The organism is Cupriavidus gilardii (assembly GCF_008801915.1).
Classification (GTDB): Bacteria; Pseudomonadota; Gammaproteobacteria; order Burkholderiales; family Burkholderiaceae; genus Cupriavidus; species Cupriavidus gilardii.
On record NZ_VZOV01000002.1, the window covers coordinates 510,235 to 565,645 of the forward strand.

The 55,411-nt window shown below is 68.2% G+C and carries 53 protein-coding genes, 1 pseudogene and 1 riboswitch (2 of these 55 running past the window's edge); of the genes and pseudogenes, 23 read left to right on the top strand and 31 right to left on the bottom strand.

The genetic code is table 11. The features are described from left to right. The 3 genes in view from cbiB to F7Q96_RS05130 are tightly spaced (at most 14 nt apart) and all read left to right on the top strand, a layout consistent with a single transcriptional unit that may run on beyond the window. On the top strand, positions 1-951 hold the 3' portion of the coding sequence (gene cbiB, locus F7Q96_RS05120; RefSeq protein WP_151022202.1) for an adenosylcobinamide-phosphate synthase CbiB. Its footprint begins 42 nt before the window's first position; only the last 951 of its 993 coding nucleotides appear in the window; its start codon lies beyond the left edge, outside the window; it ends in the stop codon at positions 949-951. Beyond that, positions 948-2,015, top strand: a complete 1,068-nt coding sequence (gene cobD / locus F7Q96_RS05125; protein WP_053821138.1) for a threonine-phosphate decarboxylase CobD — start codon at positions 948-950, stop codon at positions 2,013-2,015. The genes cbiB and cobD overlap by 4 nt, the downstream gene beginning before the upstream one ends. 14 nt (positions 2,016-2,029) lie before the next feature. Then, entirely contained in the window at positions 2,030-2,986 is a 957-nt protein-coding gene (locus tag F7Q96_RS05130; RefSeq protein WP_082371391.1) for a cobalamin-binding protein, read from the top strand. Between the two features lie 78 nt (positions 2,987-3,064). On the opposite strand, the gene F7Q96_RS05135 is transcribed toward F7Q96_RS05130, so the two are convergent. From F7Q96_RS05135 to F7Q96_RS05165, 7 genes are all read right to left on the bottom strand, one after another. Further along, positions 3,065-3,706: a histidine phosphatase family protein gene (locus tag F7Q96_RS05135; protein ID WP_053821137.1), complete on the bottom strand. Its 642-nt coding sequence runs from the start codon at positions 3,704-3,706 to the stop codon at positions 3,065-3,067. After that, complete coding sequence (locus F7Q96_RS05140; protein ID WP_226994823.1) at positions 3,691-4,557, bottom strand: adenosylcobinamide-GDP ribazoletransferase; 867 nt, start codon at positions 4,555-4,557, stop codon at positions 3,691-3,693. Before F7Q96_RS05140 ends, F7Q96_RS05135 begins: the two co-directional genes overlap by 16 nt. A 29-nt stretch (positions 4,558-4,586) precedes the next feature. Further along, positions 4,587-5,726, bottom strand: a complete 1,140-nt coding sequence (cobT, locus tag F7Q96_RS05145; RefSeq protein WP_082371390.1) for a nicotinate-nucleotide--dimethylbenzimidazole phosphoribosyltransferase — start codon at positions 5,724-5,726, stop codon at positions 4,587-4,589. A gap of 3 nt (positions 5,727-5,729) precedes the next feature. After that, entirely contained in the window at positions 5,730-6,401 is a 672-nt protein-coding gene (gene cobO, locus F7Q96_RS05150; protein WP_053821136.1) for a cob(I)yrinic acid a,c-diamide adenosyltransferase, read from the bottom strand. A gap of 44 nt (positions 6,402-6,445) precedes the next feature. Further along, positions 6,446-7,270 (bottom strand): ABC transporter ATP-binding protein, encoded by an 825-nt coding sequence (locus F7Q96_RS05155; RefSeq protein WP_053821135.1) that lies wholly within the window; start codon positions 7,268-7,270, stop codon positions 6,446-6,448. A 10-nt stretch (positions 7,271-7,280) separates the two neighbouring features. After that, positions 7,281-8,306, bottom strand: a complete 1,026-nt coding sequence (locus tag F7Q96_RS05160) for a FecCD family ABC transporter permease (RefSeq protein WP_144425872.1) — start codon at positions 8,304-8,306, stop codon at positions 7,281-7,283. A 93-nt stretch (positions 8,307-8,399) separates the two neighbouring features. Further along, on the bottom strand, positions 8,400-10,361 hold the full coding sequence (locus F7Q96_RS05165; protein ID WP_053821134.1) for a TonB-dependent receptor domain-containing protein: 1,962 nt from the start codon (positions 10,359-10,361) through the stop codon (positions 8,400-8,402). Between the two features lie 80 nt (positions 10,362-10,441). Beyond that, positions 10,442-10,725, bottom strand: a riboswitch (cobalamin riboswitch). Positions 10,726-10,934: 209 nt separating this feature from the next. On the opposite strand from F7Q96_RS05165, the gene F7Q96_RS05170 reads away from it, so the two are divergent. The 5 genes and pseudogenes from F7Q96_RS05170 to F7Q96_RS05190 all read left to right on the top strand — a co-directional run bounded on the left by F7Q96_RS05170 (position 10,935) and on the right by F7Q96_RS05190 (position 14,646). Beyond that, positions 10,935-11,270 carry a hypothetical protein gene (locus F7Q96_RS05170; protein WP_053821133.1) on the top strand — a complete coding sequence of 112 codons (336 nt, stop codon included), beginning with the start codon at positions 10,935-10,937 and terminating at the stop codon, positions 11,268-11,270. Beyond that, positions 11,267-11,587, top strand: a pseudogene (locus F7Q96_RS05175) (cell division protein ZapA); the annotation flags it as partial. The gene F7Q96_RS05170 and the pseudogene F7Q96_RS05175, both read left to right, overlap by 4 nt. An 881-nt stretch (positions 11,588-12,468) precedes the next feature. Beyond that, positions 12,469-12,915: an EVE domain-containing protein gene (locus tag F7Q96_RS05180; RefSeq protein WP_053822983.1), complete on the top strand. Its 447-nt coding sequence runs from the start codon at positions 12,469-12,471 to the stop codon at positions 12,913-12,915. 80 nt (positions 12,916-12,995) lie between these two features. Next, positions 12,996-13,808 carry a sulfite exporter TauE/SafE family protein gene (locus F7Q96_RS05185; protein ID WP_053821131.1) on the top strand — a complete coding sequence of 271 codons (813 nt, stop codon included), beginning with the start codon at positions 12,996-12,998 and terminating at the stop codon, positions 13,806-13,808. A 127-nt stretch (positions 13,809-13,935) separates the two neighbouring features. Beyond that, complete coding sequence (locus F7Q96_RS05190; RefSeq protein WP_053822982.1) at positions 13,936-14,646, top strand: SIMPL domain-containing protein; 711 nt, start codon at positions 13,936-13,938, stop codon at positions 14,644-14,646. 146 nt (positions 14,647-14,792) lie between these two features. Here the strand turns inward: F7Q96_RS05190 and F7Q96_RS05195 are convergent, their stop codons facing one another. The 7 genes from F7Q96_RS05195 to F7Q96_RS05225 all read right to left on the bottom strand — a co-directional run bounded on the left by F7Q96_RS05195 (position 14,793) and on the right by F7Q96_RS05225 (position 22,951). Beyond that, positions 14,793-16,343: a malonate--CoA ligase gene (locus F7Q96_RS05195; RefSeq protein ID WP_053821130.1), complete on the bottom strand. Its 1,551-nt coding sequence runs from the start codon at positions 16,341-16,343 to the stop codon at positions 14,793-14,795. A gap of 67 nt (positions 16,344-16,410) precedes the next feature. Next, positions 16,411-17,193, bottom strand: coding sequence for an enoyl-CoA hydratase/isomerase family protein (locus tag F7Q96_RS05200; RefSeq protein WP_053821129.1), 783 nt, complete (start codon positions 17,191-17,193; stop codon positions 16,411-16,413). Between the two features lie 55 nt (positions 17,194-17,248). Beyond that, positions 17,249-18,241 carry a Bug family tripartite tricarboxylate transporter substrate binding protein gene (locus tag F7Q96_RS05205; protein ID WP_053821128.1) on the bottom strand — a complete coding sequence of 331 codons (993 nt, stop codon included), beginning with the start codon at positions 18,239-18,241 and terminating at the stop codon, positions 17,249-17,251. A 145-nt stretch (positions 18,242-18,386) separates the two neighbouring features. Then, a complete protein-coding gene (locus F7Q96_RS05210; RefSeq protein ID WP_053821127.1) occupies positions 18,387-19,901 on the bottom strand; it encodes a malonyl-CoA decarboxylase domain-containing protein in 1,515 nt (504 codons plus the stop codon). 73 nt (positions 19,902-19,974) lie between these two features. Beyond that, on the bottom strand, positions 19,975-20,709 hold the full coding sequence (locus F7Q96_RS05215) for a GntR family transcriptional regulator (protein ID WP_053821126.1): 735 nt from the start codon (positions 20,707-20,709) through the stop codon (positions 19,975-19,977). A gap of 224 nt (positions 20,710-20,933) precedes the next feature. After that, positions 20,934-21,764 (bottom strand): HpcH/HpaI aldolase/citrate lyase family protein, encoded by an 831-nt coding sequence (locus F7Q96_RS05220; protein ID WP_053822981.1) that lies wholly within the window; start codon positions 21,762-21,764, stop codon positions 20,934-20,936. Positions 21,765-21,778: 14 nt separating this feature from the next. Beyond that, on the bottom strand, positions 21,779-22,951 hold the full coding sequence (locus tag F7Q96_RS05225; RefSeq protein WP_053821125.1) for a CaiB/BaiF CoA transferase family protein: 1,173 nt from the start codon (positions 22,949-22,951) through the stop codon (positions 21,779-21,781). Between the two features lie 159 nt (positions 22,952-23,110). Between F7Q96_RS05225 and F7Q96_RS05230 the strand changes: the two genes are divergently transcribed. Further along, a complete protein-coding gene (locus F7Q96_RS05230) occupies positions 23,111-24,061 on the top strand; it encodes a LysR substrate-binding domain-containing protein (protein ID WP_053821124.1) in 951 nt (316 codons plus the stop codon). Positions 24,062-24,068: 7 nt separating this feature from the next. Here the strand turns inward: F7Q96_RS05230 and F7Q96_RS05235 are convergent, their stop codons facing one another. Next, a complete protein-coding gene (locus tag F7Q96_RS05235) occupies positions 24,069-26,138 on the bottom strand; it encodes a hypothetical protein (RefSeq protein WP_144425733.1) in 2,070 nt (689 codons plus the stop codon). Between the two features lies 1 nt (position 26,139). On the opposite strand from F7Q96_RS05235, the gene F7Q96_RS27365 reads away from it, so the two are divergent. Together F7Q96_RS27365 and F7Q96_RS05240 are read left to right on the top strand one after the other, a co-directional pair. Further along, entirely contained in the window at positions 26,140-26,262 is a 123-nt protein-coding gene (locus F7Q96_RS27365) for a hypothetical protein (RefSeq protein WP_257720533.1), read from the top strand. Between the two features lie 94 nt (positions 26,263-26,356). Beyond that, the gene (locus tag F7Q96_RS05240; RefSeq protein WP_158507242.1) at positions 26,357-28,081 is read left to right on the top strand and encodes a ShET2/EspL2 family type III secretion system effector toxin; all 1,725 of its coding nucleotides are present in this window, start codon (positions 26,357-26,359) and stop codon (positions 28,079-28,081) included. 44 nt (positions 28,082-28,125) lie between these two features. Here F7Q96_RS05240 and lgt read toward each other — a convergent pair whose 3' ends face one another. Continuing rightward, the gene (gene lgt / locus F7Q96_RS05245) at positions 28,126-28,929 is read right to left on the bottom strand and encodes a prolipoprotein diacylglyceryl transferase (RefSeq protein WP_053821121.1); all 804 of its coding nucleotides are present in this window, start codon (positions 28,927-28,929) and stop codon (positions 28,126-28,128) included. A gap of 52 nt (positions 28,930-28,981) precedes the next feature. Further along, positions 28,982-30,028, bottom strand: a complete 1,047-nt coding sequence (locus tag F7Q96_RS05250; protein WP_082371388.1) for a LysR family transcriptional regulator — start codon at positions 30,026-30,028, stop codon at positions 28,982-28,984. Positions 30,029-30,188: 160 nt separating this feature from the next. Between F7Q96_RS05250 and ilvD (F7Q96_RS05255) the strand changes: the two genes are divergently transcribed. Further along, positions 30,189-31,862 carry a dihydroxy-acid dehydratase gene (gene ilvD, locus F7Q96_RS05255; RefSeq protein ID WP_053821120.1) on the top strand — a complete coding sequence of 558 codons (1,674 nt, stop codon included), beginning with the start codon at positions 30,189-30,191 and terminating at the stop codon, positions 31,860-31,862. 157 nt (positions 31,863-32,019) lie between these two features. After that, positions 32,020-33,879: a dihydroxy-acid dehydratase gene (gene ilvD, locus F7Q96_RS05260; RefSeq protein ID WP_053821119.1), complete on the top strand. Its 1,860-nt coding sequence runs from the start codon at positions 32,020-32,022 to the stop codon at positions 33,877-33,879. 79 nt (positions 33,880-33,958) lie between these two features. Here ilvD (F7Q96_RS05260) and F7Q96_RS05265 read toward each other — a convergent pair whose 3' ends face one another. Continuing rightward, a complete protein-coding gene (locus F7Q96_RS05265) occupies positions 33,959-34,540 on the bottom strand; it encodes a TetR/AcrR family transcriptional regulator (protein WP_211923502.1) in 582 nt (193 codons plus the stop codon). A gap of 121 nt (positions 34,541-34,661) precedes the next feature. Here F7Q96_RS05265 and F7Q96_RS05270 point away from each other — a divergent pair, with 121 nt between their 5' ends. Further along, positions 34,662-35,087, top strand: a complete 426-nt coding sequence (locus F7Q96_RS05270; protein WP_053821117.1) for a VOC family protein — start codon at positions 34,662-34,664, stop codon at positions 35,085-35,087. Between the two features lie 90 nt (positions 35,088-35,177). Beyond that, positions 35,178-36,086 carry an arginase gene (rocF, locus tag F7Q96_RS05275; RefSeq protein ID WP_053821116.1) on the top strand — a complete coding sequence of 303 codons (909 nt, stop codon included), beginning with the start codon at positions 35,178-35,180 and terminating at the stop codon, positions 36,084-36,086. Positions 36,087-36,176: 90 nt separating this feature from the next. Here rocF and F7Q96_RS05280 read toward each other — a convergent pair whose 3' ends face one another. The 3 genes from F7Q96_RS05280 to F7Q96_RS05290 all read right to left on the bottom strand — a co-directional run bounded on the left by F7Q96_RS05280 (position 36,177) and on the right by F7Q96_RS05290 (position 39,662). After that, on the bottom strand, positions 36,177-37,391 hold the full coding sequence (locus F7Q96_RS05280; RefSeq protein WP_151022204.1) for an Rpn family recombination-promoting nuclease/putative transposase: 1,215 nt from the start codon (positions 37,389-37,391) through the stop codon (positions 36,177-36,179). A gap of 260 nt (positions 37,392-37,651) precedes the next feature. Then, entirely contained in the window at positions 37,652-38,092 is a 441-nt protein-coding gene (locus F7Q96_RS05285) for a DNA polymerase III subunit chi (protein ID WP_053821114.1), read from the bottom strand. Positions 38,093-38,102: 10 nt separating this feature from the next. Then, positions 38,103-39,662 carry a leucyl aminopeptidase gene (locus F7Q96_RS05290; protein ID WP_053821113.1) on the bottom strand — a complete coding sequence of 520 codons (1,560 nt, stop codon included), beginning with the start codon at positions 39,660-39,662 and terminating at the stop codon, positions 38,103-38,105. Positions 39,663-39,849: 187 nt separating this feature from the next. Between F7Q96_RS05290 and lptF the strand changes: the two genes are divergently transcribed. From lptF to F7Q96_RS05305, 3 genes are read left to right on the top strand one after another with little or no spacing between them, the layout of a single operon-like run. Next, positions 39,850-40,971 carry an LPS export ABC transporter permease LptF gene (lptF, locus tag F7Q96_RS05295; protein ID WP_064572654.1) on the top strand — a complete coding sequence of 374 codons (1,122 nt, stop codon included), beginning with the start codon at positions 39,850-39,852 and terminating at the stop codon, positions 40,969-40,971. Next, on the top strand, positions 40,968-42,122 hold the full coding sequence (gene lptG / locus F7Q96_RS05300) for an LPS export ABC transporter permease LptG (RefSeq protein WP_053821111.1): 1,155 nt from the start codon (positions 40,968-40,970) through the stop codon (positions 42,120-42,122). The genes lptF and lptG overlap by 4 nt, the downstream gene beginning before the upstream one ends. Before the next feature lie 3 nt (positions 42,123-42,125). Further along, positions 42,126-42,635, top strand: a complete 510-nt coding sequence (locus F7Q96_RS05305) for a sirohydrochlorin chelatase (RefSeq protein ID WP_053821110.1) — start codon at positions 42,126-42,128, stop codon at positions 42,633-42,635. A gap of 10 nt (positions 42,636-42,645) precedes the next feature. Here the strand turns inward: F7Q96_RS05305 and tam are convergent, their stop codons facing one another. Then, the gene (tam, locus tag F7Q96_RS05310; RefSeq protein WP_053821109.1) at positions 42,646-43,413 is read right to left on the bottom strand and encodes a trans-aconitate 2-methyltransferase; all 768 of its coding nucleotides are present in this window, start codon (positions 43,411-43,413) and stop codon (positions 42,646-42,648) included. Between the two features lie 182 nt (positions 43,414-43,595). Between tam and F7Q96_RS05315 the strand changes: the two genes are divergently transcribed. Beyond that, a complete protein-coding gene (locus F7Q96_RS05315; protein WP_053821108.1) occupies positions 43,596-44,318 on the top strand; it encodes a queuosine precursor transporter in 723 nt (240 codons plus the stop codon). Positions 44,319-44,524: 206 nt separating this feature from the next. Here F7Q96_RS05315 and F7Q96_RS05320 read toward each other — a convergent pair whose 3' ends face one another. The 4 genes from F7Q96_RS05320 to tyrS form a co-directional block, all read right to left on the bottom strand. Continuing rightward, positions 44,525-45,202: a histidine phosphatase family protein gene (locus tag F7Q96_RS05320; RefSeq protein ID WP_151022206.1), complete on the bottom strand. Its 678-nt coding sequence runs from the start codon at positions 45,200-45,202 to the stop codon at positions 44,525-44,527. 71 nt (positions 45,203-45,273) lie between these two features. Next, entirely contained in the window at positions 45,274-45,936 is a 663-nt protein-coding gene (locus tag F7Q96_RS05325; RefSeq protein ID WP_151022208.1) for a YbhB/YbcL family Raf kinase inhibitor-like protein, read from the bottom strand. A gap of 16 nt (positions 45,937-45,952) precedes the next feature. Continuing rightward, the gene (gene dtd / locus F7Q96_RS05330) at positions 45,953-46,453 is read right to left on the bottom strand and encodes a D-aminoacyl-tRNA deacylase (protein ID WP_053821107.1); all 501 of its coding nucleotides are present in this window, start codon (positions 46,451-46,453) and stop codon (positions 45,953-45,955) included. Positions 46,454-46,463: 10 nt separating this feature from the next. Beyond that, complete coding sequence (gene tyrS / locus F7Q96_RS05335) at positions 46,464-47,705, bottom strand: tyrosine--tRNA ligase (protein WP_053821106.1); 1,242 nt, start codon at positions 47,703-47,705, stop codon at positions 46,464-46,466. A gap of 214 nt (positions 47,706-47,919) precedes the next feature. Here tyrS and F7Q96_RS05340 point away from each other — a divergent pair, with 214 nt between their 5' ends. Further along, on the top strand, positions 47,920-49,296 hold the full coding sequence (locus F7Q96_RS05340) for a M23 family metallopeptidase (RefSeq protein ID WP_053821105.1): 1,377 nt from the start codon (positions 47,920-47,922) through the stop codon (positions 49,294-49,296). Between the two features lie 31 nt (positions 49,297-49,327). Next, the gene (locus F7Q96_RS05345; protein ID WP_053821104.1) at positions 49,328-50,449 is read left to right on the top strand and encodes an anhydro-N-acetylmuramic acid kinase; all 1,122 of its coding nucleotides are present in this window, start codon (positions 49,328-49,330) and stop codon (positions 50,447-50,449) included. 58 nt (positions 50,450-50,507) lie between these two features. Here F7Q96_RS05345 and F7Q96_RS05350 read toward each other — a convergent pair whose 3' ends face one another. Further along, a complete protein-coding gene (locus F7Q96_RS05350) occupies positions 50,508-51,443 on the bottom strand; it encodes a LysR substrate-binding domain-containing protein (RefSeq protein WP_053822980.1) in 936 nt (311 codons plus the stop codon). A gap of 132 nt (positions 51,444-51,575) precedes the next feature. On the opposite strand from F7Q96_RS05350, the gene F7Q96_RS05355 reads away from it, so the two are divergent. Then, positions 51,576-52,373 carry a phytanoyl-CoA dioxygenase family protein gene (locus F7Q96_RS05355; RefSeq protein WP_053821103.1) on the top strand — a complete coding sequence of 266 codons (798 nt, stop codon included), beginning with the start codon at positions 51,576-51,578 and terminating at the stop codon, positions 52,371-52,373. 72 nt (positions 52,374-52,445) lie between these two features. On the opposite strand, the gene erpA is transcribed toward F7Q96_RS05355, so the two are convergent. From erpA to rplM, 4 genes are all read right to left on the bottom strand, one after another. Beyond that, on the bottom strand, positions 52,446-52,814 hold the full coding sequence (erpA, locus tag F7Q96_RS05360; RefSeq protein WP_006576927.1) for an iron-sulfur cluster insertion protein ErpA: 369 nt from the start codon (positions 52,812-52,814) through the stop codon (positions 52,446-52,448). A gap of 109 nt (positions 52,815-52,923) precedes the next feature. After that, positions 52,924-53,337, bottom strand: a complete 414-nt coding sequence (locus F7Q96_RS05365) for a bactofilin family protein (protein WP_053821102.1) — start codon at positions 53,335-53,337, stop codon at positions 52,924-52,926. A gap of 207 nt (positions 53,338-53,544) precedes the next feature. Further along, positions 53,545-53,937 (bottom strand): 30S ribosomal protein S9, encoded by a 393-nt coding sequence (gene rpsI, locus F7Q96_RS05370; RefSeq protein ID WP_006576929.1) that lies wholly within the window; start codon positions 53,935-53,937, stop codon positions 53,545-53,547. An 11-nt stretch (positions 53,938-53,948) separates the two neighbouring features. Then, on the bottom strand, positions 53,949-54,377 hold the full coding sequence (rplM, locus tag F7Q96_RS05375; RefSeq protein ID WP_006576930.1) for a 50S ribosomal protein L13: 429 nt from the start codon (positions 54,375-54,377) through the stop codon (positions 53,949-53,951). Between the two features lie 729 nt (positions 54,378-55,106). On the opposite strand from rplM, the gene F7Q96_RS05380 reads away from it, so the two are divergent. After that, positions 55,107-55,411, top strand: partial view of an OsmC family protein gene (locus F7Q96_RS05380; RefSeq protein WP_006576931.1) — the 5' portion only. It continues 118 nt past the right edge of the window; the window shows 305 of its 423 coding nt (coding positions 1-305); it begins with the start codon at positions 55,107-55,109; its stop codon lies off the right edge, out of view.

The window sequence follows — 55,411 nt, forward strand, 5'->3', positions numbered from 1 at the left end:
GCCGCCATTGCGCTGACGGCCCTCGCCGGGGTGGGACTCGACCGCTGGCTCGGCGAGCCGCGCCGCCGGCATCCGCTGGTCGGCTTCGGCCGGCTCGCCGATGCCGCCGAGCGCTGCCTGAACCGGCCGGGACCGCGCTGGCGCCAACGCGGCATCGGGCTGGCGGCCTGGTCCGCGCTGGTGCTGGGGCCGGCCGCGCTGGCCGCGCTGCTGATCGCGGCCGCCACCGAGTTCGCCGGCGGGTGGCTGGGCTGGCTGCTGCAGGCGCTGGGCCTGTATGCCACGCTGGGCGCGCGCAGCCTGTGCCAGCATATCGAACCGATCGCCAGTGCACTGGCCAGGGACGACCTCCCGCAAGCGCGCCAGCTGACCGCGCGCATCGTCTCGCGCGACACCGCGGACGCCGATGCGCCGGCGCTGGCCCGGGCCGCCTGCGAATCGGCGCTCGAGAACGGCAACGACGCGATCTTCGGCGCGCTGTTCTGGTTCCTGATCGGCGGCGCCCCGGCGGCGATCGCCTATCGGCTCGCCAATACGCTCGATGCGATGTGGGGCTACCGGACCGAGCGGCTGCTGCATTTCGGCTGGGCCGCGGCCCGCCTCGACGATCTGCTGAACCTGGTGCCGGCCCGGCTGACCGCGCTGTCCTACGCGCTGCTGGGCTCGACCGCGCGCGCGCTGCGCTGCTGGCGCATGCAGGCGCCGGCCTGGTCCAGCCCGAACGCCGGCCCGGTGATGGCCGCGGGCGCCGGTGCGCTCGGCGTCGCGCTCGGCGGCCCGGCCCGCTACCATGGCCAGTGGGAAGCGCGCCCGCCGCTCGGCGAGGGCGAGCCGCCCGGCGCCGCCGACGTGCTGGCCAGCCTGCGGCTGGTGCGGCGAACGCTATGGTCGTGGCTGGCCCTCTGCGTCGCGTACGGCATCGTCGACCAACTGCTGGCGCTGTCGCGATGAATCACCCGCATCCCCTTCCCCCTCCGATCCGCCACGGCGGCAATCTGCTGGCCGCCGCGCGCCGCTATGGCCGCGATCCGTCCGACTGGCTCGACCTGTCGACCGGCATCAACCCCGACGGCTATCCGGTGCCGCCGTTGCCCCCCGACTGCTGGCAGCGGCTGCCGCAGGACGACGATGGTCTCGCACAGATCGCCGCCCGCGCTTACGGCGCGCCGCATGCGTTGCCGGTCGCCGGCTCGCAGGCCGCGATCCGCACGCTGCCCGCGCTGCTGCCGGCGGGCCGCGTCGGCATCGCCGCGCTCGGCTACAGCGAATACGCGCCAGCCTTCGCCGCCGCCGGTCATCGCGTGGTACCGCTGGACGAGGCGGACTTCTCGCGCCCTGCGCTCGCCGATGGCCTCGATCATCTGGTTGTCGTCAACCCGAACAATCCGACCGGGCGCATCGTGCCACGCGAGCGCCTGCTGGGCTGGCATGCCGCGCTGGCGGCGCGCGGCGGCACGCTGCTGCTCGACGAGGCCTTTGCCGATGCGTCGGCCGGCGAAGAAGGCGGTGCCTCGCTGGCGGCGGACAGCGGCCGTGCCGGCCTGATCGTGCTGCGCTCGCTGGGCAAGTTCTACGGACTGGCCGGCGTGCGCTGCGGCTTCGTGCTGGCGCAGCCCGAGCTGCTGCAGACACTGGCCGAACGCCTTGGCCATTGGACCGTGTCCGGACCGGCACGCGCGGTGGCGCGGCTGGCGCTGTGCGACACCGATTGGCAGGCCGCCACGCGGGCCCGTCTGCGCCTGGCCAGCGCGCGTCTGGACGCGCTGCTGCGCCGGCATGGCCTGGCGCCGGTCACCCTGCCGCTGTTCGCCTGGGTGCCGCATGCGGACGCCGCGCGGCTGCATCAGGCGCTGGCGCATGCGGGCGTCTGGACCCGGCTGTTCGATGCACCGGCGCCGTCCCTGGCGTCGCCGCCTTCCACCGGCCTGCCGAGCCTGCGCTTGGGGCTGCCGCCCGACCGGGAGGCCTGCTGGCAGCGGCTTGCCGACGCCCTCGCCAACACTCTCTCGCTCTGACGTTCCCATCCGATATGCCCGTATTGCCGTTCCCGTTCCGCCGGCGCCGGCCGCGCGCCGCCACGCGCCTCGCCGCCATCGTGTCGCTTGCCGCGGCGCTCGCGGCCATCCTGCCGATCGACGCGCGCGCCGCGGTCTCCGTCGTCGACGATGCCGGCCAGACCATCACGCTGGCGCAGCCGGCGCGCCGCATCGTGTCGCTGGCCCCGCATGTCACCGAGATGCTGTTTGCGGCGGGCGGGGGCGAGCGCATCGTCGGCACCGTCAACTACAGCGACTATCCGCCCGAGGCGCGCGCGATTCCGCGGGTCGGCGACAACAAGGCGCTCGATCTCGAACGGATCGCCGCGCTCAAGCCCGACCTGATCGTGGTCTGGCGGCATGGCAACGCGCAGAAGCAGACGGAGCGGCTGCGCGCGCTGGGCCTGCCGCTGTTCCACAGCGAGCCGCGGCGGCTGGCGGCGGTGCCCGACAATATCGAGAAGCTCGGCGTGCTGCTCGGCACCGGCCCGACCGCGCATGCCGCCGCCGAGCGGCTGCGCGCGCGCATTGCCGCGCTGGGCAAGGCCCATGCCGCACGCCCGCCGGTATCGGTGTTCTATCAGGTCTGGCAGCAGCCGCTGATGACGCTCAATGGCCAGCATATGGTCAGCGACATGCTGGCGCTGTGCGGCGGCCGCAATGTATTCGCCGACGAGACGCCGCTGGTGCCGACCATTTCGGTGGAAGCGGTCATCGCCCGCAATCCCGAGGCGATGATCACGGCCAGCATGGGCGCGACGCCGGCGGACCGGCCGCTCGCGGATTTCGCGCAATGGCAGCGCTGGCCGCAGCTGACGGCGGTGGCACGCGGCAATCTGTTCACGATCGACGGCGACCTGATCAATCGGGCGGGACCGCGTGCGATCGATGCCGCGGAGATCGTGTGCCGGCAGCTGGAGGTCGCACGGAGCCGGCGGCCCGCGCAGTAGCACGGCGCGGGCCTGGCCTTCAGTGCGGGGGGCAGTGCGGAGCCCGGTGCGTCGGCCCTCGTTGGCCCTCGTTGGCCCTCAACCCGCCGTGCGGTTCCACCACAACAGACGCCCCGGCCGCGCGGCGCCCCGATCGAGCCGGACGCCGCAGCTCGCGCCCCAGCCGAGCTGCCACTCCAGCGTGACGGACAACGGCAGGCCGAGCCAATGCGCGGCGAGCATTCGCATCGGGCCGGCGTGGCCGACCACCCACAGGCAGCGCTCGGCGGCGGCAGCAGGCGCTTGCAGCGAGTCAGCCCATTCTGCAACGCGCGCGTACGCGGTGCGCGCCGATTCGCCGCCGTGTGGGCGCGCATCCATCAGGTCGGCCGCCCATTGGTCCAGGCCGGCGCGCGGTACCGCGTCCCAGCGCTGGCCCTCCCAGGCGCCGAAATCGAGTTCGTGAAGACGTGCATCGGCGTCAAGCGCGAGGCCCTCTCGCCCGGCTTGCGCGGCGCAGGCCTGCACGATCCGCTGCGCGGTGACATGGGCGCGCTGCGCGGGACTGCAGACGATCCGCACCGGGTCCGGCACGCCGTTGGCCGATGCCGCCGCCGACGCGGCGCGCACGATCGCATCGGCCGCCGGCGACATCGGCTCCATCAGTGGCAGGTCGAGCCGGCCATAGCAGACCCCGTCGTCGACCGCGGGATGCGCGTGCCGGATCAGGACCAGATCCATGCCGCCGCCAGCAGATAGATCAGCAGTTCGCCAAGCTGCTGGGCCATGCCGAGACAGTCGCCGGTATAGCCGCCGATGCGGCGCACGAAATAGCGCCCGAGCACCAGCCGCAGCAGCGCCAGCGCGGCGATCGCGGCGACACCGAAGCCCGGCGCGACCGCCAGCAACGGCAGCGCGCCGCAGGCGAGCACCAGCGCCAGCCCGCGCGGCGACAGCCGCTGCGCGACCGGCTTCGCCTTGCCCTCGGCACGTACGTAGTCCAGCGTCGCCAGATAGCTGACCGCCATCGCGCGGCTGGCGGCATGCGCGGCCACCAGCACCAGCAGCAGTTCGCGCAGGCCGCCGCGCTGGCCCAGCGCCAGCAGCAATTGCCATTTCAGCAGCAGGGCCAGCACCAGCGCGAGCGCACCGAAGGCACCGATGCGCGAATCGTGCATGATGCGCAGCACGTCCTCGCGCCGATAGCCGCCGCCAAACGCATCGACGCAATCGGCCAGGCCGTCCTCATGAAAGGCGCCAGTCAGCAGCAGCGTCGCGCCGATGCCGATCAGCACCGCGACCGCGGGCGGCCACAGCAGCCACGCGGCCAGCGTCGCCAGCGCGCCGACGGCGCCGACCATCAGGCCGACCAGCGCAAACCAGCGCGCGGCGGCATGCAGATAGTGCGGGGCGAAGCCGACCCAGGCGGGCACCGGCACGCGCGTGAAATAGCCGACCGCGGTCAGCAGGTAGCGCAGTTCGTCGCAGGGCCGCTGCAGCAGCGGATGGGTCGGCCGCCGAGGTTGCTCGGCTTGCTGGTCTCGCCGATCCTGCAGCGGCTCGGGCGTGGGCTCGGTCGGCATGTTGGTCATGGTGCGGATGGCGACAGCTTGGCGCGAGTCTATCGCGGCGGCGCGCTGCCGGTTGGGGTGTTGGTCGCGGTGTTGGTCGCGGTGTTGCCTGCACCGTCGGCCGCGCTGGCGGTGCTGACCCCCGCCCCGCCGAAGGTCGCCATCTCGCGCAGAAAGGCCACCGCCGACGCCACCAGCGGATACGCCAGCGCGGCGCCGCTGCCCTCGCCCAGCCGCAGGTCCAGCGCCAGCAGTGGCCGCGCGCCGAAGTGCTCGAGCAGCGCGCGGTGGCCCTGCTCGTGCGAGCAATGCGAGAACACGCAGTACGACAGCACCTCGGCATCGAGGCGGCTCGCGACCAGCAGCGCCGCCGAGGCGATGAAGCCGTCGACCAGGATCACCATCCGCCGCGACGCCGCGGCGAGGAAGGCGCCCGCCATCATCGCGATCTCGAAGCCACCCAGCGCGGCCAGCGCGTCCAGCGGTTCGACCGCATCGGCATGGCGCACCAGCGCCCGCTCGAGCAGCGCGAGCTTGCGCGCGAGTCCCGCATCGTCCAGGCCGGTGCCGCGCCCGACGCAGGCCGCGATCGGCAGGCCCGCCAGCCGGCTGACCAGGCAGGCGGCGGCCGACGTGTTGCCGATGCCCATCTCGCCGAAGCCGATCACATTGGTCCCCTGCGCGGCATGGTGCATCACGCGCGCGGCGCCGGCCGCCAGCGCGGCCTCGGCCTGCTCGCGCCGCATCGCCGGTTCGTCGATGAAGTTGCGCGTGCCCGCATCGATTCGGCAGTCCACCAGACCCGGCGCCGCGCCCGGCGGCACGCGCACGCCGGCATCGACGACCTCGAGCACCATGCCGTGCTGGCGTGCGAACACATTGATGGCCGCGCCCCCTGCGGCGAAATTGCGGACCATCTGCACCGTGACGTCGGCCGGATAGGCGCTGACGCCGGCATCGGCGATGCCATGGTCGGCGGCGAACACGATCATCGCCGGCCGCCGCAGCACCGGCTCTGCGGTGCGCTGGATCAGCCCGATCTGCAGGGCCAGCGACTCCAGCCGGCCCAGCGCGCCGAGCGGCTTGGTCTTGTCGTCGATCGCGGCCTGCAATGCCGGGCGCAGGGTGTCGTCCAGCGGTTCGATCGCGGGCGGAACGAATTTCGCCGCGATGTTCGATACGGTCGTCATGGCTTACATCTCGATGCCGCGCTGGGCCTTGATGCCCTGCTGGAATGCATGCTTGACCGGCGTCATTTCGGTCACGGTATCGGCGGCGTCGATCAGCGCCTGCGGCGCCCCGCGGCCGGTGATCACCACGTGCTGCATCGGCGGACGCGCGCGCAGATCGGCGATCACGGTATCGACGTCCAGGTAGTGCAGCTTCAACGCGATATTCAGTTCGTCGAGCAGCACCAGGCCGATCGACGGATCGCGCAGCAGCTGGCGCGCGACCTGCCACGCGGCCTCGGCCTTGGCCACGTCGCGCGCCCGGTCCTGGGTCTCCCAGGTATAGCCCTCGCCCATCACGTGGAACGCGCATTGTTCGGGAAAGCGCCGCAGGAACATTTCCTCGCCACTGGGAAACGCGCCCTTGATGAACTGCACCACGCCGGCCTGCATGCCGTGACCCAGCGCGCGGATCACCATGCCGAAGCCCGAGCTGGACTTGCCCTTGCCATTGCCGGTGGTGATCACGATCACGCCGCGCTCGTCCTGCGCGGCGGCGATCTTCGCATCGATCACCGCCTTCTTGCGGACCATGCGCGCCTTGTGGCGTTCATCGCGGCCCTCGGTGTCGTTGGTGTCGTGGGTGTCGTGGGTGTCGTTGGTGTCGGTATGGTCGGAGTCGTGATGGCTCGTCATTGCGCGGAGCGGTATCGGTGAGGGGTAAGCAGCCCGGCCCTGCCTCATGCCGGGCCATTGGCGATCAACGCCGTATGCGCGCCCTGCGCGACGGCGACGATCGGTGTGCGCAGCGCGCGCGAACAGTGGGCGGGCGTCAGGATCTGGTCCGCCGGGCCGTGCAGGCATTGGCCGTCCTCGGCCATCAGCAGCGCATGCGTGGCATAGCGGCGCGCCAGGTTCAGGTCGTGCAGGATCAGCATCGCGGCATGGCGCCCGGCTTGCGTCAGGCGCGCCAGCGTGTCCAGCACCAGGATCTGATGGCGCAGGTCCAGGTGCGCCAGCGGTTCGTCGAGCAGCAGCAGCGGCGCCTGCTGCGCCAGCACCGCGGCCAGCGACACGCGCTGGCGCTCGCCGCCGGACAGCGTCAGCACATCGCGGCCTGCCAGGCCCGCCAGATCGAGGGCTGCCAGCAGGTCCGCCACCACCGCATCGTCGTCGCGGCCGCTCCAGCCCCATCCCGACAGATGCGGATGGCGGCCGACCGCGACCGCGTCGTGCACCGACATCGAGAACGTATCGTGAATGGCCTGCGGCAGATAGGCGCGCTGTCTGGCCAATATCTCGGGGCGCCGGCGCGCCAGCGCGGCGAGCGGCTCGTCGTCGAGCCGAACGTCGCCCCGCTCGGCTTCGCGCAGCCCGGCCAGCACCGCCATCAGCGTCGATTTGCCGACGCCATTGGGGCCAAGCACGCACCACAGCTCGCCGGGCCGCATGGTCAGCTCGAGCGCGTCGAACAGCGTCTTGCCGCCGGCACGCAGCCTCAGGTCGCGCAGCGACAGCCGTGGGCAGGGCACGGTCGGGACGGTCCAGTCGGCAGCGGTCGTCATTGCGGATCCTTCATCGCGGCCGGCGCAGCAGCAGGAACAGGAAGGTCGGCACGCCCAGCAGCGCGGTGATCACGCCGACCGGCAATTGCGCCGGCGCGATCGCGGTGCGCGCGATCAGGTCCGCCGCCATCAGCAGCGTGCCGCCCAGCAGCGCCGCCGCCGGCAGCAGCAGGCGCTGGTCGTTGCCCCACGCCAGCCGCACCAGATGCGGCACCACCAGGCCGACGAAGCCGATCGAACCGGCGGTCGTGATCGACGCCGCGATCGCCAGCGACGCCACCAGGTAAGCCGACAGCCGTACCCGGCCGACGCGCACGCCCAGCGATCGGGCCACGGTCTCGCCGAGCAGCATCACGTTCAGCGCGCGCGCCATCGGCAGCGTCAGCAGCAGCGCCAGCACCAGCGTGCCGAGCGCGAGCCCGTAGCTGGCGGTGCCGCCAAGATCGCCGGTCAGCCAGAACAGCATGCCGCGCAAGCGGGCCTCGGGCGCGATGCTCAGGATCAGCGTGATCACCGCACCCCAGCCGGCGGCCAGGATCACGCCGGTCAGCAGCAGCCGCGAGCCCGCTTCATGATGGCCGCCCTGGACCTGCGGATGCAGCAGATCGCGCCGCGCCAGCGTGGCGACCAGCACCATCGACATCAGCGCGCCGCCGGCGGCGCCGGCCTGCACGGTCCACAGCGGCGCCAGCGCCAGCATCGCCAGCAACGCGCCGGTGGCCGCGCCGCCCGACACGCCCAGCACATAGGGCTCGGCCAGCGGATTGCGCAGCAGCACCTGCATCAGCGCGCCGGACAGCGCCAGCAGGCCGCCGCAGGCGAACGCCGCCGCGGCGCGCGGCAGCCGCAACTCGCGCACGATGGCGGCCGCGGTCTGGTCGGCCGCGCCGTGCTTGCCCGATACATCGGTCAGCCCGAACAGCGCGTGCCAGACCTCGCTCGGCGACAGGCCGACACTGCCGACCGCCAGCGACAGCAGGAACACTGCCACGGCAGCGCCGGCCAGCAGCGTGCAGACGGCCAGCGCGCGCCGCATCTCAGCGGCGCCGCGCATCGCCGTGCCCGCCGTCTTGCCCGCCGTCGCCGAGGCCGCCGTCCGCATCATGGTCGCTGGTCTGCGCGATGCCGCTCAGCGCTGGCGCCAGCCGAGCGTGATGAAGCCGGCCCGGCCCTGCGTGTTGTAGGGGTAGGCCAGCTGGTAGTCCTTGTCGAACAGATTCTCGACGCGGGCGGCGATGAACCATTGCTTGTCGATGTTGTAGCGCGCGTTGAGGTTGACGATACCGTATCCGCCCAGCGTGCGCGAGCCGCTGTCCCGGCGCGACGACGACACGATCCACTGGCCGCCGAAGCGCCAGTTCCCGACATCGCGGCCCAGGTCGAGCGCCGCATACCGCCGCGCGCGCCGCATCAGCTGCGTGCCGGTCTGCTCGTCGACCGGGTTCTGCATCGTGACGCTGGCGGTCACGTCGGTGCCGAGCAGCCGCGCGCGCCACGACGCCTCGACGCCCTCGACCTTGGCGCTGCTGACGTTCTGCGCCAGAAACATGCCGTTCGGCTGCAGCGCCGACGTGATCAGGTTGTCGTACTGCGTGCGGAAGGCCGTCACGCGCAGCAGGCCCGCGCCCTTGCTGTCGTACTGCGCGCCGATCTCGACCGAGCGCGCCCGCTCGGGCTGCAGGTTCGGCTGGCCATAGTTCGGGTAGTACAGCTCGTTGAAGGTCGGCGCGCGGAACGCATTGCTGGCGTTGGCCAGCAGCTTGAACTGCTCGGTCACGTAGTAGCCGTAGCCGGCGAAATAGCTGCCCTTGTCGCCGAAATCCGAATAGTGGTCGTTGCGCAGGTTCAGCTGCAGCTGATGCTTGCCGATGCGGCCGTCGTAGCCGCCGAACACCGACACCACGTTGCGGCCGGGCGCGCCATACGAGTTCGAGTCGAACTGCTGCTGCAGATATTCGGTGCCGAACATCAGCTGATGGCCCTTGGCGAGCGCGTATTCGTTCTGCCAGGTGAACTGGCGCGTGCGCGTCTTGAAGCGGCTGTCGAACACGCCGTTCAGCCAGTTGTCGCTGTCGTCCTCGCTCTGCGCGACCTTGAAGCGCGTGGTCCAGTCCGGGGCGAGCTTGCCGTTGACGAAGGCGGACAGCGTATAGAGCTCGCTGTCGCTGCGCCAGTCGTCGGTGGGCCGGCCGAACGTGCTGTCGTAGGACAGCTTGCTCTTGCTGTAGTAGGCCGCGACGCCCGCCTCCCAGTCCGGCGCGAAGCGATGCTTGACCTGGCCGGAGACGCTCTTGTTCTCGTACGGGTTGTCGTTCGGATTGGCGCGCGGCTGCAGGCGCGTGTTCACCGCCGAGAAGCCGTCGGTCTTGAAGATCGAGCCGGTCAGGTTGAACGAGGTATCGCCGACCTGGCCGCCGTAGCCGACCGTCGCGCGGCGCGTATTGTCGCTGCCGTATTCGACCTGGGCGTTGGCGGCGGGCGGCTTGCCGGCTCCGCTCCTGGTGAAGATCTGCACCACGCCGCCGATCGCGTCGGAGCCGTACAGCGCCGATACGTTGCCGCGCACGATCTCGATGCGGTCGATCTCGTCGGGCAGGATATTGGCCAGTTGCGCGGTGCCGCTGCTGGCCGAGGCGATGCGCACGCCGTCGATCAGGATCAGCGTCTGGTTCGAATTGGCGCCGCGCATGAACAGCGTGGTGTTGGCGCCCATGCCGCCGGTGGCGGCCAGTTCCACGCCCGCCTGCGTGCGCAGCAGCGAACGCAGGTCCGGTGCCTGGCTGTTGGCGATCTCCTGCTGCGTGATCACGGTGGTATGGGGCAGCGCCTCGTCCAGCGGCTGCGCGGTGCGCGTGGCGCTGACGACGACCGGGCTCAGCGTGGCGTCCGACGACGGCGGGGACTGCTGCGCCAGCGCGGGCCACGCGCACAGCGTGGCGGCGGACAGCAGCGCGGCCTGCGCCGGGGAGCGGACGGCGGCGCGCGCAATATCGCGGGCAGTATCGACGGCAAGGGCTTGGGCGCGGACGCGCGCGGTCGGGCGCGGGGCTGGCAGTGCCAGGCGACGCGACCTCGAAGACGATGAAAGCATGGTGCTCGAGCGGAAGTGAAAGCCTGGCCCGTTCCCCCGCGGACCGTCTGGCGGTGAGGCTGCGCGAGCGCGATGGCGGCCGGCATGCCCGCATCCAGGCCGGTATCCGGGCTGGCGATCGGCACCGTCCGCCTTCCCGGAACCATCGGTCCAGTGGCATTGTGGGACGGTGAGGCGAGGCCGGCGGGCATGGAGACGATCGTGCCGATCGGCTCGGGCGCGGCGGCGATCGCAATCGCTTACCGTTGCGGGGGCAGCACAGGTTGGACCGGCATCGCGCGGCGGCGTGGCGGACTCCCTGTTTCCCGTTTAACTGCGATCCGATGGGGACGGGATCGCGAGCACCTGAAAACGCGCGTGAGTGTAGGCAGTTTGACGGCCCCCGTCAAATCGGCGGCGCCCGCGGCCCATTGCGCCGCCGCGTGCCCCTGCGCGGCAGTCATTGCGGCCATTGACCGACGATCGATGCAACTTCGAGGGGAATGCACGGTCACAATCGCTTCCCGCAGTGATGACGCGGATCATGCATCGGCTAGAATCCCGTTACCTGACACCCTGAGACACGACAGGCCCATGCTGACCGAACTCGAACAACTGGCCGCCAAGATCGGCCGCGTGCTGCACCACGCGGATACGCTGGCGGCGGAAAACCAGCGGCTGCGCGAGGAGATCGAACGCCTGCAGGCGGAGGCCGCGCAGCTGCGCAGCGATCGCGAAGCGATGGCTGCCGATCGCGAACTGCTGAACATCAAGATCGAGGAGGCGCAGTTGCGCATCCAGTCGATCCTGGACAAGCTGCCCACGGCCACCGATGCGCGCCAGCTGGATCTGCTCGACGAAGGGGAGCTTCCCGCCGAGCGCATCCAGGGAGAACCGCGCGGCGCCCAGCCTTCCGGAGAACACGCATGAGCGGCAACAAGCAAGTCGAAGTCCATATCGCGGGGCAGCCTTACCGCTTCGCGATCGCCCCCGAGAACGAGGCCGCGCTGCTCGAAGCGGTGGCGCTGGTCGACGACCAGATGACGCGGATCAAGTCCGGCGCTTCCACCAAGGGCGTCGAACGGGTCGCGGTAATGGCCGCGATCAGCATCGCGTCGGATCTGCTCGCGCTCAAGCGCAAGCAGCAGGAGGACGGCGCGATCCCCGTGGACGCGGTGCGCGCCCGCATCCGCGAGCTGAACGAGCGCGCCGACGAGGCGCTGCGCCAGTACGCGCATGTCGGCACCAGCATGGTCGGCGGCATCGGCAATCCCGCCGGCAGCCCCGCCGGCAGCCCCGCCGGCAGCCCCGTTTCGCCGACGCAATCGTGACCCCTTGAATTGCCCCGGCGGACCCGCATATGGTTCCTTGTGCAAGGGCCTTCACCATGGCGATATAGCGCGATATGGGCGATGTGAAGACCGTGCCGCGCATGCCACGCAAAATGTAACGACAAGCCGGGACACGCTTGGTATGCGAGAAACCCCGGTGTATAGTGGAGCCACTGCACGGGGGTACCAAGGTGCAGAAACATGGTCGGGTTATCGCGCCCGGCCGCCGTTCTCCTCCCATCCTGGTTAGAAACGGCAAACGTCTGACCTCCCCCGGACTTCGAGTCCGGGTCAAACTGGATAGTCAGACGTTTGACAGTTTCCCTGCCTGGTTCGCGAAGGTCATAACTCCTTGAACCGATATGCATTGCATGGTGCGGGATGATGCCGTGTGGGCGAGCGCGTCACAGTGTTCATAGCGCAGGTCTCGAACCTGGGCTCCCTGAATAGGTGATGTACCCGAAATGCGGCTTCCGCAGCCACACTGAACCTCACTTGGGTTCAGGATGCCGACCCAACGGCCGAGGCGGGGACCCCATGCAAGAGGCGATGGTCTTTGGACCATCGCCTCTTTTTTTGCCCGTGTTTTGCGCCCGCGACGCCAATGCGGGCGATGATGGCGCTTTCACGGTATGCTTGCCGCGTCGCGCCGCCGCTGCCAGGCCCTCGCCGCGTGCTCGCGATGCCGTTCCGACCATCCAAGACGTGCGAGCATGAGTCCCTCCGACAAGAAGGCGGCCACCAAAGCCGCCGACAGACCGGCCGCCGGTGCGTCCCGCGCGCGCCAGTACTGGCTGATGAAATCCGAACCCGACGAAGCCAGCATCGATACGCTGGCCGAGCAGGGGCGTCTTCCCTGGACCGGCGTGCGCAATTACCAGGCGCGCAATTTCATGCGCGACGCGATGCGCATCGGCGACGGCGTGCTGTTCTACCACTCGTCGTGCCCGCAGCCCGGCATCGCGGGCCTCGCCGAGGTCTGCTCGACGCCCTACCCCGATCCCACCCAGTTCGACCCCGACAGCAAGTATCACGACCCTGCGTCCAAACCCGAGCATCCGCGTTGGGAGCTGGTCGACGTCAAGTTCGTCGACAAGTGCGAGCTGATCTCGCTGGCGGCACTGCGCGAGCATCCGGAGCTGGCCGACATGGTCGTGCTGCGCCGTGGCAACCGGCTGTCGATCACGCCGGTCACGCCGCAGGAATGGCAGTTCATCACCACGCGGCTGATGGGACGCCGCTGAACCGCGTGCGATCCGCGCGGGCAATGCATGCGCCGCCCGCGCGATCACCATAACGAAAAACATCACGAAGCGATCCACGCATGACTCTCTCCCTGATTCCCGCGCTGCTGCTGCTCGGCGCGTTCACCGGCTTCTGCGCCGGGCTGCTCGGCGTCGGCGGCGGCATGATGATGGTGCCGTTCCTGACGCTGACTTTCAGCTGGCTGGCCTTTCCCGAAGAAGCGATCGTCCATATGGCGATCGCCACCTCGATGTCCACGATCCTGTTCACCTCGCTGTCGTCGGTGCGTGCCCACCACAAGCAGGGCGCGGTGCGCTGGAAGATCGTATTGGCGCTGGCGCCCGGCATCCTGCTGGGCGGCATGATCGGCGGCGGCAAGGTGTTCGCCGCACTGAAGACCGGCTGGCTGTCGCTGCTGTTCGCGCTGTTCGTCGGCTTCTCGGCCTCGCAGATGCTGCGCAACCGCAAGCCGTCGCCGAGCCGGCAACTGCCGGGCTTTCCCGGCATGTTCGGCGCCGGATCGGCGATCGGCTTCCTGTCCAGCCTGGTCGGCGCCGGCGGCGGCTTCGTGTCGGTGCCGTTCATGACCTGGTGCAACGTGCCGATCCACCATGCGGTCGCCACCTCCGCCGCGCTGGGCTTTCCGATCGCGGCGGCCAGCGTGATCGGCTACGTCTGGAGCGGCTACCAGATGACCGGGCTGCCGGCCGGCTCGCTCGGCTATGTCTATCTGCCCGCGCTGGCGGTGATCGCGATCGCCAGCGTATTGACCGCGCCGCTGGGCGCGCGCACCGCGCACCGGATGGAGGTCCGCAAGCTCAAGCGGATCTTCGCCGGCATGCTGTTCTGCCTGGCCGCCTACATGCTATGGAAGGCCTGGCAGGCATTCTGAACGAGCCGACCGCGGTGCGATGCGGGCGCCGGCTCGGTAATACGCCGATACAAGCGCCCGGCGTGGCAAGGGAACCCCACGCTGCCAGTGACCGTCTGATCACCATCACATTGTCATGGAGAACTCGATGAAGCAATTGCTCGCCGCTACCCTGCTCGGCACCACCGCACTGGCCGCGTCGGCACAAGGCGGGCCGATGCCGCCCGAAGGCTGGCAGCCCCCCGCGGGCGTGCTGTCGCTGTCGGCGGAGGCCGTGGCCGAGGTGCCGACCGACGTCGTGCGCGTGACGCTGGCTGCGGAGCAGGAAGGCGCCGAGCCGTCCGCGATCTCGTCGGCGCTGTCGGCCAAGGCCCAGCAGGTGATCGAGCGCGCCAAGCGCGTATCGGGCATCCAGGCCGAATCGGGCGGCTTCACGATCTATCCGAGCACCGACCGCAACGGCCGCATCAGCACCTGGCGCGGACGCGCCGAGGTCGTCCTGCAGTCGCGCGATTTCAGCGCGGCCTCGAAGCTCGCCGGCGAGCTGGCCAGCCAGATGCAGGTACAGAACATCAGCTTCTCGCTGTCGCGCGAGGCGCGCCGGGCGGCCGAGAGCAAGCTGACCGAGCAGGCCGTCGCCGCGTTCCGCGACAAGGCGCAGACCACGACCCGGCTGTTCGGCTATGGCAGCTACACGATTCGCAGCGTGCAGGTCGGCGAGGCCGGTGCCGTGACGCCGATGCCGCGCATGTACGCCAAGGCCGCGATGGCCGCCGCCGAGGCCGCGCCGGTACCGATGGAGGGCGGCAAGGCCCAGGTCACGGTGACGGTCAATGGGTCGGTGCAGATGCTGAAGTAAGGCGCCGCGAAGACAGGACACCGCCCCATGGTGTTGTCCCCCTCCCTCTCAGCGGAGAAGGGAGATGGCTTCAAACGGCGCACGCATGGCGAGCATCGGCCCCTCTCCCGCATGCGGGAGAGGGCGCAAGACTCCCCCAGACTCGATCAACCGCCGAACCTTTCCCGCAGCAGATTCTTCTGCACCTTGCCCATCGTATTGCGGGGCAGTTCATTGACCAGGTGGATCCGCTTGGGCACCTTGAAGTTGGCGATCCGGTGCTTCAGCGTGCCGATCATCGCCTGCTCGTTCAGCTCGGCGCCCGGCTTGCCGACCACCACCGCCACCACCGCCTCGCCGAAATCCGGATGGGGCACGCCGATCACCGCGCTCTCCTGCACACCCGGCATCTCGTCGAGGAAGCTCTCGATCTCCTTCGGATAGACGTTGTAGCCGCCGGAGATGATCAGGTCCTTGCTGCGTCCGACGATGGTCAGGTAGTCGTCCGGCACCTTGCGCTCGCCCGACATGCCGACGATCGCGCCGCCGAAGCGCCCCATGTCGCCGGTCTTGAACCAGCCGTCCGCGGTGAACTCTTCGCGGGTCTTCTCCGGCATGCGCCAGTAGCCCTTGAACACATTGGGCCCCTTGACCTCGACCGCGCCGATCTCGCCGGAGGGGCAAGGTTTGCCATCGCCATCGACCACGCGCACCGATACGCCCGGCAGCGGACGGCCGACGGTGCCGCCGATCCGTTCGCCCTCGCCGGCGTCATAGGGATTGGACACCAGCATCACGGTCTCGCTCATGCCGTAGCGCTCGAGAATCGTATGGCCGGTGCGCTCGCGGAACGCCTCGAAGGTCTCGAGCAGCAGCGGCGCCGAGCCCGACACGAACAGCCGCATGCGGCGGCACGTGTCCTCGTCGAAGCGCTGATCCTGCAGCATCCGCACGTAGTAGGTCGGCACGCCCATCATCACAGTCGAGCGCGGCAGGAAGCGCAGCACCTGCTCCATGTCGAACTTCGGCGCCCAGATCATCTTGGCGCCGGCCAGCAGCGCGCCGTGCGAGGCGACGAACAGCCCGTGCACATGGAAGATCGGCAGCATGTGCAGCAGCACGTCGTCGCTGCGCCAGCCCCAGGCCTTGTGCAGCGTCTCCGCGTTCGACGACAGGTTGCGATGCGTCAGCATCGCGCCCTTGCTGCGGCCCGTGGTGCCTGACGTGTACAGAATCGCCGCCAGGTCGTCGGGTCCGCGCTGCACCGTGTCGAAGCGGTCCGGCTGCGCGGCGGCGCGCGCGAGCAGCGTACCTCCCCGGTCGTCGTCGAGCGTGAACACGTGGCCGGTACCGTGGCGGAACGCCAGCTTCGACACCCAGCCAAAATTGGCGCTGCTGCAGACCACCACCGCAGGCTCGGCATTGCCGATGAAATAGTCGATCTCCGCTTCCTGATACGCGGTGTTCAGCGGCAGATAGACATAGCCGGCGCGCAGCGTGGCCAGGTACAGGAACAGCGCCTCCGGCGACTTCTCGACCTGCACCGCGACGCGCGCGCCTTCGGGCAGATCGAGCGAGGCAAGCAGATTGGCCAGCTTGGCGGTGGCGCGATCGAGATCGTCCCAGCTGTAGTACAGGCCGTCGTGCGTCTCGATGCAGCAGGCCTCGCGCTTGGCGGGGAAGCGGGATTCGAACAGGGCGAACAGATTGGCGTTCATGCGATCAGCGGATAAAAAGCTTGGGGGATAAAAAAAACGGGGTACGGCAATGACGGCGCCAGGCGCCCTACTGGCCTTCAAAACGGGGCGGCCGGCGCGCCAGGAAGGCGGCGACGCCCTCGGCATGGTCGCGGCTGGACGCGTAGGAGAAATGGGCATCGAGCTCGGCAGCCGACAACGGCGCCGGCTGCGGCGACAGCCGGGCGATGGTGGCCTTGTTGATGCGGGCGGCCAGCGGCGCGCCGGCGGCGATGCGGCGCGCGGTGGCCATCGCCTCCGCGGCGACGTCGCCGCGCGGTACCACGCGCGTCAGCAAACCCTTGGCCTGCGCCTCGGCGGCATCGAACACCCGGCCTTCGAGCAGGATCTCCAGCGTCGCCGCGCGCCCGGCCAGCGCCAGCAGGCCCTGCAGCTCACCCGGCGCCATCGGGAAACCCAGCTTGTTGATCGGCACGCCGAAGCGGCTGTCCGTTGCCGCGATGCGCAGATCGCAATGGCAGGCGATCTCCAGGCCCCCGCCGACGCAGACGCCCTCGATGCAGGCCACGGTCGGATGCAGGCAGCCGGCGATCGCGGCAAGCGCCGGCGCCAGCAGCTCGACGTGGTAGGCGCGCACCGAGGCCGGATCGCCGCGCAGCCGCGGAAACTCGGCGATATCGGCGCCGGCGGCGAAGTTGCCGTCGGCCCCGCGCAGCACCACGCAGCGCAGCGTGCGGTCGGCCGACAGGCGCGCAAAGCCGTCCGTCAGCGCGCGCCACATCGCCTCGGAGATCGCGTTGAGCTTGCCCGGGTTGGACAGCGTGACCAGCGCGATGTCGCCATCGCGCTCGAAGCTGACCGCGCCGCTCACAGCGCCTCCTGCGGCTCGAACATGGCCATCAAGGTCCTCGCCAGCATCATCGCCATCAATCCATCTTGGCGCCGGACTGCTGCACCACCTGGGCCCAGCGCTTGATCTCGGCACGCTGGAACTGCGCGAACTGGTCCGGCGTGTACGACGGCGTCTCGGAGCCGTTGTTCAGCCAGATCTGCTTGAGCTCCGGCGTATTCAGGGCCTTGTTGACCTCGGCGTAGAGCTTGTCGCTGATCTCCTTGGGCGTGTTCTTCGGCACCCACAGCGCATACCAGGTCGACACCTCGTAGTTCGGCACGCCCGCCTCGGCCGCGGTCGGCACGTCGGGGAACGCCGGCGAGCGCTTGGGCGCGGCCACCGCCAGCGCGCGGATGCGGCCGCCGCGGATATGCTGGGCCGACGAACCCAGCCCATCGAACACCATGTCGACCTGGCCTGCGATCAGATCGGACAGCGCCGGGCCCGCGCCCTTGTACGGAATATGCGTGATGAAGGTCTTGGTCTGGATCTTGAACAGCTCGCCGGCCAGATGGTGCGACGAGCCGTTGCCCGCCGAGCCGTAGTTCAGCTTGCCGGGATTCTGGCGCGCGTAGGCGATCAGTTCCTGCAGCGTCCTGGCCTGGACCTTGGTCGGGTTGACCACCACCACCTGCGGCGGCTGCGCGATCACGGTGATCGGCACGAAGTCCTTCTCGATGTCGTAATCGAGCTTCTTGTAGAACGAGGGCGCGATCACATGGTGCGCGCCGCCGATGAAGATCGTATAGCCATCGGGCGCGGCCTTCGAGGCGAGGCTGGCGCCGACCGTGCCGCCCGCGCCGCCGCGGTTGTCGATGACGAACTGCTTGCCGAGCTGCTTGGACAATTGCGCCGCCAGCGGGCGGGCAAAGGCATCGGTGCCGCCGCCGGCCGGAAACGGCACGACGATCGTGACCGGCCGGGACGGCCACGGCTCCTGCGCCGCCGCCGGGGCGAGCGCCATCATCGCGATGCCGCCGGCCACTGCCAACATCGTTGCCGTCCGCTTGAACTGACTACGTTCCATGGTGTGTCTCCTCGCTTTGTCTTATGAAAATGCGATGTGAACTGCTGGTGTGAACCGCGTTGGAACTTCCCGTCGAAAATGCACTGCGAAACTGGATCAGGCGGTGATGCGATGCGTCGATGCCGGCCGACGCCGGTGCGCCCCCTCAGGAACGCGCCAGCAGCTTGGCGACCGAGCGGCTGATGCGCGGATTGCCCTCGCCGAGCTTGGCCAGATTGTCGTCGAGCGCCTCCGGCACATACAGGTAATTGACCATCATGCCGCAGGACTGCGCGCGCCCCTTGCTCGACAGGTCCGCGCCCCAGTTCAGCCGTTCGACGCAGGCGCCATTGCCGAGATGGAAACGCGCCACCGGATCGGCTGGCAGCGCGCCGTTGCGCGCATGCACGAGGAAGTGCGCGGCCAGCGCCAGGCCGCTGTCGCGCACCAGCGCATCGTCGGAGCCCGCGCTCAACGCGGCCAGCCATTCGGCACCGGTGGCCGGCACCGCGGGCGGCGTGGTCTCGCCGGTGGCCGGCGCACGCGCGCCCCAGCGCTGCATGCACTTGCCGCCCAGCACCTTGGCCACGGTATCGCCGTCCTGCTTGCGCAACCAGTCGGCGAAACCCGGGATCGGCGACAGCGTGGCGAACTGCTTGACCTTGGGGAATTCGCGCTGCAATTCCTCGATGACGCGCTTGAGCAGGAAGTTGCCGAAGCTGACGCCGCGCAGCCCGGGCTGCGTATTCGAGATCGAATAGAAGATCGCCCATTTGACGCGGCGCAGGTCTTCCTGCGGCGCCGCCTCGTCGAGCAGGCTCTGCACATTGGCCGCCATCTCCGGCACGAAGGCCACCTCGACGAAGATCAGCGGCTCGCGCGGAATGCGCGGATGGAAGAACGCGTAGCAGCGGCGATCCGAATCGAGCCGGTTGCGCAGATCGGCCCAGGAGGCGATCTCGTGCACCGCCTCGTAGCGGATCAGCTTTTCCAGCAGCGACGCCGGCGAATCCCAGGTGATCGGCTGCAGCTCCAGCAGGCCGACGTCGAACCAGTTCGACAGCAGGCCCTCGAGGTCTTCGTCGAGCGCGCGCAGGCCGGGGATCTTCTTGTACCAGCGCAGCATGTCCGCGCGCAGGTGAATGATGAAATGCAGGCCGCAGACCGACTTCGCGCTCGGGCCGTGCAGCCCGGCCAGCCGCTTGAAGAAGCGGATGCGGGCGCTCGACAGCGCATGGCTCAGGCCCGAGCCGTTGCGCCCCGCCTTGCCGCCCTCGTCCGCGGCGGCACCATCGCCGCCGCCCTGCGCGCCGCTGCCGGCGACCTCCGCCAGCAACGTCAGCATGGCCTGGCGGGTCGGCTCGCCGGCGGCCTCGTATTCGTTGCGCCACGCCTGCGCGGCCGCGTTGGCGGCGCCATCGGTCAGGCGGGCATCGAAGCACAGCCGCAGTTCCTCCCGCTGGCGGCGCTGCACGCGGGCGCTCAGCGTGGCCGGCTCCGCGGCGCGGGCCTTGCCGTCGTTGGCCGCGGCCGCCTCGGCCGGACTGCCCTTGCGGTTCCACCAGCGGCCGAAGCGCGCCAGCAGCGTGCCGCCGGCGGTGTCGGGACGGGCGTCGCCCAGGGTTTCGCCGGCGCCAAGCGGCGCGCTGACGGTCTTGTCTCCGGTCTCGAAAGAAGTCATCGAACTACCTGTTGGGCAAAGGATGGAGCGAACTCGGAACGGGATGGTGTGCGTGGTTCAGGTGGTCATCGGGTCAGTGGTCCGACGCGGCCTTGGCGGCGAGGCGCAGCCGGCTGTGGCGCCGTCGCGCGGGGGCCTCGGGTTCGGGCGCCGCGGTTTGCGCGTCCGCGTCCAGCGCCTTCAACGCGGCGCGCTGGCGCAGCAGGTGGGTCTTCATCATCGCCTCGGCGCCTTCGGGATCGCGCGCCTTCAGCGCGGCGAAGACTGACAGGTGCTCGGCGCAGGATTCGTCGATGCGGCCCGGCAGCTGCAGGCTCTTGTGCCGCGACAGCCGCAGCACCTTGCGCAGATCGCCGATCAGTCCGGACAGCCAGCGATTGCCGGCGAGCCGCTGGATCGCCTCGTGGATCTGGTAGTTGGTTTCGTAATAGGCATCGATCTGGCCGGCGCGGGCATAGCGCGCCAGATCGCGATGCAGGTCCTCGAGCGCGTCGAGATCGGCGGCGGTGGCATTGCGGGCGGCCTCGTAGGCGCAGCGGCCTTCGAGCAGCGCCATCAGCGGAAAGATCTCGTCGAGGTCCTGCTCGGACAGCTCGTTGACGAAGCAGCCGCGGCGCGGCTCCAGCCGCACCAGTCCCTCGGCGGCCAGCACCTTCAGCGCCTCGCGCAGCGGCGTGCGCGAAATGCCGAGCGTGGTGGCCAGGGCCGCTTCGTCGATCCAGGCGCCAGGCACGAGCGTGTGCTCGTCGATCATGGCGCGCAGGCGATCGGCGACTTCGAGATACAGCGCCTGCTGGACGATGCGCATGGGTGCCTCCCGCTGCGATGGATGGAGCGCGCGATGGGCGCAGCCCGGCGGGCGGGCCCTCGCAATAATTCATAATTATGAATAACGGCGAGGGAATGGCAAGGCGTTTCGATGTTGCACAGCGTCATGCGCGCCGGACGGCGTCGTGCCGGGCAATTAACGCGCCACTAACGCACAACTGACGCGGCAAAATATCGCCGCAATGACGTGGCAACTCCGGCGCTTCAACCGGCAGCCAGAATGCGCCGCGCCCGCTCCAGCACCGGGCGATCGACCATCTTGCCGTCCACCGCGACGGCGGCGCCGTCCGCGGCCGCGGCGGCCTCGACCACGCGCCTGGCCCAGGCCAGTTCCGCCTCGGTCGGCGCGAGACCGGCGTGGACCGGCGCCACCTGGGCCGGGTGGATCAGCAGCTTGGCGCCAAAGCCGAAGGCGCGCGCACGCGCGGTCTCGGCCGCCAGCACCGTGGTGTCGCCGAGCGCGGTGCAGACGCCGTCCACCGGCGCGGGCAGCCCCGCCGCGCGCGAATGCAGCACCAGCAGGCTGCGGAACGCATGCAGCGGCTCGCCCTCGTCGCCGACGCCCAGATCGCCCATCAGGTCGATGCTGCCGAACAGCAACCGGGCCACGCCGGGCTGCGCAGCCAGTTGCGGAAGCTGGGCGAAGCCCGCCGCGGTTTCCAGCAGCGCGTGGCATTGCACGGCCGGCAGCGCCTGCCGCAGCGCCCGCATCGCCTCGGCATCGGCCTTGGGCAACACCAGTGTGTCGACGCCGAGCCCGCGGCACCAGGCGATATCGTCGTCGTGGTACGGCGTGCCGGCCGCGTTCACGCGCACCAGCAGCAGCACGCCGGCGTCAAAGGCCTGCTGCGCCAGCGCGGGCCATGGCGCGCGCAACCCCTGTCGCGCAGCGGCCTTGTCGGCCGGCGCCACCGCATCCTCGAAGTCGACGATCACCGCGTCGGACCCGGCGGCGAGCGCCTTGCCGATCCGCTCGGGGCGGTTGGCCGGAACGAACAGGTAGCTGCGCGGCAGCCGCGTGCCCGGCGTCGTCATCGCGCCCTCCGCCGTCATACCGCGCCGGCCGCGCGCATCGCGGCGATCTGTTCACCCGCGATGCCGAGCTCGGCCAGGATCGCGTCGGTATGCTCGCCCAGCGCAGGCACAGGATCCATGCGCGCGTCGGTCATGCCGGGCGGCAGCAACGCCGGGATCGCGCCCGCAGGCGTGTCGACCTCGCGCCAGCGCTGCCGCGCCGCCAGCTGCGGATGGGCCCAGACGTCCGCCATCGTATTGACCTGCGCGTTGGCGATCTTTGCCGCTTCGAGCCGCGCGCCGACCTCGTCGGCGCTCCATTGCGAGAAGGCCGCGACGATGCGCTCGCGCAGCGCGCCGCGGTTGGCGCTGCGCAGGCTGTTGCTGGCGTAGTCGGGATGCGTCGCGAGCTCGGGCTGCTGCAGCACCGATTCGCAGAACACCGCCCACTCGCGTTCGTTCTGCAGGCCCAGCATCACGGTCTTGCCATCGCCGGTCGGGAACGGCCCGTACGGGTAGATGGTGGCATGCGAGGCGCCGGCGCGCGGCGGCGGGGAAGCGCCATCGAACGCGTAGTACAGCGGGAAACTCATCCACTCGACCATCGATTCCAGCATCGAGATATCGATGCGCTTGCCACGGCCGGTCTGCCCGCGCTCGATCAGCGCGGCCAGGATGTTCGAGTAGGCGTACATGCCGGCGGCGATATCGGCGATCGATGCGCCAGCCTTGACGCCCTCCTCCGGCGTGCCGGTCACCGAGACGAAGCCGGACTCGCTTTGCACCAGCAGGTCGTAGGCCTTCTTGTCGCGATACGGACCGTCGGCGCCGTAGCCCGAGATATCGCAGACGATCAGCCGCGGAAAGCGCTCGGACAACGCCGCATGATCGAGCCCCAGCCGTGCGGCCGCACCTGGGGCGAGGTTCTGCACCAGCACGTCGGCGCGCGAGAGAAGCGCCTCGAGCACCGGCGCCGCGCCGTCGTGCTTGACGTCCAGCGTCAGGCTCTCCTTGCCGCGATTGGTCCAGACGAAATGCGACGACAGGCCGCGCACGCGATCGTCGTAGGCCCTGGCGAAATCGCCGGCGCCCGGACGCTCGATCTTGATCACGCGCGCGCCGAGATCGGCAAGCTGGCGTGTGCAGAACGGCGCGGCGATGGCCTGTTCGAGAGAAACGACGGTGATGCCTGCAAGCGGTAGGGTCATGGCGGTGGCCTGGCGGAGGACGATCGGAAGGAATGGGCGGCCGGGTTGGCGCGATGGCATCAATCTAGCCGCGATCGCCGCCGCGCGGAAATACGGAATCGCGAGCCAGCCATAAGTACAATCAATACCTTGGGCTTTCACTGGTCATTGGGGCGGGACATGGATATCCGGGGCATGCGCTATTTCGTCACGATCGTCGAGCACGGCAGCCTGACCCGGGCCGCGGAGATCGCCCATGTCGCCCAGCCGGCCTTGAGCCAGCAACTCGCCGCGCTTGAAGCGGAACTGGGCGTGGCGCTGGTCCATCGCGGCGCCAAGGGCGTCAAACCCACGGAGGCAGGCCGCACGCTGTACCGGCACGCGCGCTCGATCCTGAAACAGGTGGAGATGGCGCGGGCCGACGTCAAGGTCGCGGGGGCGGACATCGCCGGCAACGTGGCGATCGGCCTGCCAACCACCGCTGCCGCGGCCTTCGGCATGCCGCTGGTGCGGGCGGTCCGCGAGCGCTATCCGGGCGTGCGGCTGCAGCTGTTCGAGAGCATGAGCGGCTATATCGCGGAGCTGCTGAACAACAACCGGCTCGATTTCGCCATCCTGTTTCGCCAAACGCCGTCGCGCGCGGTCGAGCTCGAGCCGCTGGCCAGCGAGGCCCTGTATCTGGTCGGCACGCCGCCGATCGCCGTGGAATCGAAGCGGCGTCGCGCCGCATCGGGCAAGGAAGCGACCATTGCGTTGAAGTCGCTGGCCGATATTCCGCTGGTGCTGCCGAGCGGGGCGCAGGGGCTGCGCGAAGTGCTGGAGCAACACGCCAGCGGCGCGGGCATCCGGCTGCAGGTCGTCGCGGACCTGGACTCGCTGCCGATCCTGCTGCAGACCGCGCGCGAAGGGCTGGCCTGCACGATCCTGCCCGCGTCGTCACTGAGCCGCGAGCCGGAGGACGATGCGCTGCCGACACGGCTGATTCTTCCCGAGCTCGGCCGCACGCTGTCGCTTTGCTGGCCGCGTGCGCTGCCGCGGACCGCCGCGGCCGAAGCCGTGGCCGAGGCGTTGCGCGAAATCATTGCCGCCAAGATCGCGGAAGGCGGCTCGTTGAAGGCCCCGCTTGCCTAGCGCCGGGTTACAGCGAAGGCGACGGCGACTGCGCCGTCGGCGGATCCTGCCGCAATTCCCGTTCCATGATCGCCGCGCGCGAGGCGATGGGCCGGGCGAAGAACCGCATCGCTCTCTCGAGCGTCAGGCCCCGGAAGGTTCGCTGGAACACGGAAGCGCAGACGTCGTCCAGTTGGCGGACCAGCGCGCCGGCCTCGGCAATGGCCGCGTTCCAGACCTGGCTGGCCTCGGCCCGCTCCGTGGGACTCGGCAGATCATCGAAGCGCAGGCTGTTGCCGTCGTCGAACAGCGCGCGTAGTCCGGTCACGTGATTGCCAAGAAACCAGCCGCGTTCCATCGACATCGTGACGGCCAGCTGGTTCATCGCCCGGGCGGTGGCAAAGCGGCCGGCATGCAGGCCGCCCATTTCCTCGAGCGCCAGCATCTCGCTGCGTACCTTTTCGAGCAACTGGAAGGCGCACAGAGCCTCGACCATGACCTCCTCCTTGTTCCCGGCCCCTTCGATCCGGTTCGGATAGGGCTGCGCGAGCGCCGTCGAAAGGTGCTGCACATATCTCGCCGCCGTCCGTATGCGGCTCTCCGCCCAGGCCCGGCTCGCCTCCCACTGTGGCCGTACGTCAATCGGCGGCACCTGCACCGCTTGCACTGACTGCACTGCCGAGGTCCCTGGGGCGCCCGCGTCGTCGACCACTTGGACGGTATCGTGAAGGGTCTGCGAGGCGCTGTCGCCGATCCCGAGGCCATAGGCGGACGGATCGCCCAGCCCGTCCGGGCCCTCCTCCATGTCGACCGAGTTGTACGACCCAATGGTCGAGGTGGATACCGTTCGGCTCAACCTGCGGTCGCTGGCCGGATCGCTTCCATTGTCGGCCGACGTGTCGACCGGCGTGTCGACCGCCGTGTCGACCGGCATGTCGACCGGCATGTCGACCGGCGCCGCGTCCGCGGGGCGCTCCGCCGTGCCCGATGGATTCTTGCGCTCGAAGCCGAGGCGGTGCCACAGCTGTTCGATCATCTGATCGTGATCCAGGACTTCGTCCCAATCGCTGTCGTCATTGTCCACCACGTCGTCAGGCGCGTCGTCTGCGCTCGGATCGGGGGAGATCAGCCGCGACGATACGGTGCGCGCCAGGCCGCCCTGCGCCGGCGCCCGCTCGCTGCCATGGTCGACCAGGCGCTTGGCCGCATCACACAGCTTGCTGTCCCGCACTGCCGCGCAAAAGTGGAACGCACCGATGTCGCCGCCACAGAGTTCCGTCAGCACGTCCGGCGGCAGCGGCGCCGAGAAGCCCGGATTGGCCTCGAGCCAATGGCTCATCCGGTTGCCAAGCTCGTCTATCAGACGGGCGAGATCCGGCTGCTGGTCAGGAAAGTGGCGATAGGCCTCCGGCCTGGCGAACACTTCCGCTGCGCCGAAGATGCTCGCGATCACGCCCACGGCCGCCGATGCACCGGTTCCCGCCGCACAGGCCGCGGTCAGCAGGAAGGACCCGCCCAGCGCAACGCCGGTCACGGCCACCGGCCACAGGATCACCGCCAGCGTGGCGGCACCGGCGATGCCCAGCAGTGCGCCCACGGCGAGCGCGATGATTTTGCCGATGCTGCGCTTTTGCACGTGGGGCGCGATCTCGTCTTGCAGCGACTGAAGCTTGTGCATCAGCGCCTGGCATTGCGTCGCGAGCTTCAGGTTGCGTGCCATCACCACGGCGGTGTGCCGCTGCTGCGCCTGCGCGCCCGCCTCCCATGGCATGGTGGCGCGATGCTCGAGTTGCACGATGTCGCGCGCGGTGTTCAGCAGCGCCTCCAGGTCCTTGCCGCATTCTTCGAGTGTCTTTCTCAGCGGCTGCTTCTGGCTGGCCGGAATGGCCAGCGCGTCGATCGTTCGTTTCAGTTGATGCAAATGCTGTGCGCACTCCGCTGTCACCGCGCCGCCGATCGCGCCTTCCGCCTGCGCGAGCGTGTCGATCGGCACCTCGGGGGATGACGGGCCGGTCCGGTCGCCGACATGGTGTCGGCCGCCGGAAGTCAGGGACGGAAAGAGAATCGTGGTGATGGCGGGAGCGGACAGGGAGGGCACGATGAATCCGGAAGCGGGCGGTTGGACGAAGCGAAGCGAAAACAAAAGCCAGGAAGACGACGACGGCAATGCCATCGCCGATGCGCCGCAGGATCGCGCAAGTTATGTGCAATGGCTTTCATAAATCAACAAGCAACTCGCGATAAGTGACACATGTCTCTTGAGCCATGCCGAGCCGTGGACGCATGCTGCTCGTCCGCCCTCTACCGGAGAACGTCATGCTGACTGCCTTCCCCCCCGCGAAATCGCAACCAGTGGTGGTGCGCTGCGCCGTGCCCGAGGCGCTGCGCGTCCGTGACGTGCGCCGGCTATTGTTGGCTCAAGGGGGTTGGCTGCAGTGCGGAAGCGATCGCTTCCGGATCCGTTGGGAAAACCAGCAGATCGTTGTGCGCAGCGCGACAGCGACCAAGCCGCAACGGCAGGCGTTGGCCGCGCTGCTGACCGAGAGGTACCACCAACGGTTCGAGGACCGCTTCCACTGGAAAACAGGCACCGACCGGCGGGTGCGGCTCAATGGCCGGGTCGCCTTCGCGCGGGGTCGCCCGTGCGGGCCGATTGCCTGCCGCCATCTGGCCGTCTTCTGGCTTGGACTGTTCCTCGAGGACCGGCCCGACGGCCCCGACTACTCCCGGCTGGCAACCCCACAGGCACTGCGGGACAACGTCCCGGTGGAGTACGACTACAGGGTGGTGCCGAACCCGCTGCAGCTCGGCAAGCTGCGTGTGGTGATGAACGGGGACTGGGGCAAGGAGTTCGTCGCGCGGCTGGCCGACCTGGAGCGCCGCGGCGAAACGGCCACGACCCTGCTGGTGCTGACACCGGACCACGCGATGGCCGTCGGGCTGCGCATCGTGCGTCAGCCGCATCGCACGCTCCATGTGGTCGCCTTCTACGATCCCAACTACACGGCCACGCATCTCGAGGCCCGCTTCGACGACCTGGAAGCGGTACGCGCGCTGGAGGCGCGAGGCTTCACCGAGTTCGCGCCCGACTACCCGGCCTTCCTGCTGAAAACCCAGCCTGTGAGCACGGTGGACGCCATGCTGATGATCGAGCTGGATAGGGCGACGCTGCGGCAGCTGCGCGACATCGACGTGACCCTGCCCGCGCAGCCGCGCCAATTGTCCGGCGCGTTGCCGCCGCTGACGGCCGATGCGTTGTGGTACCTGCTGCGTTATGGCTGCGATGACGCCGTCCGTCAGCTGGCGCCCGCCCTGCGCGCGCTGCCTGAGCAGGAACGCATCCGGCGGCTCGGTACCAACCGCTCCACCCAGCTGTTCTACGACATCATGTCGCTCGGCTTGCCATCGTCGGCCAGACTGTTTGGGGAGCTGATCGCCGACCTTCCGCTGGAGCAGCGGATCCACCTGCTGCAATCGCGGGCGGATTGCGGCACCACGGCCTTCGGTTACGCCGTGAAGGCGGGGCGCACCGAGATGTTCCGGCCATTCCTCGAACTGCTGCAGGCGCTGCTGCCGCCGGACCATCACTACGCCATGCTGGTGGCGGCCATGCCCGACGGCACCTCGGCCTTGTATCACGCGTTCAAGCACGGGCGTTTCGATACGCCGCCGGCGTATGCCGCCGCCTTGTCGTCGCTGCCGCCGATGCTTCTCGCTTCGCTGATGTGCGCCCGTTCGGCCGACAACGAAACGGGCCTGGAGGCGGCCGTGCGGAACGACGATCTGCTGACCGTCGGCAGTGTCGACAAGGTGCTGCCGCTGCTGCCGCCGCAGGCCTGCGTCTATCTGCTCAAGCCCGCGTGGCGGCTGATTCGACGGCTGAACGCGCAGGGGCGCCAGCAGTGGCTCGTCGAACAGAGGATGCGATCGCATCTGGAGCGGTTCGCCCCGTCGCTGCTGCCGGGCAACGGCAGCGGTCGGGGCGGCCGCGCCAAGGCACCCTCCAAGGGGTGGTTGCGCTGGGACCGGAAACTGGGCTGACGCCGAACCGCCCTGAACCGCTGTCAGGACGATATCCGCCGATATCAGGCCGACAGTTGCGGCTGACGCCGATACGCCCACCACATCATCGCCGCGCCGCCGACGATCATCGGCAGGCTCAGCCACTGCCCCATCGAGAAGTTCAGCGCCAGCAGGCCGAGGAAGTTGTCCGGTTCGCGCGCGAATTCGGCCAGGAAGCGGAACACGCCGTAGCCGAGCAGGAAGGCGCCCGAGACCGCGCCCATCGGCCGCGGATGGCGGGCAAACAGCCACAGGATCACGAACAGCGCGACGCCTTCGCCAGCGAACTGGTACAGCTGCGACGGATGGCGCGCGATGTTGTCGCCGGCCTGCGGAAAGATCATGCCCCACGGCAGATCGGTCGGACGGCCCCACAGCTCGCCATTGATGAAGTTGCCCAGGCGCCCGGCGGCCAGCCCGCACGGAATCATCGGCGCGATGAAGTCGGTCACTTCCATCCAATGCCGGCCGCGCACCTTCGAGAACACCCACATCGCGATCACGACGCCCAGGAAGCCGCCGTGGAACGCCATGCCGCCCTCCCACAGCTTGAAGATATCGAGCGGATGCGACAGGTAGAACGACGGCTTGTAGAACAGCACGTAGCCAAGGCGGCCGCCGAGGATCACGCCGAGCACGCCGTAGAACAGCAGGTCGTCGATGTCGCGGGTGCTCCAGCCCTGTGCCGCGACATGCGGCTGACGCAGGCGGATCCGGCCGAACCACATGAACATGATGAAACCGGCCAGATACATCAGCCCATACCAGCGGATCGCCAGCGGGCCCAGATGGATGGCGATGGGATCGAAGTTCGGATGAATCAGCATGCGGGTCTATCGCTTGGCGTTGTCGGATGTTGTCGGAGGAATGGAATCGGGATCAGAGGCCGGGCTTCGGCTTCGGCTCGGGCTTGGCCTTCGAGTTCGACGCGGGCCCCGCTGTGCGGCGCTTCGCTGTGCCGCCGCCGGGCCGCGCGGCCGGCGCCAGCGCCGATGCGATCTCGATGAACGAGCGCAGCACCGGACTGGGTCCGGCCGCGCCGTTGTCGCGCCAGGCGAGGCCTGTCTCGATCTGCGGCACCGCGCCGCGCAATGCCAGATAGGACACGCCGGTGCGCCGCAGGTTGCATAGCGAGGCGGGCACCAGCGCGACGCCGATGCCGGCGGACACCAGGCTGACGATGGTCTGCATCTGGATCGCTTCCTGCGCGATCACCGGCGCGAAGCCGTCGCGCGCATAGTAACCGGTAATGATGTCATGAAACGCCGGCGCGCTTCGGCGCGGGAACAGGATCAGCGGCTCGTGCGCAAAATCGGCCAGCGCAACGGCGCCCGACGGCGCGCCATCCGGCCGTGCGGCATCTGCCTGCGCAGCGTGGCCGCGCCTGCCCGGCGGCCGCCAGTCCTGCGGCACGGCCAGCACCAGCGGCTCGCGCACCAGCGGCAGGTACGACAGGCCGTGCGGCAAGGCCGGCATCTGCGGGCGGATCACCAGCCCCGCGTCGATCTGCCCTTCGGCCAGCGCATCGAGCTGGATATCGCTGGTGGCCTCGCGCAGCTGCAGCTGGACTTCGGGATGCCGCGCGCGAAAGCGCCGCAGCAGGTCGGGCAGGATGCCGTAGTCCGCGGTGCTGACGAAGGCCAGCGACAGCGTGCCGACCTCGCCGCGGGCCAGCCGCTGCGCCAGCGCGGGCAGGCCAGCCGCGTCGGCCAGTACCCGCCGCACTTCGGGCAGCCACTGCTGCCCGGCCGGCGTCAGCGCGACCGAGCGCCGCGTCCGTACGAACAGCTGCACGCCGATCTCTTCCTCCAGCGCCTGGATCTGCTGCGACAGCGGCGGCTGCGTCATGGCCAGGCGCTCGGCGGCGCGGCCGAAGTGCAATTCCTCGGCAACGGTAACGAAATAGCGCAGCTGGCGCAGATCCACGCGGACTCCCGGCGCGGCGACAAGCCACGCGCTTGATAGGAAAAACGACTCAATAAGGCACGAATAATATATTTGACACACAAAAAGGCAAGCGGCATGCTGTCGCCCACAACAAAGGCAGCGCCCACGGGCGCGACGCATTCCATCCCCGGAGATCCCCATGGCCTACAACCGACGCTCGCAGAACATCACGCAAGGCGTGGCGCGCTCGCCCAATCGCTCGATGTATTACGCGCTGGGCTATCAGAAGGAAGACTTCGACAAGCCGATGGTCGGCATCGCCAATGGCCACTCGACCATCACGCCGTGCAACGCCGGCCTGCAGCGACTGGCCGACGCCGCGGTCGATGCGATCAAGGCGTCCGGCGCGAATCCGCAGATCTTCGGCACGCCGACGATCTCGGACGGCATGTCGATGGGCACCGAGGGCATGAAGTACTCGCTGATCTCGCGCGAGGTCATCGCCGACTGCATCGAGACCGCGGCGCAGGGCCAGTGGATGGACGGCGTGGTCGTCATCGGCGGCTGCGACAAGAACATGCCGGGCGGCATGATCGCGCTGGCGCGCACCAATGTGCCGGGCATCTACGTCTATGGCGGCACCATCAAGCCGGGCAACTGGAAGGGCAAGGACCTGACCATCGTGTCCTCGTTCGAGGCGGTCGGCGAGTTCACCGCGGGCCGGATGAGCCAGGAGGACTTCGAGGGCGTCGAGAAGAACGCATGCCCGTCGACCGGCTCTTGCGGCGGCATGTATACGGCGAACACGATGAGCTCGTCGTTCGAGGCGCTGGGCATGTCGCTGCTGTATTCGTCGACGATGGCCAATCCCGATCAGGAGAAGGTCGACAGCGCCGCGGAATCGGCGCGCGTGCTGGTCGAGGCGATCAAGCGTGACATCAAGCCGCGCGACATCATCACGCGCCAGTCGATCGAGAACGCGGTCAGCCTGATCATGGCGACCGGCGGCTCGACCAACGCGGTGCTGCACTACCTGGCGATCGCGCACGCGGCCGAGGTCGAATGGACCATCGACGATTTCGAGCGGATCCGCCGCAAGGTGCCGGTGATCTGCAACCTGAAGCCGTCGGGCCAGTACGTCGCCACCGACCTGCACCGCGCCGGCGGCATTCCGCAGGTGATGAAGATCCTGCTGAACGCGGGCCTGTTGCACGGCGACTGCCTGACCATCACCGGCCGCACGCTGGCCGAGGAACTCGAGCACGTACCCGACCAGCCGCGCGCCGACCAGGACGTGATCCTGCCGATCGACAAGGCGCTGTACAAGGAGGGCCATCTGGCCATCCTGAAGGGCAACCTCGCCGAGGAAGGCGCGGTGGCCAAGATCACCGGCCTGAAGAACCCGGTGATCACCGGCCCGGCACGCGTGTTCGACGACGAGCAGAGCGCGATGGATGCGATCCTGGCCGACAGGATCCAGGCGGGCGATGTGCTGGTGCTGCGCTATCTCGGCCCCAAGGGCGGCCCCGGCATGCCCGAAATGCTGGCGCCGACGTCGGCGATCATCGGCAAGGGGCTCGGCGAATCGGTCGGCTTCATCACCGACGGCCGCTTCTCGGGCGGCACCTGGGGCATGGTGGTCGGCCACGTCGCACCGGAAGCCTATGTCGGCGGCACCATCGCGCTGGTCCAGGAAGGCGACTCGATCACGATCGACGCACACCAGCTGCTGCTGCAGCTGAACGTCAGCGACGACGAACTGGCGCGCCGCCGTGCCGCCTGGAAACAGCCGGCGCCGCGCTATACGCGCGGCGTGCTGGCCAAGTTCGCGAAGCTGGCGTCGACGGCCAGCAAGGGGGCGGTCACCGACTGAAGCCGGACGGCGGTGCGGCGGCAACGACCGCCTCGCCCGCCCGATCGGCCGGACCGGTCCGATCCCATTCGAATTCGAAGCCTGCGCGTTCGCGGGCTTCTTTTTTGCGGCTCGCGCCGCGGCGTGTTTACGCCATTTCATTACCGCAGCCATCACGATGCCCACCTACCGCTCCAAGACCTCCACCGCCGGCCGCAACATGGCAGGCGCGCGCTCCCTTTGGCGCGCGACCGGCATGAAAGACGAGGACTTTTCCAAGCCGATCGTCGCCGTCGTCAATTCCTTTACGCAGTTCGTTCCCGGGCACGTGCACCTGAAGGACCTGGGCCAGCTGGTGGCGCGCGAGATCGAGGCGGCGGGCGGCGTCGCCAAGGAATTCAACACCATCGCGGTCGATGACGGCATCGCGATGGGCCACGACGGCATGCTGTACTCGCTGCCCAGCCGCGACATCATCGCGGACTCGGTCGAATACATGGTCAACGCGCACTGCGCCGACGCGATGGTCTGCATCTCGAACTGCGACAAGATCACGCCGGGCATGCTGATGGCCGCGATGCGGCTGAACATCCCGGTGATCTTCGTCTCGGGCGGTCCGATGGAAGCCGGCAAGACGCGGCTGGCAAACCCGGTCACCAAGACCATCGAGCTCAAGAAGCTGGACCTGGTCGACGCGATGGTGATCGCGGCCGACCCGTCCTATTCGGACGCGGACGTGGCCGAGGTCGAACGCTCGGCTTGTCCGACCTGCGGCTCCTGCTCCGGCATGTTCACCGCCAACTCGATGAACTGCCTGACCGAGGCGCTGGGCCTGTCGCTGCCGGGCAATGGCACGGTGGTGGCGACGCACGCCGACCGCGAGCAGCTGTTCAAGCGTGCCGGCCGCCGCATCGTCGAACTGGCCCGCCAGCACTACGAGCAGGAGGATGCGCGCGTGCTGCCGCGCTCGGTCGGCTTCAAGGCCTTCGAGAATGCGATGACGCTGGACATCGCGATGGGCGGCTCGACCAACACGATCCTGCATCTGCTGGCGATCGCGCGCGAAGCGGAGATCGACTTCACGATGGCCGACATCGACCGTCTGTCGCGGGTCGTGCCGCAGCTGTGCAAGGTCGCGCCCAACACCAACAAGTACCACATCGAGGATGTGCACCGCGCCGGCGGCATCATGGCCATCCTGGGCGAACTCGAGCGCGCCGGCAAGCTGCACACCGATGTGCCGACCGTGCATGCGCCGACGCTGAAGGACGCGCTCGAGCAATGGGATATCGTCCGCACCCGCGACGAAGCGGTCCGCAACTTCTACCTGGCCGGACCGGCCGGCATTCCGACCCAGGTCGCATTCAGCCAGAACACGCGCTGGCCGAGCCTGGACTTGGACCGCGCCGAGGGCTGCATCCGCTCGTACGAGCATGCGTTCTCGAAGGAAGGCGGCCTGGCGGTGCTGACCGGCAACATCGCGGTCGACGGCTGCGTCGTCAAGACCGCCGGCGTCGACGAAAGCATCCTGGTGTTCGAGGGCACCGCCCACGTCACCGAATCGCAGGACGAGGCGGTCGAGAACATCCTGAACGACAAGGTCAAGGCGGGCGACGTGGTCATCGTGCGCTATGAAGGCCCGAAGGGCGGTCCTGGCATGCAGGAGATGCTGTATCCGACCAGCTACATCAAGTCCAAGGGCCTGGGCAAGGCCTGCGCGCTGTTGACCGACGGCCGCTTCTCGGGCGGCACCTCGGGCCTGTCGATCGGCCACTGCTCGCCGGAAGCGGCGGCCGGCGGCGCGATCGGCCTGGTGCGCGACGGCGACCGGATCCGCATCGACATCCCCAATCGCAGGATCGACGTGCTGCTGTCCGACGAGGAACTGGCGCGGCGCCGCGAGGAGCAGAACGCCAAGGGCTGGAAGCCCGCCAAGCCGCGCCCGCGCAAGGTCTCCGCGGCCCTGAAGGCCTACGCCAAGCTGGTGATGTCGGCCGACAAGGGCGCGGTACGCGATCTGTCGCTGCTGGACGACTGATCCCGACCCCGACGCGCCGCAAGGCCGCCCTTCGGGGCGGCTTTTTTTTTGCTGATCGATGCTCGGCCAGCGACAGGCTTCAGCCGCCGGACACCGTCCGTTCGATCAGCCTGACCATCGCCGCGCGGATGGCCGCGGGGTCGTCGCCCGCGTCGATCGCCAGTGCCGCGCGGTCGAAGGCTGCCGACAGCAGCGTGGCGAGCGCGTCCACCGTCAGCGGCGGCGCAATGCGCTGGTCCAGCGCCGCTGCCAGCCCCTCGCGCAGCGTGCGGCCGGCGTGGGCCTGATCCAGGGCCAGGCTCTCGCCCGGGCCGAGCACCGCCGGACCGTCCACCAGCAGCAGCCGCGTGCGGCCGGCCACCGTCATCGCGTCGAGATAGGCCTCGCTGCCGGCGATCAGCGCCTTGCGCGGCGAGCGCGTGGCGGGTGCCGCGCGCTCGATCTCGTCGGCCACTGCCCTCGCCTCCTCCTCCAGCACCGCGCGAAACAGTGCGCGCTTGTCCTCGAAGTGGTGATACAGCGCGCCGCGCGTGATGCCGGCCGCCGCGACGATTTCCGGGGTCGAGGTGTCGGCGTACCCCTTGGAGACGAACAGCGCGCGCGCGGCCGCCAGCAAGGCGCCGCGCGTCGCTTCGGTGCGTTCACGATTGGTCCGTGGCATTGTTCTTTGCATACATACAGCCTGTATGTTATAACGGCAAAAAAGATACAGACTGCATGTTAATTCAATCCGACCGCCATCCGATCGTGGATCGAAGCGGCCGCACCGAACGGAGCCCGTCATGAAGATCACCAGCTTCTACCCCGTCATCCAGACCGCCGATGTGGCCGCCACCGCCGCCTTCTACCAGCGGCATTTCGGCTTCCAGGCACTGTTCTCCAGCGACTGGTACTGGCATCTGCAGTCCGCAGACGATGCCGGCGTCAACCTGGCGGTGCTTGACTACCGGCACGAGACCATCCCGGCGGGCAGCCGCGTGCCGGTGGCCGGGACGATCCTGAACTTCGAGGTCGAGGACGTCGACACGTTGTACGTCCAGCTGCAGCAGGCCGGCCTGCCGATCCGGCTGGCGCTTCGGGATGAGCCCTTCGGCCAACGGCATTTCATCACCGCCGACCCCAACGGCGTGCTGATCGACATCATCAAGCCGATTCCGCCTTCGCCCGAGTTCGCTGCGCAATACGACCCGCAGGCGATGCCGGGTTGATTCCGCCGACGGGCGGTATCATGGCCCGGTAATCGGCGGCCGCGAGCAATGCGCGGCCCCCAGCGGCCTGCGAAACCGCAAGGAGGGACCATGAGGACAGTGATGTTGATTGGCGCGCCTACCGATGTCGGCGCCAGCACACGCGGTGCATCGATGGGACCGGAGGCGATGCGCGTCGCCGATCTCGCCGGCGCCCTGCTGCGCAATGGACTCGACGTCGTCGATGGCGGCAATCTGTCCGGCCCGGCCAATCCCTGGCACCAGCCGATCGACGGCATGCGGCATCTCGACGAAGTGGCCGCGTGGAATCGCGGCGTGTTCGATGCCTGCTACGGCTGTCTGCAGGACGGGCGCTTCCCGCTGCTGCTCGGCGGCGACCATTGCCTGGCGATCGGCTCGATCAGCGCGGCCGCACGCCATTGCCGCGAGACCGGCAAGAAGCTGCTGGTGCTTTGGCTGGACGCGCACGCCGACGCCAATACCGGTTCCACCAGCCCCACCGGCAACATCCACGGTATGCCCGTCGCATGCCTGTGCGGCGATGGCCCCGCGCCATTGATTTCGCTCAGCGGCACGGTGCCGGCCGTCAAAACCGAGCATATCCGGCAAGTCGGCATCCGCAGCGTCGACGCCGAGGAGAAACGGCGGCTGCGGGAGCTGAACCTGGCCGTCTTCGACATGCGCTATATCGACGAGAACGGCATGCGGCATACGATGCAGAACGCGCTCGCCGGCATCGACGACAACACCCACCTGCACGTCAGCTTCGACGTGGACTTTCTCGACTGCAGCATCGCGCCGGGCGTCGGCACGACCGTGATGGGCGGACCCACCTATCGCGAGACGCAGCTGTGCATGGAGATGATTGCGGACACCGGCCGGCTCGGTTCGCTCGACGTGCTCGAACTGAATCCGGCTTGCGACGTCCGCAATCAGACCGCGAGGTTGATGGTCGATTTCCTCGAAAGCCTGTTCGGCAAATCGACGCTGATTCGCTAGGTCCGTCGCGCTCCGTGCCGCCGGCGGCTCGCACCATGTCTTTGAAGGCGGCAAGCCGTCCCATCGCATCGATGCGGCGCCGGCTGCAGGCTAGCAGAGGAACACTTCATCCAGGCGTCCGGCGTATAGCACGCGACGCGTCCAATCTTCGATCTGTTCCACCGAGGAGGAAAGCACCTTGGAGACGATGTCTTCGGACAACGGGCCGAAGCGATGGTCGAGCAGTGTGATCAACACCTCCGCCTTCGCCTCCGCTCTCACCTCGGCCTTGACCTTCCGTGTGATGTCTCGCTCCAAGCGGCGCGCCCACTTTCCATAGTCTTGCGACAGTTCCATATCCAGCTCCATCAGGTTGTGCACTTCGTTCAGATCCAGCGCGGCGGCGCTGAAGTTGGCGGCTCTCGCCGCGATCCATGCGGTCAGCGCCGTGTCGAGCGCGGCATTGCCTTGTGCCAGCTCCCTGGCGAGCCGCAACGGCGCAAACACGGCGTCAACCGTTGCTGCCTGTTCGAGCCGCATCAGCGCGGCGACGAGGTTGCGCTGCGTCGCCAGTTCCGAATCGGTATAGGTCGCACGATCGATCAGGCAGTACTGCAGCCTCGGCTGGTGCGCGCCGACGCGCCCTGGTACCGGCGGAATCATCTCCGCGATGTCCGTCGGGGCCCGCCATCGCGCGGTACCGTTGTAGAACACGATCGGAAACACCAGCGGATATCGACGCCAGCCCGTGCCGCGGGTTCGCCGGCTGACATCGCGATAGAGCATGCCGACGTAGGCGAGCATGCGGGCGGCCATATGCGGATCGTTGCTGCTCTGGAACTCGATCAGCAGGTAGACCGGCTGCTGCTGTCCGGGCACACGAACCCGCCAGACCACATCGTTCATCCCCACGCGCAGGCCGTCCGACACATGGTGCGTCGGCACCATCTCCATGGAGTCGAAATCTGCGGTCTGTAACCATGGATCCGCAATGAAGTCGCGGATCAGGTCGCGGACGACCTCACGAAAGGCGAACACCAGCTTGTATGAGGCATCGTGATGACGGGCAAGCGTACGTTGCGCGTAGCCATTCGCCCCGTCGGCGGGCTCGCGTACCTCGAGGCAGGTGGGCCCTGGGAAGCGCCACGGCACATCGTGATCGAGGCCATCGTGGGCAGGCGGGATGCGGGAATGGCCGGTGGGATAGTCCGCAGGACCGTACAGCGGATAGCGCACGGCAGGACCGACGGCATGGCGGTCGACTGCGTTTCGGGCGGATTGGCGCGGCACACGCGGCCGCGACTGGCGAGCGGAGTAGTGGAGCATGGGCAAGAACACCTTGAGAAGGGACAACGGGATACGGCCGGGGCCGATGCCGTAAGTTGCCAGCCTATTGGCTACGGTGCTTGCCTGAATTGGCGCGGAGTTAACTAAAGGGGACCTCTATAGGGTGCATTCGAAAACGGCGTTCGAAGGGACCCTTTGAACGGCCCGTGAAGGGACCCGTTGAGGCGGGCGTCCAAGCGGTCTATCAAGCGGTCTATCAAGCGAGCAAGAGGCCGCGGATCGCGGCCCTGGCGACAACACTACGCGCCGGCGTCGCCCGGGTTGCGTTGCCCGATATCGTGGTGCGCCAGCGGATAGCCCCGCTCGCGATATTGGCGATAGCGTTCGCGCCCCGCCGCGCGATCGTCGGCGTCGCCGCCGACCACTTCGATCATCCGTTCGAAGCTGGCGAACTGCAGCGGGATCCTGGTATCGAGATTGATCAGCAGTTCGTGGTGCGGCACCGCATCGAGCGCGGCGGCCAGCACGATCGGCGTTTCCGCCGCGTGCGGGCTGTCGAGCCCGCAGTGCGGCAGGAAGTCCAGCGCCGAGAACGTCCACAGCTGCGCATCGAGCCGCGCCAGCACCGCCGGTTCGGCATGCACGACGATCTTCTGCCCGGCCCCGTAGGCCTTGCGGATCAGCCGACAGACATAGCCGAGCTTGTCCGGCACGTTGCTGTGGAAGTCGATGCGCGTCATGGGTCGGAGATCAGCCTGCGCGGTCCATCAGGAATTGCGTCAGCAGCGGCACCGGGCGGCCGGTGGCGCCCTTGGCCGCGCCGCTCTTCCACGCGGTGCCGGCGATGTCCAGGTGGGCCCAGTCGTACTTGTCGGCAAAGCGCGCCAGGAAGCAGGCCGCCGTGACGCTGCCGGCCGGACGGCCGCCGATGTTCGCCATGTCGGCGAAGTTGGACTTGAGCTGCTCCTGGTACTCGTCGTCCAGCGGCATGCGCCAGGCGCCGTCCATCGCCTTGCGGCCGGCCTGCACCAGCTGGTCCGCCAGCGCGTCGCTGCGCGCGTACAGGCCGCTGTTGACGTGGCCGAGCGCGATGATGCACGCACCGGTCAGCGTGGCGACGTCGATCACCGCGGCCGGCTTGAAGCGCTCGACATAGGTCAGCGCGTCGCACAGGATCAGCCGGCCCTCGGCATCGGTGTTCAGGATCTCGATGGTCTGGCCCGACATGCTGGTCACCACATCGCCCGGCTTGGTGGCGGTGCCGCTCGGCATGTTCTCGCAGGTCGGCACCACGGCGATGACATTGAGCTTCAGGCCCATCTCGGCCACGGCCTGCAGCGTGCCGAGCACCGAGGCGGCGCCGCACATGTCGTACTTCATCTCGTCCATGCCCTCGCCCGGCTTCAGCGAGATGCCGCCGGTATCGAAGGTGATGCCCTTGCCCACCAGCACCACCGGCGCCTGGCGCGCACCGCCGCCGTCATAGCGCAGCACGATGAACTGCGGCGGTTCTGCCGTGCCCTTGGTGACCGCAAGGAAGGCGCCCATCTTCAGCGCCTCGATCTGCTTGCGGCCCAGCACTTCGACCTTCAGCTTGAAGCGGCGCGCGATCGAACGGGCGGTGTCGGCCAGATAGGTCGGCGTGCAGATATTGGAAGGCAGGTTGCCCAGGTCCTTGGTCAGCTCCATGCCGTTGGCGATCGCCACGCCCCGCGCCACGGCCTGGTTGGCGGCCTTGGCTTCGGCCGCATCGACGGCCAGCACGACCTTGCGCAGGCCGAGCCCCTTGTCGTTGTTCCTGGCGCCGTTGCGCTTGAGCTCGGGATGGCGCTCGAGCAGCCGGTAGCCGGCCTCGCGGATCAGCGTGACGGTGGTGATCACGCGCCAGCCGATATCGCGGGTCGCGCCCTCGCCGGCGCCCTGCCCTGCCGCGCGCGGGGCCGGCTGCGCGAGGCACCACAGCACGTTGGCGGCACGCGTGCCGCTCAACGCACGCAATGCGGTCCGTACCGCATCGGCGAACGCCTTGTCGCCGAACTCCGCCTCCTTGCCCAGGCCGACCAGCAGCACGCGGGCGGCGCCGATGCCCGCGACCTCGTGCAGCATCAACTGCGAATTGCGCTTGCCCTCGAAGTCGCCGAGCTTGATCAATCTAGCCACCAGGCCCTTGGTCGCGGCGTCCAGCGCCTTGGCGACGCCGTCCAGGCTCTGGCCCTCGAACACACCGACCACCAGGCAATCGGTCTTGGTCGCCAGGAAACCATTCTGGCCCGCTTTGCTCAAATCAAGGGCTTTTGTGCTAAATTCCATCGCGCTTCCTTCCAGGGGCTCGTTTAGAACGAAAGCCTCCATTATCCGCGATTTTGCTTCGCGAACTTTTGGCAGTCACTTCCGCAGCGACTGGCCGCCGCTGGCCTGCAGCGCTGACGCCGTACCCTTCGTCAGCCGCCGGCGTGCGCCGCCGCCGCGCTGGCCGGCAGCCCGGAACCGACATCGCATGATTTTTCAACAAGCCTTGCGACGCGAGCTCGCCTACACCGCCGGCGCGGTGTTCCTGGTCATGCTGACCTTCATGCTGACCTCGCTCGTGATCCGTATTCTCGGCATGGCCGCCACCGGCCGCGCCAGCCCCAACGACGTGCTGATGCTGATCGGCCTGGCCGCCCTCGGCTACCTGGCGATCCTGCTGTGCGCGACGTTGTTCATCTCCACGCTGATCGTGCTGACGCGCTGGTACAAGGACTCCGAGATGGTGGTCTGGTTCTCGGCCGGCCTGTCGCTGCGCGACTTCATCAAGCCCGTGCTGCAGTTCGCCGCGCCGTTCGTGCTGCTGGCGCTGTTCCTCGGCGCCTTCGCCTGGCCCTGGGCCAATCAGCAGAGCGCGCTGTTCCGCGACCGCTTCCAGCAGCGCGGCGTGCTGTCGATGATCGCGGCGGGCCGCTTCATCGAGCCGGCCAACGGCAACTACGTATTGTTCATCGAGAGCATCGACGGCGATATGCGCCATGCGCGCAACGTCTTCGTCGCCAATGCCGAGGCCGGCAAGGTCGGCGTCGCGCTGGCCCATCAGGGGCAGTTCGAGACCATGCCCAACGGCGACCGGCTGGTGGTGATGGAAGATGGCCGCCGCTACGCCGGCACCCCCGGCAAGCTGGACTACCGCATCGTCGAATTCGACCGATATGCGGTCAAGGTCGACAGCAAGCCGCCCGAGAGCGACGCCAACCTGCCGGTCAAGAGCCGCGACACCATCGAGCTGCTGCGCAATCCGACCAATGAAAACCTGGGCGAGCTGATCTGGCGGCTGTCGCTGCCGATCCTGGCCTTCAACTTCGTGCTGATCGCGATCCCGCTGGCCTATGTCAACCCGCGCCTGGGCCGCTATACGCCGCTGGTGTTCGCCGTACTGATCTACCTGACCTACAGCAACCTGATCAACCTGTCGCAGGCCTGGGTCCGCTCCGGCTCGCTGCCGTTCGGGCTCGCCTGGTGGCCGTTCCACCTGCTGGCCTTCCTCGGCGCGGTGATGCTGTTCCGTTACCGCCAGCGCTACAGCCTGGGCGGCTGGCGCGCGGTATTCGGGCTGCGCCGCCGCACCCCCCAGGGAGACCTGGCATGAGGGTGCTGCACGTCTACGAGCGCTACTTCGGCCGGCTGATCTACGGCGTTTTCGCGTTCATCCTGTTCGCGGTGCTCGCGCTGTTCGTGTTCTTCGACATGCTCAACGAGCTGGAGAACGTGACGGCCGGCTACACCTCGCTGGTCGCCTTCTTCCACGTGGTGCTGCAGGCGCCGACGCGGATCTACGAGGTGCTGCCGATCGCGGCGCTGATCAGCGCGATCTATGTCTTCTCGCAGCTGGCGAGCCAGTCCGAATACACGATCTTCCGCGTGGCGGGCCTCAACACGCGGCAGGCGCTGTTCTCGCTGTTCAAGCTGGCGATTCCGCTGGCGATCGCGACGTTCCTGTTCGGCGAGTTCATCGGACCGAAGACCGAGCAGTACGCGCAGAAGGTCAAGCTCGATTCGCTGGGCGCGACGGTGTCGTCGGGCTTCCGCTCGGGCGTCTGGGTCAAGGACCGCGGCAAGGACCCGGCCACCGGCGGCGAGCTGACCCGCTTCGTCAACGTGGCGGGCCTGAAGCCGGACCAGACCATCAACGGCGTGACGATCTACGAGTTCGACGGCGACTATCGGCTCAGCGTGATCCGCGTCGCCGAGGAAGGGCGTTACCGCGGCGACCAGTCGTGGCAGCTGTCCAAGGTCACCGAGACCCGCTTCGCCGAAGCGCCGCCGCCACCGGGCGCGCAGCGCGACGGGCTGGCGCCGGCGTTCCGGGCCGAGCGCAAGAGCTTTCCCGACATGACGATGCATTCGGAACTGACTCCGCAGATCCTGTCGGTGCTGCTGGTGACGCCGGAGCGCATGTCGACGCTGGACCTGTTCCGCTATATCCGCCACCTGCGCGACAACAAGCAGGACACGCAGCGCTACGAGATCGCGTTCTGGAAGAAGGTGGTCTATCCGCTGACGCTGTTCGTGATGATGGCGCTGGCGCTGCCGTTCGCCTATCTGCACGCGCGCGCCGGCGCGGTCGGCATCAAGGTGTTCGGCGGCATCATGCTGGGGCTGTCCTTCCACCTGTCGAACACGCTGTTCTCGCACGTCGGCCTGCTGCATACCTGGCCGCCGATCGTGTCGGCGCTGCTGCCCGGCACGCTGTACCTGCTGGTCGCGCTGACGGCGCTGCGCTGGGTCGACCGGCACTGAGCGATGGTCTCGCGCGCCGACCTGCCCAGCGACAAGCCGGCCCGTCAGGCGCTGGTGCTGTTCGCCCACGGCGCGCGCGATGCGCGCTGGCGCGAGCCGTTCGACCGGCTGCATGCGCGGCTGAGCGCGATGCTGCCCGATTGCGCGGTGCGTCTGGCCTTTCTGGAGCTGATGACGCCCGACCTGCCCGGCACGCTGACGCAGCTGGCCGCGCAGAACATCGGCGACATCCTCGTGGTGCCGGTGTTTTTCGGCCAGGGCGGCCATCTGCGCCGCGACCTGCCGGCGCTGCTCGACGATTGCCGCGCGCGGCTGCCGGGCGTCACGATCCGCTGCGCGGCGGCGGTCGGCGAGGCCGACAGCGTGCTCGACGCGATCGCCGCCTATTGCGCGACGGCGCTCGCGGGCGCGGCGGGCAACGCCTCCGCCAGCGATTCCTCCAGCGATTCCTCGGGCGATTCCACCAACGAATCCGTCGACGACCCCGCCGACGACCCCGCCGGCAAGGACTGACGCCGCGACATCATCGCGTCGCCACGATGAACAGCCGCGGAAACGGCAGCAGCACCACCCCATCGACCTGCGCCGGATAGGCCTGCGCGATTGCGGCCGTGTAGCGCGCCAGGAAGGCCTCGCGCTGCTCCGCGTCAAGCGGCTCCAGGAAAGGCCGCAGCCCCGTTCCCTTCAGCCATTCGACCACGGCTGGCGCTCCCGCCAGCGTGTGGTGATATGTCGTGCGCCAGATATCGACGCGCGCGCAGTGCGGCCGCAGCAGGTCGTAGTACCAGCCCGCCGGCGGCAACGTGGTGCGCGCGGCCACCGCCTGCGACAGCGCCTGCGCCCACGGCCCGTCCGCCGCGACCTCGCGCATCAGCCGGTGGGTCGGCTGGTCCAGGTTGTCGGGCATCTGCACGGCCAGGCTGCCGCCCGGCGCAAGGCGCTGGGCCAGCGACGGGAACAGGCTGGCATGGTCGGGCACCCATTGCAGCGCGGCGTTGGCGAGCACCAGATCGTAGGGCCCCGGCTCGCGCCAGGCGCTGATGTCGCCGAGCTCGAAGCGGAACTGCGGCAGCCGCTTGCGGGCGGCGTCGATCATGTCCTGCGAGCTGTCGAGGCCGACGATCTGCGCGTCGGGATAGCGCGCGGCCAGCGCCTCGGTCGAATTGCCCGGACCGCAGCCCAGGTCGATGGCGCTGCGGACGGTCTGCGTCGGCACGGCGGCAATCAGTTCGCGCGCCGGGCGCGTTCTCTCGTCTTCGAATTGCAGGTATTGACTGGAGGACCAGGTCATGGCGGTGAGCTCCGTGTGGCTGGGCGGTCGAGTGATGCCGCAACGATACACCCGGCACCTCGCGCCCGCATGCCGCGCCAGCGGCCACGGCGGCCAGGGCCAGAGCCCGGAGGCGCCTCGGGGCCCGACGACCCGCCTTCCCTGCTGCTGGCATAATCGCCAGCAAAAAGCCAGGGAACACCATGACCACAACCCGCGCCGCACCGCGCACCGGCCGCGTTTACCGCTACTACGATCTGGTGATGGTGGCCTTCGTCACCGTGCTGTTGTGCTCGAACCTGATCGGCGCGGCCAAGGCGGCGCAGGTCACGCTGCCCTGGATCGGACCGGTGACGTTCGGCGCCGGCGTGCTGTTCTTCCCGGTCTCGTACATCTTCGGCGACGTGCTGACCGAGGTCTACGGCTACGGCCGCGACCGTCGCGTGGTGTGGGCGGGCTTCGCGGCGCTGGCCTTCGCCACCTTCATGAGCCTGGTGGTGTTGTCGATGCCGGTGGCGCCGTTCATGGCCGACTATCAGAAGAGCCTCGAGGACGTGTTCGGCAACACCTGGCGCATCGCGCTCGGTTCGCTGATTGCCTTCTGCTGCGGCAGCTTCACCAACAGCTACGTGCTCGCCAAGATGAAGCTGTGGACGCGCGGCCGCTGGCTGTGGAGCCGCACGATCGGCTCGACGCTGGCCGGCGAACTGGTCGACTCGTCGCTGTTCTACGTGATCGCGTTCTACGGCATCTGGCCGCTGGAGAAGGTGGTGCAGGTCGCGGTCGCGCAGTATGTGCTCAAGACCGGCTGGGAGGTCGTGATGACGCCGGTCACCTATCGCGTGGTCGGCTTCCTCAAGCGTGCGGAGGACGAGGACTGGTACGACCGCGACACCGACTTCACGCCGTTCCGGTTGCGGGTATAGCGCGGTTGCGTGGTTGCGTGGTTGCGCGGTTGCGTGGTTGCGCGGTTGCGTGGTTGCGCGGTTGCGTGGTTGCGCGGTTGCGCGGTTGCGCGGTTGCGCGGTTGCGCGGTTGCGCGGTTGCGCGGTTGCGCGGTTGCGCGGTTGCCGTCGCGCGCACAGCCGCCGGGTCCCCGCCTTCGCGGGGACGACAGCCGGAAGGAAAAGGATCAGGGCACGCGGCGGTCGACTTCGTCGAGCGTCAGCGTCGCCAGGTGACTGACGTCGGCCCATTGCGCGACGGTCAGCCGGTAGCTGTCGCTGCGCAGACGGTTGACGCTGGCATTGAGCAGCTCATGCTCGCGCGGCGCTTCCAGCGTCATGCCGGTGGCCTCGCGATACAGGCAGTCGAGCACGCCGCCGTGCGCCACCAGCGCGATGCGCTCGCCCGGATGCCGGCGCACCAGCGCCAGCACGACCTCGACGGCGCGCTCGTGGAAGTCGCGCAGCGACTCGCCCTGCGGCGGCGCGTAGTCCGGCACGCGGGCCTGCCAGCGGGCGAAGTCCTCCGGCCGGTGCTGCGCGACCTCGGCATAGGTCATGCCCTCGAGCGTGCCGTAGCAGCGCTCGCGCAGGCGGGGCTCCGGCTGTACCGGCACGCCCACCGCCTCGGACAGCGGCGCCGCGGTCTGCATCGCGCGCGACAGGTCGCTCGAATAGATCGCGTCGATCGGTTCGCTGGCCAGCGCGCCGGCCAGCGCGCGTGCCTGCGCCTGGCCGGTATCGTTCAGCGCGATATCGAGCTGCCCCTGCAGCCGCCGTTCGCGGTTCCAGGCCGTTTCGCCGTGTCGGATCACGATCAGGTGGGTGATGGCCAGCAGCGACTGCGGCCCGGGCGTGAACGTCATGCCGTTTCCTTCGCGCGCGCCGGGAGCGCGCTGTTCTTGCGCTTGCTTTTGGTATGGCGGCTGCGGCGGCGTCAGCCGGCCGACTGCTGCGCCGCCAGTTTCGGGTTCAGGGTATAGGTGCCGGTCAGGCTGGCCTGGTCGAGCACGTGGCCCTCGATCGCCTCGCGCACCTGCGCGCCGGTGAAACGGCCCTCGAGCGGCAGGCGGTCCAGATCGAGCGCATAGATCGTGAACACATAGTGATGCACGATCGCATCGTTCCACGGCGGGCACGGGCCGTCGTAGCCGTAGTAGTCGCCCGCCATGTCCTTGTCCCCGGCGAACCAGCTGGTGTAGTCGTTGACGCCGTGGCGCAGGCCGCCCGCTGCCGCGGTGCCGCCGGTCGCCTCGGGACCGGGCTTGCCGCGCGCGATCACGCCGTCGCTGTGCGAGCCGGCCGAGATCGTCGTCAGGCCCGGCGGAATGTCGACCAGCACCCAGTGGAAGAAGTCCACCCGGGGCAGGCTGGCCGGCACCTCGCGGCCCTCCTGGTTGACGTCGTCGCCGCGGCTGGGCACGTCGCGATCGTGGCAGATCAGCACGAACGAGCGCGTGCCGGACGGCGCGCCGTCCCAATGCAGGTCGGGATTGCGGTTGCTGGACAGCGTGATGTGGCTGGCGGCGTCCGGCACGGCAAAGGCGAACTCGCCGGGAATCGGCGCCATGTCGGCAAAGGCGTTGCTCCAGAGTCTCATGCTTGTCTCCTTGCGCTCAGGGGTTGGCCGCGCGCGGCGGCGTGGATGACGGGGCGGACGGCGGCGGCACGCGCAGCCAGAACGTGACCGGGCCGTCGTTGACCAGGCTGACCTGCATCATCGCGCCGAACTCCCCGGTCTGCACCACGGGATGGGCGGCGCGCGCGCGGGCGACGAAATGCTCGTACAGGCGGCGGCCATCTTCCGGCGAAGCCGCCGGCGTGAAGCTGGGCCGCGTGCCGCTGTTGGTATCGGCGGCCAGCGTGAATTGCGACACCACCAGCAGGCCGCCGGGCGTACCCTGGCCGTCGATGTCGCGCACCGGCAGGTTCATCTTGCCGGCGGCATCCGAAAAGACGCGATAGCCGAGCAGCTTGGTCAGCAGGCGCTCGGCCTCGCCTTCGGTGTCGCCGCGTTCGGCGCAGACCAGCGCCAGCAGGCCGGCACCGATCTCGCCGGTGACACGGCCATCGACCGTGACGCTGGCGCGCGCCACGCGCTGGATCAACGCGATCATCGGCTCGGCCTCAGGACAGCGTCACGCGCGCGAACCGGCGCTTGCCGACCTGGACCACATAGGTGCCGGCCTCGACCTTCAGCGCCTTGTCGCTGATCTGGGTGCCATCGATACGCACTCCGCCCTGCTCGATATTGCGGTTGGCCTCGGACGTCGACGGCGCCAGGTTGGCCTGCTTGAGCAGCTGCGCGATGCCCATCGGCGCGCCGGACAGGCTGACCTCGGGGATATCGTCGGGCACGCCGCCGCGGGCACGGTGATTGAAGTCCTCCAGCGCCTTGTCGGCGTCGGCGGCGCTGTGAAAGCGCGTGACGATCTCCTGCGCCAGCATCACCTTGCAGTCGCGCGGATTGCGGCCGAGCGCCACTTCCTGCTTCATCAGGTCGATCTCGGACATCGGGCGGAACGACAGCAATTCGTAGTAGCGCCACATCAGGTCGTCCGAGATACTCATCAGCTTGCCGAACATCTCGCTGGGCGCCTCGGTCACGCCGACGTAGTTGCCCTTGGACTTGGACATCTTCTCGACGCCGTCCAGGCCGACCAGCAGCGGCATGGTCAGGATGCACTGCGGCTCCTGGCCATACTCCTTCTGCAACTCGCGGCCGACCAGCAGATTGAACTTCTGGTCGGTACCGCCGAGCTCCAGATCGGACTTCAATGCAACTGAGTCGTAGCCCTGCATCAGCGGGTAGAGGAACTCATGGACCGAAATCGGAATCCCAGACCGGTAGCGTTTGGTGAAGTCGTCGCGCTCCATCATCCGGGCGACGGTGTACTTCGCGGCGAGCTGGATCATGCCGCGCGCGCCCAATGGGTCGCACCACTCGCTGTTGTAGCGGATCTCGGTCCTGGACGGGTCCAGCACCAGGCTGGCCTGGCGGTAATAGGTCTGCGCGTTGGCTTCGATCTGTTCGCGCGTCAGCGGCGGCCGCGTGCTGTTGCGGCCGGACGGATCGCCGATGGTCGAAGTGAAGTCGCCGATCAGGAAGATCACGTGATGGCCGAGGTCCTGCAGCTGGCGCATCTTGTTGAGCACCACCGTGTGCCCGATGTGGATGTCCGGCGCGGTCGGATCCAGGCCCAGCTTGATCCGCAACGGCACACCGGTCGCTTCGCTGCGCGCCAGCTTCTGCAGCCATTCGGATTCGATCAGCAGTTCGTCGCAGCCGCGCCTGGACACTTCCAGCGCGTGCATCACGGACGGTGTCAGGGGGTAGGAGGTCGCGGCGCCGGAGGATACGTCGGTCATGACTTAAGTCGTTGAAATACTTGAACATTCGGGCGGACACCGGGGAAGTTTTTGGTATAATCCGCCGATTCGGCCAGCCGGGAGCCATCCCGCAGGCCAACCGCCATTGTAGGCGGCAAACGAAAGACAGCCCGCGCCGCACCTCGGGGGAGGAAGGCAGACACGCACAGATCGTCGCGGCAGCGGAGCCCGAACCAAGGCAGAATTTTACGTGATGTGGTCCAGACTCCGCGAAGTTTTCGCGCGTGAGCTCGTGGTGCTCGTCGATCCGACCCATGCGCTGCATGCGCGCCGCCGCAAGCAATTGACGGCATCGGTCGCGACCGTTTTTACGCTCGGCATGGCGGCCGCCATGGGCGTGGCACCGCGCACCGCCTATGACGATCCCGATGCGCCCCGCGTGGTCCAGGGCATGCGCCTGCCCGACCTGCGCGACCAGCTCGAGCGCCTGACCGATACCAGCGCCACCTTCGTCCGCCAGGAGCGCATGCAGCGTGGCGACACCATTGCCACGCTGCTCAAGCGGCTCGGCGTGGATGACCCCGACGCGCAGGCCTTCATCCACAAGAACCCGACCGCGCGCGGCCTGTTCAAGCTCGAACCGGGCCAGATCGTGCAGGCGGAAGTCGACCAGAGCAATCTGCTGGTGTCGCTGCAGGCCAATCTGGGCGGCGACGTGTCGATCTCGCGCCAGCTGGTGATCGAGCGCGCCGGCGACCTGGCCGATCCCGACTACAAGGCCCGCATCGAGGTCGTCCAGAACGAGCTGCATTACGAAATGGGCTCGGGCACGATCGGCACGGGCGGCTTCTTCAAGGCAATGGATGCGGCCAACGTGCCGGACGAGATCGTCGATCAGATGATCTCGATCTTCTCGGGCGTCATCGACTTCCACCACGACATCGTCAAGGGCGACCGCTTCCGCATCGTCTACGAATCCGGTTATCGCGACGGCGCCTTCGTGCGCAACGGCCGCGTGGTCGCGATCGAACTGATCAACCGAAATCAGCTGCACCAGGCGCTGTGGTATGCGCCGGATGGCAAGAACGGCGCCTACTACACCTTCGATGGACGCAGCATGAAGCGGCCGTTCCTGCGTTCGCCGGTCGAGTTCTCGCGGATGTCGTCTGGCTTCGGCGGCCGCAATCACCCGCTGCATCACCAGTGGCTGCAGCACAAGGGCGTGGACTTCGCGGCGCCGACCGGCACCAAGGTATTTGCCACCGGCGACGGCGAGGTCGACTTCGTCGGCCAGCAGAACGGCTACGGCAATATCGTCGTCATCAAGCACCACAACGGCTACTCGACCTACTACGCGCACCTGTCGCGCTTTGCCGGCATCCAGCAAGGCCAGCGCGTGATGCAGGGACAACTGATCGGCTACGTCGGCTCCACCGGCTGGGCCACCGGTCCGCACCTGCACTACGAGTTCCGCCACAACGACGTGCCGCAGAACCCGCTGACGATCACGCTGATGGAATCGCCAGCGCTGACCGGACGCGCGCGCCAGCAATTCCTGAGCTACACCAGCGACATGCTGAGCCGCATCAACGCGCTGCGCACCTACAACGTCGCCTCCAACGGCAACTGACGCGGCACCGAGCGCACCGCCCCACGCCGCGATGTCCGCCACGCGCCCCGAACTCCTGATCGGCCTGATGTCCGGCACCAGCATGGACGGGGCCGACGGCGTGCTGGTGGACTTCGCCGGGACGCAGCCGCGGGTCCTCGCGGCCAGCCACCAGCTCTTCCCCGACAGCCTGCGCGACGCCTTCGGCGCGCTGCAGCAGCCCGGCGACGACGAGATCCATCGCGAGGCGCTGGCCGCCAATGCACTGGCGCGCGTCTATGCCGACTGCGTGGCGACGCTGCTGCGCGACGCCGCCGTGCAGCCCGACGCCGTCGCGGCGATCGGCGCGCATGGCCAGACCATCCGTCACCGTCCCGGCCGCTACGACGGCATCGGCTATACACGCCAGAGCCAGCATCCGGCGCTGCTTGCCGAGCTGACCGGCATCGATGTGGTCGCCGATTTCCGCAGCCGCGATATCGCCGCCGGCGGCCAAGGCGCGCCGCTGGTGCCGGCCGTGCACCAGGCGCTGTTCGGCTTGGCCGGCGAAACCCGCGTGGTCTGCAATATCGGCGGCATCTCCAATATCAGCGTGCTGCCCGGCGACGGCGGGCCGGTGATCGGCTTCGACTGCGGGCCCGGCAATGCACTGCTCGACCACTGGATTTCCCGCCATCGCGGCCAGCCATTCGACACCAACGGCGACTGGGCGGCCGGCGGCAGCATCGACGAGGCGCTGCTCGCGCGGCTGCTCGACGAGCCGTATTTCAAGCAGCCTCCGCCCAAGAGCACCGGCCGCGATCTGTTCCATCCGGCCTGGCTGGACGCGCAGCTGCAGGACGCCGAACGCGATCCGCAGCACGTCCAGGCCACGCTGGCGGCGCTGACCGCCGAGGCGATCGCCCGGGATATCCGCCGCCATGCGGCGGACGCGCGGCGCCTGATCGTCTGCGGCGGCGGCGCCTGCAACGGCTTCGTGATGTCGCGGCTGGCCGCCGCGTTGCCCGGCGTCACCGTGCAACCTTCCGACGATTTCGGCGTGCCGGTCTCGCAGGTCGAGGCGCTTGCCTTCGCCTGGCTGGCGCGCCAATGCCTGCGCCGCGCGCCGGGCAATCTGCCGACGGTCACCGGCGCCGCCGGTCCGCGCGTACTGGGCGCGATTTACCCCCGCTGAACCTTGCGCCGACCTGGCGCGCGGTTGGTCTGCGGCTTTTCGCCTCCGACGGCCCCGCCTACCGAGCCGCGCCGGCCTCCACCTGCTCGTGCAACGCCACGGCACCCCGCTCCTGTTCTACCCACTGAATGAAGGCCTCCGCCACCGGCGAGGGCCGGATCGATTCCGCCCGCGCCAGCACCACGCGTTGGGGCGTCACGGTCTCGCGCAATGGCCGGCAGGCGATCGGCGTGCCGTCATAGCTGCGATCGCCGGCGGGCCGCGTGCAGGACAGCGCCACGCCATAGCCGTGCGCAACCAGGCCGCGCTGCATCTCGAAGGTCTGCGTGTACTGATGCAGCTGCGGGTACAGGCCGTGGGCCCAGAACAAGGACAGGAAGTACTCGCGCGTCTGCGCGATGTCCTCGAGGATCAGACGCTCGCCGGCCAGCTCGGCCAGGCTGACCTCCGGCTGCGCGGCCAGTGGATGCTCCGCCGGCAGCAGCGCGTAAGGCGCGAGTTCGGCGAGACGCCAGCGCAGCACACGGCGGTCGAAGCCGAGATCGTAGGTCAGCGCAAGCTCAGCCTTGCCGGCGTGCAGCGTACGGGCGACCGTGGTCAGGTCGGCCTCGAACAGCGTCACCGCGACGCCGGGATGGCGGGCACGAAATCCGGCCAGCAGCGCCGGTACATGGTAGGGGCCGAGATCCTGGAAACAGACCAGCGACAGCTGGCCGCTCAGCGTCGCCGCCTCGGCCTCGTCGGCGCCGATTCCGGCCGCCAGCGCCAGGATGTCGCGGGCGCGCGCCAGCAACCGCTGGCCCGCCGGCGTCAGCTCCAGTCCGCGGCTGACCTGCCGGCGAAACAACGGCGTGCCGAGGATCTGCTCGAGTTGGCCGATTGCCAGCGACACGGAGGGCTGGGAAACATGGCGCACGCGCGCCGCACCGCTGATGCTGCCCTGCTCGGCGACGGCAACGAAATATTCGAGTTGGCGGAAGGAGAAGGCGATCATCGGTGGCGGCTCGGCGCAGTCGCGGCCCATCTATAGCAGATGGCTATATTGGAACATAGAGAATATATGCTTTCCCTATTTTGGCGGCGCTTCGATACTGTCGTGGCGGACCAGTGTCAATCGGGGGAGCAGATGGAAATCACCACCACGCAGATCGAGACCTACCAGCGCGACGGCGCGCTGGTGCTGCGCGGCGCCTTCAGCAGCTGGGTCGAGCGGCTGCGCGACGGCTTCGAGCAGAACCTGGCCGAACCGGGGCCGTTCGCCATCGAGAATGTGCGCGCCGGCGAGAGCGGCCGGTTTTTCGAGGACTACTGCAACTGGCAGCGGATCCCCGCCTTTGCCGCCTTCATGCGCGAATCGCCGGCCGCCGCGATCGCGGGAAAACTGATGCGCTCGCAGGCGGCGAAGGTGTTCCACGAGCACATCCTCGTCAAGGAACCCGGCACCGCCAAGCCGACGCCCTGGCATCAGGATCTGCCCTATTACTGTGTCGACGGCTGGCAAACCGCCAGCTACTGGATTCCGCTGGATCCGGTCACCGCCGCCAACACGCTGCGCGTGGTGCTCGGCTCGCATCGCTGGCCCAAGCTGGTACGGCCCAAGCGCTGGGCCAGCAACGACAACTTCTATGCCGGCGACGATGCCTTCATGGAGATGCCCGACGTCGAGGACGGCTCGCACACCATCCTGACGCCGGAACTGGAGCCGGGCGACGCGGTGGTGTTCGACTTCCGCACCGTGCATGGCGCCGCGGGCAATACCGGAAGCGGACGCCGGCGCGCGTTCTCGGCACGCTTTCTCGGTGACGACGTGCGCTATGTCGAGCGTCCCGGCCGCACTTCGCCGCCCTTCCCTGGTATCGGGCTTGCCAATGGCGAACGAATGCGGGAAGACTGGTTTCCGGTGGTCTGGCGAGCGGCGCAGTAAGGCGCGGACCTGGTCGGAAACAGACAACAAAAAAGCGCACCGAGGTGCGCTTTTCGCTGAGGCGGACTGGCGTCAGACCGAGAACGACGAGCCGCAACCGCAGGTGGTCGTGGCGTTCGGGTTCTTGATCACGAACTGGGCGCCGTTGATGTCTTCCTTGTAGTCGATCTCCGCGCCGACCAGATACTGGTAGCTCATCGAATCGATCAACAGGGTGACGCCGTTCTTGACCATCGTGGTGTCGTCCTCGTTCACTTCCTCGTCGAAGGTGAAGCCGTACTGGAAGCCGGAACAACCGCCGCCCTGCACGAAGACGCGCAGTTTCAGATCGGCATTGCCCTCTTCCTCGATCAACTGCTTGACCTTGTCGGCGGCGCTGTCGGTAAAGACGAACGGGGCCGGCACGTCCTCGGTAATGGGTGCCTCTGCGACTGCGTTCATGGGGTTCTCCTATTTAGATACGCCGGTATTCTAAGCGCACTGGAAAGATCGTGCCGATCCCCCATCGATTCAAGGGGCATGGTGCACGCGCCTTTCCGGGCGCGGGGCCTCAGGCGCTTTCTTCGCTGCCTGCCGCCAGTTTCAGGTTGGGCAGCGCCTTCGGCTCGGTGTTCCCGAGCGGAACCAGACGGCCCTCGACAATCGCGCCCTGGTGCATTTCCAGAGCCGCGTAGTGCACTTCGCCTTGCACGCGTGCCTGTGGCTGCAACTCGAGCAGCTCGGCCGCATGCACGGGGCCGGTCACCGTGCCATTCAGCACCAGATGGCCGACCTTGACCTCCCCTTCGACCACGCCGGTCTCGCTGACCACCAGCATGCTCGGCTGATCGGCCACGGCCAGCACGTTGCCTCGCACGCGGCCATCGAGCCGCAGTCCGCCCGAGAAGTGCAGGTCGCCTTCGACGACGGTCTGGCGACCGATCAGGGTGTCGATCGTCAACCCTTTCTTCTTCGAAAACAGCATCGCGGCCTCACTGGAAAACTGGGGAAAGCGCCATTGTATCCATGACGATGCATTGTGCGGCCAACTGCCCGTCCCACCGTGATGCCACAACAACGCTGCCGGCCGCGACGCCCGGACGGCAAGGCCTACAAAACAAAAACCGCACGACGGGCGTGCGGTTCTTGCTGGCTGCGCAATCCGGGACGGGATCCCGGCTTGCTCGGCGCATCAACGCTTCGAGAACTGCTTGCGACGACGTGCCTTGTGCAGACCGACCTTCTTACGCTCGACTTCACGCGCATCGCGAGTGACGAAGCCGGCCTTCGACAGCGCGGACTTCAGCGTGGCGTCATAGTCGATCAGCGCGCGGGTGATGCCGTGGCGCACCGCACCGGCCTGGCCGGTTTCGCCGCCGCCGGTCACGTTGACCTTGATGTCGAAGGTCTGTGCGTGGGCGGTCAGTTCGAGCGGCTGGCGCACGATCATCAGCGAGGTTTCGCGAGCGAAGTACTCGTTGATGGGCTTGCCGTTGACGACGATGTCGCCCTTGCCCGACTTGATGAAGACACGAGCCACAGCGCTCTTGCGGCGGCCAGTACCGTAGTTCCAATTTCCGATCATGGATGGCCCCCTTAGATTTCCAGCGCCTTGGGCTGCTGCGCTTCGTGCGGATGCTCGGCTTCGGCGTACACCTTCAGCTTCTTGATCATCGCGTAGCCCAGCGGACCCTTCGGCAGCATGCCCTTGACAGCCTTCTCCAGGGCGCGGCCCGGGAAGCGCTGTTGCATCTTGCCAAACGTGGTTTCGTAGATACCGCCCGGGTAGCCCGAGTGACGGTAGTACTTCTTGTCGGTTTCCTTCGTGCCGGTGACACGCAGTTTGGCCGCGTTGACGACGATGATGTAATCGCCCGTGTCGACGTGCGGAGTAAATTCCGGCTTGTGTTTGCCGCGCAGACGGCGTGCCACTTCGCTGGCGACACGGCCGAGGACTTTGTCCGTCGCGTCAATCACGAACCAGTCGCGCTTTACCTCATGAGGCTTGGCGGAAAAGGTTTTCATGATCTTTCCTGAGACTTGTAGAACCTGCCCGTAACATGACTTGCGTCGTCGGCCGGCCCTTTGGACCTGACCTTCCTGCTTGTGTGTGCAGGCTCTCCCTGAGTTCTTCTTCCGCGGGCATGACGGAAAAGCCCTCGATTATACTTGCGGATCGCCGCCTGGCACAAGCAAACAATGCGTTTGCCGTCAAGGAATGGGTCATGCAGTGTCTTGCGGACCGCTTTTCTGAAAAGAAGCCGGCGCAGGGGCGAAAAAAAACCCAAGCCGCTGAGGCTTGGGTTTGAATCCACCAAAGGAGGAGGGTGGAGGAGACACTGGGAGAACAACGGGACGGGGCCGGCGGTGCGGGCTGGCGTCGGGAGACTGTCTCGGTCGCTTCGACCACCCTTCGCTTTCGCACTCTGGCGGGCCTTCGGCGCGCCGTCGTTCAATGGTTCGAATTATACATGACGGCTTGTGCGACGCAAGAAAATTTGCAGTGCGAAATGGCATTTCGTAATGCAAAAAATTGTCACGGCCGCGCCAGATGACACGAAGTCCGTAAATTCAACGACTTACGGACACAGCGCGATGTCACCAAACTGACATCCTAGAGGTTTCCCTCGGTTTTCCGGCCCCGCAAGCGGCAAAGACACCACACGGCGCAAGGAAAATTTGAGGAAAATGCAAGGGCTCGATGCGCGCGCATCGCAGCATCGAAACGAAACATTGAGAGCAGGAACGAACGAAATGGAATGCAAGGTCACCTGGATGGGCAACGACGGCATGAGCTTCGTCGCGCAGACCGGCAGCGGTCACCTCGTCGCGATGGACGGTGCCCCCGAGGGCGGCGGCCACAACCTGGCGCCGCGGCCGATGGAGATGGTGCTGCTCGGCACCGGCGGCTGCACCGCCTATGACGTGGTGCTGATCCTGAAGCGCGGACGCCACGATGTACGCGGCTGTTCCGTCACGCTGCAGGCCGACCGGGCCGCCGAAGACCCGAAGGTGTTCACCCGCATCCACTTCAAGTTCACCGTGACCGGCCGCAACCT

Coding starts and splice junctions, on each gene's coding strand:
- F7Q96_RS05170 (WP_053821133.1), top strand. CDS start 10,935: ATGCTGACCGAACTCGAACAACTGGCCGCCAAGATCGGCCGCGTGCTG.
- F7Q96_RS05215 (WP_053821126.1), bottom strand. CDS start 20,709: ATGCGCATCGTCCAGCAGGCGCTGTATCTCGAAGTCGCCGATCGCCTG.
- F7Q96_RS05195 (WP_053821130.1), bottom strand. CDS start 16,343: ATGAACGCCAATCTGTTCGCCCTGTTCGAATCCCGCTTCCCCGCCAAG.
- F7Q96_RS05185 (WP_053821131.1), top strand. CDS start 12,996: ATGACTCTCTCCCTGATTCCCGCGCTGCTGCTGCTCGGCGCGTTCACC.
- F7Q96_RS05140 (WP_226994823.1), bottom strand. CDS start 4,557: ATGACCAACATGCCGACCGAGCCCACGCCCGAGCCGCTGCAGGATCGG.
- dtd (WP_053821107.1), bottom strand. CDS start 46,453: ATGATCGCGTTGATCCAGCGCGTGGCGCGCGCCAGCGTCACGGTCGAT.
- erpA (WP_006576927.1), bottom strand. CDS start 52,814: ATGAACGCAGTCGCAGAGGCACCCATTACCGAGGACGTGCCGGCCCCG.
- lptF (WP_064572654.1), top strand. CDS start 39,850: ATGATTTTTCAACAAGCCTTGCGACGCGAGCTCGCCTACACCGCCGGC.
- F7Q96_RS27365 (WP_257720533.1), top strand. CDS start 26,140: ATGAATCCGGAAGCGGGCGGTTGGACGAAGCGAAGCGAAAACAAAAGC.
- rocF (WP_053821116.1), top strand. CDS start 35,178: ATGAGGACAGTGATGTTGATTGGCGCGCCTACCGATGTCGGCGCCAGC.
- F7Q96_RS05345 (WP_053821104.1), top strand. CDS start 49,328: ATGTCCGCCACGCGCCCCGAACTCCTGATCGGCCTGATGTCCGGCACC.
- F7Q96_RS05130 (WP_082371391.1), top strand. CDS start 2,030: ATGCCCGTATTGCCGTTCCCGTTCCGCCGGCGCCGGCCGCGCGCCGCC.
- F7Q96_RS05135 (WP_053821137.1), bottom strand. CDS start 3,706: ATGGATCTGGTCCTGATCCGGCACGCGCATCCCGCGGTCGACGACGGG.
- F7Q96_RS05160 (WP_144425872.1), bottom strand. CDS start 8,306: ATGCGGCGCGCGCTGGCCGTCTGCACGCTGCTGGCCGGCGCTGCCGTG.
- F7Q96_RS05285 (WP_053821114.1), bottom strand. CDS start 38,092: ATGACGCGCATCGACTTCCACAGCAACGTGCCGGACAAGCTCGGCTAT.
- F7Q96_RS05365 (WP_053821102.1), bottom strand. CDS start 53,337: ATGCTGTTTTCGAAGAAGAAAGGGTTGACGATCGACACCCTGATCGGT.
- cobT (WP_082371390.1), bottom strand. CDS start 5,726: ATGACGACCGTATCGAACATCGCGGCGAAATTCGTTCCGCCCGCGATC.
- F7Q96_RS05320 (WP_151022206.1), bottom strand. CDS start 45,202: ATGACGTTCACGCCCGGGCCGCAGTCGCTGCTGGCCATCACCCACCTG.
- rplM (WP_006576930.1), bottom strand. CDS start 54,377: ATGAAAACCTTTTCCGCCAAGCCTCATGAGGTAAAGCGCGACTGGTTC.
- F7Q96_RS05280 (WP_151022204.1), bottom strand. CDS start 37,391: ATGCTCCACTACTCCGCTCGCCAGTCGCGGCCGCGTGTGCCGCGCCAA.
- F7Q96_RS05325 (WP_151022208.1), bottom strand. CDS start 45,936: ATGAGACTCTGGAGCAACGCCTTTGCCGACATGGCGCCGATTCCCGGC.
- F7Q96_RS05315 (WP_053821108.1), top strand. CDS start 43,596: ATGACCACAACCCGCGCCGCACCGCGCACCGGCCGCGTTTACCGCTAC.
- F7Q96_RS05165 (WP_053821134.1), bottom strand. CDS start 10,361: ATGCTTTCATCGTCTTCGAGGTCGCGTCGCCTGGCACTGCCAGCCCCG.
- F7Q96_RS05230 (WP_053821124.1), top strand. CDS start 23,111: ATGGATATCCGGGGCATGCGCTATTTCGTCACGATCGTCGAGCACGGC.
- F7Q96_RS05240 (WP_158507242.1), top strand. CDS start 26,357: ATGCTGACTGCCTTCCCCCCCGCGAAATCGCAACCAGTGGTGGTGCGC.
- F7Q96_RS05225 (WP_053821125.1), bottom strand. CDS start 22,951: ATGACCCTACCGCTTGCAGGCATCACCGTCGTTTCTCTCGAACAGGCC.
- cobD (WP_053821138.1), top strand. CDS start 948: ATGAATCACCCGCATCCCCTTCCCCCTCCGATCCGCCACGGCGGCAAT.
- cobO (WP_053821136.1), bottom strand. CDS start 6,401: ATGACGAGCCATCACGACTCCGACCATACCGACACCAACGACACCCAC.
- F7Q96_RS05265 (WP_211923502.1), bottom strand. CDS start 34,540: ATGCCACGGACCAATCGTGAACGCACCGAAGCGACGCGCGGCGCCTTG.
- F7Q96_RS05210 (WP_053821127.1), bottom strand. CDS start 19,901: ATGACTTCTTTCGAGACCGGAGACAAGACCGTCAGCGCGCCGCTTGGC.
- F7Q96_RS05290 (WP_053821113.1), bottom strand. CDS start 39,662: ATGGAATTTAGCACAAAAGCCCTTGATTTGAGCAAAGCGGGCCAGAAT.
- F7Q96_RS05180 (WP_053822983.1), top strand. CDS start 12,469: ATGAAATCCGAACCCGACGAAGCCAGCATCGATACGCTGGCCGAGCAG.
- F7Q96_RS05350 (WP_053822980.1), bottom strand. CDS start 51,443: ATGATCGCCTTCTCCTTCCGCCAACTCGAATATTTCGTTGCCGTCGCC.
- rpsI (WP_006576929.1), bottom strand. CDS start 53,937: ATGATCGGAAATTGGAACTACGGTACTGGCCGCCGCAAGAGCGCTGTG.
- ilvD (WP_053821119.1), top strand. CDS start 32,020: ATGCCCACCTACCGCTCCAAGACCTCCACCGCCGGCCGCAACATGGCA.
- F7Q96_RS05305 (WP_053821110.1), top strand. CDS start 42,126: ATGGTCTCGCGCGCCGACCTGCCCAGCGACAAGCCGGCCCGTCAGGCG.
- lptG (WP_053821111.1), top strand. CDS start 40,968: ATGAGGGTGCTGCACGTCTACGAGCGCTACTTCGGCCGGCTGATCTAC.
- F7Q96_RS05355 (WP_053821103.1), top strand. CDS start 51,576: ATGGAAATCACCACCACGCAGATCGAGACCTACCAGCGCGACGGCGCG.
- F7Q96_RS05220 (WP_053822981.1), bottom strand. CDS start 21,764: ATGACGACGCCGGGCACGCGGCTGCCGCGCAGCTACCTGTTCGTTCCG.
- F7Q96_RS05340 (WP_053821105.1), top strand. CDS start 47,920: ATGTGGTCCAGACTCCGCGAAGTTTTCGCGCGTGAGCTCGTGGTGCTC.
- F7Q96_RS05205 (WP_053821128.1), bottom strand. CDS start 18,241: ATGGAACGTAGTCAGTTCAAGCGGACGGCAACGATGTTGGCAGTGGCC.
- ilvD (WP_053821120.1), top strand. CDS start 30,189: ATGGCCTACAACCGACGCTCGCAGAACATCACGCAAGGCGTGGCGCGC.
- F7Q96_RS05190 (WP_053822982.1), top strand. CDS start 13,936: ATGAAGCAATTGCTCGCCGCTACCCTGCTCGGCACCACCGCACTGGCC.
- tam (WP_053821109.1), bottom strand. CDS start 43,413: ATGACCTGGTCCTCCAGTCAATACCTGCAATTCGAAGACGAGAGAACG.
- F7Q96_RS05155 (WP_053821135.1), bottom strand. CDS start 7,270: ATGACGACCGCTGCCGACTGGACCGTCCCGACCGTGCCCTGCCCACGG.
- tyrS (WP_053821106.1), bottom strand. CDS start 47,705: ATGACCGACGTATCCTCCGGCGCCGCGACCTCCTACCCCCTGACACCG.
- F7Q96_RS05270 (WP_053821117.1), top strand. CDS start 34,662: ATGAAGATCACCAGCTTCTACCCCGTCATCCAGACCGCCGATGTGGCC.
- lgt (WP_053821121.1), bottom strand. CDS start 28,929: ATGCTGATTCATCCGAACTTCGATCCCATCGCCATCCATCTGGGCCCG.